This window comes from Streptomyces sp. SID12488 (genome assembly GCF_010548275.1).
Classification (GTDB): Bacteria; Actinomycetota; Actinomycetes; order Streptomycetales; family Streptomycetaceae; genus Streptomyces.
The window spans coordinates 1-56457 of record NZ_JAAGLT010000017.1 but is presented as its reverse complement, the minus strand read 5'-3'; the positions used below and the strand labels follow the sequence as shown (position 1 = coordinate 56457).

At 71.3% G+C, this 56457-nt stretch carries 52 protein-coding genes and 1 pseudogene (1 of these 53 only partly in view); 26 read left to right on the top strand and 27 right to left on the bottom strand.

Annotated features, from left to right (window positions below; genetic code table 11):
• The 5 genes from G3I56_RS24575 to G3I56_RS24555 form a co-directional block, all read left to right on the top strand.
• Window positions 1-1025: the final stretch of an FtsX family ABC transporter permease gene (locus G3I56_RS24575; RefSeq protein WP_164412468.1), read on the top strand. The gene continues 1543 nt to the left of window position 1, outside the view; only the last 1025 of its 2568 coding nucleotides appear in the window; its start codon lies beyond the left edge, outside the window; its stop codon occupies window positions 1023-1025.
• 283 nt (window positions 1026-1308) lie between these two features.
• Complete coding sequence (locus G3I56_RS24570; RefSeq protein WP_164412466.1) at window positions 1309-1965, top strand: hypothetical protein; 657 nt, start codon at window positions 1309-1311, stop codon at window positions 1963-1965.
• A 140-nt stretch (window positions 1966-2105) separates the two neighbouring features.
• On the top strand, window positions 2106-2789 hold the full coding sequence (locus G3I56_RS24565; RefSeq protein WP_164412464.1) for a class F sortase: 684 nt from the start codon (window positions 2106-2108) through the stop codon (window positions 2787-2789).
• Between the two features lie 76 nt (window positions 2790-2865).
• Window positions 2866-3948: a right-handed parallel beta-helix repeat-containing protein gene (locus G3I56_RS24560; RefSeq protein ID WP_164412462.1), complete on the top strand. Its 1083-nt coding sequence runs from the start codon at window positions 2866-2868 to the stop codon at window positions 3946-3948.
• Between the two features lie 71 nt (window positions 3949-4019).
• Complete coding sequence (locus tag G3I56_RS24555; protein ID WP_164412460.1) at window positions 4020-5078, top strand: methyltransferase; 1059 nt, start codon at window positions 4020-4022, stop codon at window positions 5076-5078.
• 68 nt (window positions 5079-5146) lie between these two features.
• On the opposite strand, the gene G3I56_RS24550 is transcribed toward G3I56_RS24555, so the two are convergent.
• From G3I56_RS24550 to G3I56_RS24520, 7 genes are all read right to left on the bottom strand, one after another.
• The gene (locus G3I56_RS24550; protein ID WP_164412458.1) at window positions 5147-5482 is read right to left on the bottom strand and encodes a TcmI family type II polyketide cyclase; all 336 of its coding nucleotides are present in this window, start codon (window positions 5480-5482) and stop codon (window positions 5147-5149) included.
• A gap of 25 nt (window positions 5483-5507) precedes the next feature.
• Entirely contained in the window at window positions 5508-5984 is a 477-nt protein-coding gene (locus G3I56_RS24545) for an SRPBCC family protein (RefSeq protein WP_164412457.1), read from the bottom strand.
• Between the two features lies 1 nt (window position 5985).
• Window positions 5986-6246, bottom strand: coding sequence for a phosphopantetheine-binding protein (locus G3I56_RS24540; RefSeq protein ID WP_164323487.1), 261 nt, complete (start codon window positions 6244-6246; stop codon window positions 5986-5988).
• 26 nt (window positions 6247-6272) lie between these two features.
• A complete protein-coding gene (locus tag G3I56_RS24535) occupies window positions 6273-7547 on the bottom strand; it encodes a beta-ketoacyl synthase N-terminal-like domain-containing protein (protein WP_164412455.1) in 1275 nt (424 codons plus the stop codon).
• Complete coding sequence (locus tag G3I56_RS24530; protein WP_164412453.1) at window positions 7544-8812, bottom strand: beta-ketoacyl-[acyl-carrier-protein] synthase family protein; 1269 nt, start codon at window positions 8810-8812, stop codon at window positions 7544-7546. Before G3I56_RS24530 ends, G3I56_RS24535 begins: the two co-directional genes overlap by 4 nt.
• The gene (locus tag G3I56_RS24525) at window positions 8809-9291 is read right to left on the bottom strand and encodes a cupin domain-containing protein (protein ID WP_164323492.1); all 483 of its coding nucleotides are present in this window, start codon (window positions 9289-9291) and stop codon (window positions 8809-8811) included. The genes G3I56_RS24530 and G3I56_RS24525 overlap by 4 nt, the downstream gene beginning before the upstream one ends.
• A 76-nt stretch (window positions 9292-9367) precedes the next feature.
• On the bottom strand, window positions 9368-10492 hold the full coding sequence (locus G3I56_RS24520) for a SchA/CurD-like domain-containing protein (protein WP_164412451.1): 1125 nt from the start codon (window positions 10490-10492) through the stop codon (window positions 9368-9370).
• A 284-nt stretch (window positions 10493-10776) separates the two neighbouring features.
• Here G3I56_RS24520 and G3I56_RS24515 point away from each other — a divergent pair, with 284 nt between their 5' ends.
• The 9 genes from G3I56_RS24515 (at window position 10777) to mug (ending at window position 22052) form a co-directional block, all read left to right on the top strand.
• Window positions 10777-12465, top strand: coding sequence for an FAD-dependent monooxygenase (locus G3I56_RS24515; RefSeq protein WP_164412449.1), 1689 nt, complete (start codon window positions 10777-10779; stop codon window positions 12463-12465).
• A 90-nt stretch (window positions 12466-12555) separates the two neighbouring features.
• Window positions 12556-12981 (top strand): GNAT family N-acetyltransferase, encoded by a 426-nt coding sequence (locus tag G3I56_RS24510; RefSeq protein WP_164412447.1) that lies wholly within the window; start codon window positions 12556-12558, stop codon window positions 12979-12981.
• Window positions 12982-13168: 187 nt separating this feature from the next.
• Entirely contained in the window at window positions 13169-14563 is a 1395-nt protein-coding gene (locus G3I56_RS24505; protein WP_164412445.1) for a hemolysin family protein, read from the top strand.
• Window positions 14560-15597 (top strand): hemolysin family protein, encoded by a 1038-nt coding sequence (locus G3I56_RS24500; RefSeq protein WP_164412443.1) that lies wholly within the window; start codon window positions 14560-14562, stop codon window positions 15595-15597. Before G3I56_RS24505 ends, G3I56_RS24500 begins: the two co-directional genes overlap by 4 nt.
• Window positions 15598-15667: 70 nt before the next feature.
• Window positions 15668-16507, top strand: coding sequence for an SGNH/GDSL hydrolase family protein (locus G3I56_RS24495; RefSeq protein WP_164412442.1), 840 nt, complete (start codon window positions 15668-15670; stop codon window positions 16505-16507).
• Between the two features lie 97 nt (window positions 16508-16604).
• Window positions 16605-18626, top strand: a complete 2022-nt coding sequence (locus G3I56_RS24490; RefSeq protein WP_164412440.1) for a LodA/GoxA family CTQ-dependent oxidase — start codon at window positions 16605-16607, stop codon at window positions 18624-18626.
• Window positions 18623-19858: an FAD-dependent monooxygenase gene (locus G3I56_RS24485; protein WP_164412438.1), complete on the top strand. Its 1236-nt coding sequence runs from the start codon at window positions 18623-18625 to the stop codon at window positions 19856-19858. The genes G3I56_RS24490 and G3I56_RS24485 overlap by 4 nt, the downstream gene beginning before the upstream one ends.
• Window positions 19859-20061: 203 nt before the next feature.
• On the top strand, window positions 20062-21504 hold the full coding sequence (purB, locus tag G3I56_RS24480; protein ID WP_164412436.1) for an adenylosuccinate lyase: 1443 nt from the start codon (window positions 20062-20064) through the stop codon (window positions 21502-21504).
• Window positions 21501-22052 (top strand): G/U mismatch-specific DNA glycosylase, encoded by a 552-nt coding sequence (gene mug / locus G3I56_RS24475; protein ID WP_164412646.1) that lies wholly within the window; start codon window positions 21501-21503, stop codon window positions 22050-22052. The genes purB and mug overlap by 4 nt, the downstream gene beginning before the upstream one ends.
• 37 nt (window positions 22053-22089) lie before the next feature.
• On the opposite strand, the gene G3I56_RS24470 is transcribed toward mug, so the two are convergent.
• Both G3I56_RS24470 and G3I56_RS24465 read right to left on the bottom strand, forming a co-directional pair.
• Window positions 22090-22815 carry an ABC transporter permease gene (locus tag G3I56_RS24470; protein ID WP_164412434.1) on the bottom strand — a complete coding sequence of 242 codons (726 nt, stop codon included), beginning with the start codon at window positions 22813-22815 and terminating at the stop codon, window positions 22090-22092.
• A 2-nt stretch (window positions 22816-22817) separates the two neighbouring features.
• The gene (locus G3I56_RS24465) at window positions 22818-23753 is read right to left on the bottom strand and encodes an ABC transporter ATP-binding protein (RefSeq protein ID WP_164412432.1); all 936 of its coding nucleotides are present in this window, start codon (window positions 23751-23753) and stop codon (window positions 22818-22820) included.
• A gap of 107 nt (window positions 23754-23860) precedes the next feature.
• On the opposite strand from G3I56_RS24465, the gene G3I56_RS24460 reads away from it, so the two are divergent.
• The 3 genes from G3I56_RS24460 (at window position 23861) to G3I56_RS24450 (ending at window position 26986) form a co-directional block, all read left to right on the top strand.
• Window positions 23861-25048, top strand: coding sequence for a histidine kinase (locus G3I56_RS24460; protein WP_164412430.1), 1188 nt, complete (start codon window positions 23861-23863; stop codon window positions 25046-25048).
• Window positions 25049-25062: 14 nt separating this feature from the next.
• Complete coding sequence (locus G3I56_RS24455; RefSeq protein ID WP_164412428.1) at window positions 25063-25728, top strand: response regulator transcription factor; 666 nt, start codon at window positions 25063-25065, stop codon at window positions 25726-25728.
• Between the two features lie 100 nt (window positions 25729-25828).
• On the top strand, window positions 25829-26986 hold the full coding sequence (locus G3I56_RS24450) for an ROK family transcriptional regulator (RefSeq protein WP_164412426.1): 1158 nt from the start codon (window positions 25829-25831) through the stop codon (window positions 26984-26986).
• A 94-nt stretch (window positions 26987-27080) separates the two neighbouring features.
• On the opposite strand, the gene G3I56_RS24445 is transcribed toward G3I56_RS24450, so the two are convergent.
• The gene (locus G3I56_RS24445; protein WP_164412644.1) at window positions 27081-27842 is read right to left on the bottom strand and encodes a GntR family transcriptional regulator; all 762 of its coding nucleotides are present in this window, start codon (window positions 27840-27842) and stop codon (window positions 27081-27083) included.
• 111 nt (window positions 27843-27953) lie between these two features.
• A complete protein-coding gene (gene sigJ, locus G3I56_RS24440; RefSeq protein ID WP_164412424.1) occupies window positions 27954-28856 on the bottom strand; it encodes an RNA polymerase sigma factor SigJ in 903 nt (300 codons plus the stop codon).
• Between the two features lie 173 nt (window positions 28857-29029).
• On the opposite strand from sigJ, the gene G3I56_RS24435 reads away from it, so the two are divergent.
• On the top strand, window positions 29030-29872 hold the full coding sequence (locus G3I56_RS24435) for an alpha/beta fold hydrolase (protein ID WP_164412422.1): 843 nt from the start codon (window positions 29030-29032) through the stop codon (window positions 29870-29872).
• A gap of 42 nt (window positions 29873-29914) precedes the next feature.
• Here the strand turns inward: G3I56_RS24435 and G3I56_RS24430 are convergent.
• Window positions 29915-30772 (bottom strand): annotated as a pseudogene (locus G3I56_RS24430) (EamA family transporter); the annotation flags it as partial.
• A gap of 47 nt (window positions 30773-30819) precedes the next feature.
• Between G3I56_RS24430 and G3I56_RS24425 the strand changes: the two are divergent.
• The 5 genes from G3I56_RS24425 (at window position 30820) to G3I56_RS24405 (ending at window position 38201) form a co-directional block, all read left to right on the top strand.
• Window positions 30820-32250 (top strand): PLP-dependent aminotransferase family protein, encoded by a 1431-nt coding sequence (locus tag G3I56_RS24425; protein WP_164412420.1) that lies wholly within the window; start codon window positions 30820-30822, stop codon window positions 32248-32250.
• Window positions 32251-32411: 161 nt separating this feature from the next.
• Window positions 32412-34001 (top strand): alkaline phosphatase D family protein, encoded by a 1590-nt coding sequence (locus G3I56_RS24420; RefSeq protein ID WP_164412418.1) that lies wholly within the window; start codon window positions 32412-32414, stop codon window positions 33999-34001.
• Between the two features lie 113 nt (window positions 34002-34114).
• Complete coding sequence (locus G3I56_RS24415; protein WP_164412416.1) at window positions 34115-35410, top strand: GNAT family N-acetyltransferase; 1296 nt, start codon at window positions 34115-34117, stop codon at window positions 35408-35410.
• Between the two features lie 125 nt (window positions 35411-35535).
• Complete coding sequence (locus tag G3I56_RS24410) at window positions 35536-37227, top strand: DUF885 domain-containing protein (protein WP_164412414.1); 1692 nt, start codon at window positions 35536-35538, stop codon at window positions 37225-37227.
• Window positions 37228-37406: 179 nt separating this feature from the next.
• Window positions 37407-38201, top strand: a complete 795-nt coding sequence (locus tag G3I56_RS24405) for an ATP-grasp domain-containing protein (RefSeq protein WP_164412412.1) — start codon at window positions 37407-37409, stop codon at window positions 38199-38201.
• Between the two features lie 82 nt (window positions 38202-38283).
• On the opposite strand, the gene G3I56_RS24400 is transcribed toward G3I56_RS24405, so the two are convergent.
• Window positions 38284-38766: a rhodanese-like domain-containing protein gene (locus tag G3I56_RS24400; protein ID WP_164412410.1), complete on the bottom strand. Its 483-nt coding sequence runs from the start codon at window positions 38764-38766 to the stop codon at window positions 38284-38286.
• A 139-nt stretch (window positions 38767-38905) separates the two neighbouring features.
• On the opposite strand from G3I56_RS24400, the gene G3I56_RS24395 reads away from it, so the two are divergent.
• On the top strand, window positions 38906-39352 hold the full coding sequence (locus tag G3I56_RS24395) for an Lrp/AsnC family transcriptional regulator (protein ID WP_164412408.1): 447 nt from the start codon (window positions 38906-38908) through the stop codon (window positions 39350-39352).
• A gap of 63 nt (window positions 39353-39415) precedes the next feature.
• On the opposite strand, the gene G3I56_RS24390 is transcribed toward G3I56_RS24395, so the two are convergent.
• The 6 genes from G3I56_RS24390 to G3I56_RS24365 all read right to left on the bottom strand — a co-directional run bounded on the left by G3I56_RS24390 (window position 39416) and on the right by G3I56_RS24365 (window position 45997).
• A complete protein-coding gene (locus G3I56_RS24390; protein ID WP_164412406.1) occupies window positions 39416-42400 on the bottom strand; it encodes an SMC family ATPase in 2985 nt (994 codons plus the stop codon).
• Window positions 42397-42582, bottom strand: coding sequence for a hypothetical protein (locus G3I56_RS24385; protein WP_164412405.1), 186 nt, complete (start codon window positions 42580-42582; stop codon window positions 42397-42399). Before G3I56_RS24385 ends, G3I56_RS24390 begins: the two co-directional genes overlap by 4 nt.
• Window positions 42579-43742, bottom strand: a complete 1164-nt coding sequence (locus tag G3I56_RS24380) for an exonuclease SbcCD subunit D (protein WP_164412403.1) — start codon at window positions 43740-43742, stop codon at window positions 42579-42581. The genes G3I56_RS24385 and G3I56_RS24380 overlap by 4 nt, the downstream gene beginning before the upstream one ends.
• Before the next feature lie 88 nt (window positions 43743-43830).
• A complete protein-coding gene (locus G3I56_RS24375) occupies window positions 43831-44457 on the bottom strand; it encodes a YigZ family protein (RefSeq protein WP_164412401.1) in 627 nt (208 codons plus the stop codon).
• Between the two features lie 269 nt (window positions 44458-44726).
• Window positions 44727-45272 (bottom strand): histidine phosphatase family protein, encoded by a 546-nt coding sequence (locus G3I56_RS24370; RefSeq protein ID WP_343240043.1) that lies wholly within the window; start codon window positions 45270-45272, stop codon window positions 44727-44729.
• The gene (locus tag G3I56_RS24365; RefSeq protein ID WP_164412399.1) at window positions 45269-45997 is read right to left on the bottom strand and encodes a hypothetical protein; all 729 of its coding nucleotides are present in this window, start codon (window positions 45995-45997) and stop codon (window positions 45269-45271) included. The genes G3I56_RS24370 and G3I56_RS24365 overlap by 4 nt, the downstream gene beginning before the upstream one ends.
• A 375-nt stretch (window positions 45998-46372) precedes the next feature.
• On the opposite strand from G3I56_RS24365, the gene G3I56_RS24360 reads away from it, so the two are divergent.
• Window positions 46373-47833, top strand: coding sequence for an MFS transporter (locus G3I56_RS24360; protein WP_203690572.1), 1461 nt, complete (start codon window positions 46373-46375; stop codon window positions 47831-47833).
• A gap of 352 nt (window positions 47834-48185) precedes the next feature.
• Here G3I56_RS24360 and G3I56_RS24355 read toward each other — a convergent pair whose 3' ends face one another.
• The 6 genes from G3I56_RS24355 to G3I56_RS24330 form a co-directional block, all read right to left on the bottom strand.
• Entirely contained in the window at window positions 48186-49103 is a 918-nt protein-coding gene (locus G3I56_RS24355) for an SDR family NAD(P)-dependent oxidoreductase (RefSeq protein WP_164412397.1), read from the bottom strand.
• Between the two features lie 64 nt (window positions 49104-49167).
• On the bottom strand, window positions 49168-50406 hold the full coding sequence (locus tag G3I56_RS24350) for a cytochrome P450 (RefSeq protein WP_164412395.1): 1239 nt from the start codon (window positions 50404-50406) through the stop codon (window positions 49168-49170).
• 71 nt (window positions 50407-50477) lie between these two features.
• Complete coding sequence (locus tag G3I56_RS24345) at window positions 50478-50672, bottom strand: ferredoxin (protein ID WP_164324347.1); 195 nt, start codon at window positions 50670-50672, stop codon at window positions 50478-50480.
• Between the two features lie 19 nt (window positions 50673-50691).
• Window positions 50692-51912: an FAD-dependent oxidoreductase gene (locus tag G3I56_RS24340; protein WP_164412393.1), complete on the bottom strand. Its 1221-nt coding sequence runs from the start codon at window positions 51910-51912 to the stop codon at window positions 50692-50694.
• 158 nt (window positions 51913-52070) lie between these two features.
• A complete protein-coding gene (locus G3I56_RS24335) occupies window positions 52071-52811 on the bottom strand; it encodes a glucose 1-dehydrogenase (protein WP_164412391.1) in 741 nt (246 codons plus the stop codon).
• Between the two features lie 134 nt (window positions 52812-52945).
• Window positions 52946-53338, bottom strand: coding sequence for a carboxymuconolactone decarboxylase family protein (locus G3I56_RS24330; protein WP_164412389.1), 393 nt, complete (start codon window positions 53336-53338; stop codon window positions 52946-52948).
• 178 nt (window positions 53339-53516) lie between these two features.
• On the opposite strand from G3I56_RS24330, the gene G3I56_RS24325 reads away from it, so the two are divergent.
• Complete coding sequence (locus G3I56_RS24325; protein ID WP_239135080.1) at window positions 53517-55202, top strand: NAD(P)/FAD-dependent oxidoreductase; 1686 nt, start codon at window positions 53517-53519, stop codon at window positions 55200-55202.
• Between the two features lie 121 nt (window positions 55203-55323).
• On the opposite strand, the gene G3I56_RS24320 is transcribed toward G3I56_RS24325, so the two are convergent.
• Both G3I56_RS24320 and G3I56_RS24315 read right to left on the bottom strand, forming a co-directional pair.
• Window positions 55324-55731 (bottom strand): nuclear transport factor 2 family protein, encoded by a 408-nt coding sequence (locus tag G3I56_RS24320; protein WP_164412387.1) that lies wholly within the window; start codon window positions 55729-55731, stop codon window positions 55324-55326.
• A gap of 36 nt (window positions 55732-55767) precedes the next feature.
• The gene (locus G3I56_RS24315; protein WP_239135079.1) at window positions 55768-56169 is read right to left on the bottom strand and encodes a nuclear transport factor 2 family protein; all 402 of its coding nucleotides are present in this window, start codon (window positions 56167-56169) and stop codon (window positions 55768-55770) included.
• Window positions 56170-56457: the final 288 nt, after the last annotated feature.

Sequence of the window (56457 nt, the reverse complement as noted above, 5' to 3'; positions counted from 1 at the left end):
CGATGACCAAGTCCTTCGACCAGCAGATCGACAGGACGCTCGGCGCCGACTTCGTCGTACAGAAGGACAACTTCGCGCCGTTCCCTCAGGAGCTCACCGACAAGGTGCGGGCCACGGACGGTGTCGGTCTCGTCGTACGGCAGCGGTTCTTGCCGGTCGCGGTGCGGTTCCCGGACGGCAAGCGCCTCGAAACCACGGCCGCCGGGTACGACGCGCGGCTCGCCGACGTCGCCCATGTCGCCTACGCGCAGGGCGACACGGCCGCCGCGCTCGCGGACGGCCACCTGGCGATGTCCGCCGACTACGCCAAGGACCACGACGTGCGCGTCGGCACGGTGCTGCCGGTGGAGTTCCCGGACGGAGGCCGGACCGAGCTGACGGTCGGCGCCCTCACCGACCAGGACAGCGCCGAGGGGTTCGGGACGCAGGGCGGGATCTACTTCGGGATCGCGGTCGCCGAGAAGTACGTGCCGGGCGGCCAGGACGCCGTGCTGTACGTCAACGCCGCCGACGGCAAGAGCGCCGACACGCTGCGTCCCGCGCTGGAACGGACCCTCGCCCCGTATCCCCAGATCAAGGCGCGCGACCAGGCCGACTACAAGGAACTGATCCGCAACCAGATCGCCGTACTGCTCTACCTCGTGTACGCGCTGCTGGGGCTCGCCATCGTCATCGCGGTGCTCGGCGTGGTCAACACCCTCGCCCTGTCGGTCGTGGAGCGCACGCGCGAGATCGGGCTGCTGCGGGCCATCGGACTGTCCCGGCGGCAACTGCGCCGGATGATCCGGCTGGAGTCGGTGGTGATCGCCGTGTTCGGTGCGGTGCTCGGGCTCGGGCTGGGGCTGGTGTGGGGCGTGTGCATCCACCGGGTGCTGGCTCTCCAGGGCATGGAGGCGCTGGCGATTCCCTGGGGCACGCTCGTCGAGGTGGTCGTGGGCTCGGCGCTGGTCGGCATCGTGGCCGCGCTGCTGCCCGCGCTGCGCGCGTCCCGGATGAACGTACTGGCGGCGATCGCGCACGAGTGACAGGGGATGCGTGCAGTCGTGTCGCCGCCGATCGGGTTGTGCGTACGGCGTGGCGCGGACCGGGATGTGACTGCCGGTCAGCCGATTAAATGCCTGGTCAGAGCTTTGTTGTCGGCTCAGGGGAGGGTCGGCCGTCCGAGCCGGGTACCGCCGTGCGGGTCAGTCGGGTGGACGGCTCGAGTGGTGCGGCGGGCTGGTCTGGCTGACGGTGGATCACGTCGGGGCCGGGTCTCGTCAGCTGACATCACGTCAGCGCCCCAGCCGCGGCGGAAGGACTTCGACCATGCGCTCTGCCCGCCTGCTCCTCGCTACCGCGACGGCCACGGCCGCTCTCGCGATCGCCGCACCCGGCGCCTTCGCTGCCGACGGCGGCGACTGGGACAACGGTGACTCTTCCTACAGCAAGGAGCACGACAAGGACAGCAAGCACGACAAGCCGAGCGGTGGAGTACACACGGGTGGCGGTGCGCTCACCGCGGTGAACGAGGGCGGCGACTGGAACAAGGGCGACAGCTCGGACGAGAGCAAGAAGGGCGACTGGAGCAAGGACGACAGCACCGACGAGGCCAAGAAGGGTGACTGGAGCAAGGGCGACAAGCCGAGCGGTGGGGTGCACACGGGTGGCGGTGCGCTCACCGCGGTGAACGAGGGTGACTGGAGCAAGGGCGACAGCACGGACGAGAGCAAGAAGGGCGACTGGAGCAAGGACGACAGCACCGACGAGAACAAGAAGGACGGCTGGAGCAAGGACGACAGCACCGACGAGAGCGCCAAGGGCGACTGGGGCTCCAAGCACGAGAAGCCCAGCGGTGGCATGCACACCGGTGGCGGCGCGCTCGCGGCCCCGAGTGTCACGGCCGGCGGGCTGGCGGCCCTGGCGGTCGTCGGCGCGGGTGCGTTCGCGATGCGTCGCAGGAACGCGGCCGACGGAGCGTCCTGACCGATGCCTGACATAGCAGCCGGGGCCGTCGCGTGCGCACAACCGCCTGTGCGCACTGCGGCGGCCCGGCCGGTTCACTCCCTCCGAGTCCCGCTCGGTCCCCTGCGTGCTGTGCCCGTGTTCCAGTGAGGTGGTTCCCGATGGCAACCCGGTTGCCTTCCCCTGTTGAGTCCACACCGGCGCCGCCCAGGCGGCGCTTTGTCGTACGTCTGATCGCGTGGAGCGTCGTTCTCCTGATCCCGGTGGTCATCCTCTTCTCCGGGAACGACGAGTCGACCGACGACGCCCGCGCGCCGCGCGCCGCCGCGGCCCACGCCCCGTCCTCGTCGGCCGCGCCGAAGTCCTCGGCCGCGCCACAGGCCGGAAAGCAGCTGCCGCGGGCCCGGCCGACGCGGCTGCTCATCCCAACCATCGGCGTGGACGCCCCCTTCGTCGGTCTCGCCATCGGCGCCACGGGCCAGCTCGAACCTCCGCCCGCCGACGACGTGAACCTGGTCGGCTGGCAGGCGGACGGCGTGTCCCCGGGCGAGGCGGGTACCGCGATCATCGCCGGGCACGTCGACACGGCGACCGCCCCCGCCGTGTTCGCGGGGCTCAGTGAACTGAAGAAGGGGAACCGCTTCTCCGTCAACCGGTCCGACCGACGCACGGCCGTCTTCGTGGTCGACAGTGTCGAGACGTTCGCGAAGGACGACTTCCCCGACGAGCGCGTGTACGCCGACACCCCGCAGGCCCAGGTCCGGCTGATCACCTGCGCCGGTGACTACGACCACTCGGTGCGGGACTACACCGACAACCTGGTGGTCTTCGCCCACCTCGTATGACCCGTCGGCGTCCGGCGAGGGCCCACCTGGGGGATCAGCGGTGGCGAGCCGGAACACCCGCTCCTAGCTTCGGCATATGACCAGACGACAGATCACCCACCTCGTATGCACCGCGGCTGTCGTGGCGTCGGGGCTGGGTGCCGCCGCGCCGGCGGACCACCGCACGGAGCGTCAGGCGCTCCGAACCCACCGGGTACAGCCCGGCGAATCGATCCAGCAGGCCGTGGACGCCGCCCGGCCGGGGGACACCGTTGTCCTCTCCCCCGGCACCTACCACGAGAGTGTCCGCATCACGGTGTCGGACCTGACGCTGCGGGGCTCCGTCGCCGGGCCCGCCGTCATCGTCCCCGGCCCGGCCGCCGCCACCGACAGCGCCTGTGCCACCGCTGGCAACGGCATCTGTGTGACCGGTACCAAGGCAAGCCCCGTCAAGCGCGTCACCCTGCGCTCGCTGACGATCCGGGGCTTCGCCAAGAACGGCCTGTGGGCGTCGTGGACAGACCAGCTGAAGGTCCAGGGCGTGACCTCCGAGAAGAACGGGCAGTGGGGCATCGCCCAGGAGAGGTCCGTGCGCGGCGTGTTCACCCGTAACACCGCCGAGCGCAACGGCGACGCCGGACTCTTCGTCGCCAACACCGTCGACCGGGAGGACGGAGCCCAGGACTCCAAGGGCACCGAGATCAGTCACAACCGGCTGCTCGGCAACCGCATCGGCCTCACGGTGAGGCGTCTGCGGAACCTGACCGTCGAACGCAACGAGGCGACCGGCAACTGCACCGGGGTGTTCGTCGTCGGCGACGAGGGCACACCACGCGCCGGGGCGATGACCGTGAGCCGCAACCACGTCCACACCAACAACAAGCTGTGTCCGAAGACCCCCCGGCTGCCCTTCCTGCAGGGCTCGGGCATCGTCCTCACCGGCACCGAGAAGACGCTGGTGACGAAGAACCGGGTCGAGGACAACGTGGGCACCTCCCCGCTGTCGGGCGGCATCGTGCTGTTCAAGAGCTTCGTGGGCGCCCCCAACGAGAGCAACGAGATCCGCGACAACGTGGTGCTGCGCAACAGCACGGCCGATCTCGCCGACCGGGACACCGGTAAGAACAACACCTTCCGCGGCAACACCTGCGGGGTCTCCGAACCCGCAGGACTGTGCTGACCGACCGACGCACCACCCACCCCACCCGCCCCACTCCCCCACACGGCACAACCACAGAGGCGAGGAAACACATGACGACCGTTGACCCGGCTCCCCCCACCGCCACGGCCCCTCCGGCTCCCCCCGCGCCCATGCGGCTGAGGGAGCTGGTGTTCGGGGCGGCCTGCGCCGCCGCCGTACGCGCCGCCGCCCGGCTGGGCGTCGCGGACGCCCTGGCCGACGACACGCCCACGACCGTGGAGGACCTGGCGGCGGCGGTGAAGACCCAGCCCCACACCCTCAGGCGGCTGCTGCGCGCGCTGTCCTGCCAGGGCGTCTTCGCGGAGCGCCCAGACGGCACCTTCGTCCACACGGAGATGTCCCGGCTGCTGCGCGAGGACGATCCGCACAGCCTGCGGTACATCGCGCTGTGGTGCACCGAGCCGTGGACGTGGAACGTCTGGCCGCAGCTGGACGAGGCGGTGCGCTCCGGCCGCAACGTCTTCGAGGACATGTACGACAGGGAGTTCTTCTCGTACCTCAACGAGGAGGCCCCCGAGTCGGCGTATGTCTTCAACCGGGCCATGACGACGTCCAGCGAGCAGTCCGCCCGTGACGTCGCGAACCTGCTGGACCTGACCGGGGTGTCGTCGGTCGCCGACATCGGCGGCGGTCAGGGCCGGGTCGTGGCCGGCCTGCTGGAGAAGCACCCGCAGATGCACGGCACGCTGCTCGACCTGCCCGGAGTGGTGGAGAACGCGGATCCGCGACTCCGCGACGGCGGTTCACTGGCCGCCCGGGTGAGCATCGTGGCCGGGGACTGCCGGGAGGACATCCCCGTACAGGCGGATGTGTACATCATCAAGAACATCCTGGAGTGGGACGACGAGAGCACCCGCAGGGCGCTGGCGAACGTCCGGAAGGCGGCGCGGCCCGGTGCGCGGGTCGTCGTGATCGAGAACCTCGTGGACGACACACCGTCGATGAAGTTCACGACGGCCATGGACCTGCTGCTGCTCCTCAACGTCGGCGGTGCGAAGCACACCCGGCAGAGCATGGTCGACCGGCTGACGGACGCGGGCCTGGTCATCGGCGAGATCCGCCCGGTCAACGCGTATCTGCACGCCTTCGAGTGCACGGTCCCCAGCTGACCGCACCACAGCCGAAACCCCGAGGCCGGTACCGCGAAGTTCGCGGTACCGGCCTCGGGGTTCGGTGCTCAGGAGCCGGAGGCGCCCCGCTCCCACTGGTAGAAGCAGCGCGCCATGGCGTCCTTGGGGCTGCGCCACGTCAGCGGGTCGTACGCGGAGACGTACGCCGACAGCTTGTCGCTGACGCTCCGGAACTCGGGGTGGCCGGCCACCTTCGCAATGGCGGGCGCCGGGTCCTGGTCGGCCTCGATGAAGTGCAGGTACACGTCGCCGTACTGGAAGAGGCTGCGGCGGGTGACACCGACGAGGTGCGGGAGTTCGCCGCTGTCGGAGGCGGCGAACAGGTCGGCGATCGCCGGCGCCGACTCGGGTGCCATGCGGGCGACGATCAGGGCGTGGTGCATCGGGTGTCCTTCCTGGGCCGGTGACTCAGCGGGGCAGGGGCGCGTTCTGGCGGTCGCGGGCGACCTGCTCGATCCGGTCCCGGATGAGCGCCATCTGCGTACGGGAGTTGCGGTTGATGTTGTCCGTCATCCAGTCGTCGTCGACCGGGGCGTCGGGCTTCATCGCGAAGTCCTGCGTCCAGCGCATCTGGGTGCCGCCCGGCAGCTCCGAGTACTCCCACAGGATGTTCATGTGGGCGAAGGGGCCCGTCTCCACCCGGCGGGCCCGGACGGTCCGGTTGGCTCGGTCCACGGTGCGTTCCGAGACCCAGCTCCAGACCTTGCCGTTGTCGTCCGGGTACATGGTCAGGCGGAAGGCCGTCGTGTCGCCCTCGCGGGAGAGCACTTCGAGGGACGAGTACTCGGTGAAGAGCCGGGGCCAGTTCTCGATGTCGTTGGTGATGTCCCAGACGAGGTCGAGAGGGGCGTCGACGGTGATGCTGTTCTCGGTGTGTCCGGCCACTTCAGGCTCCAGCCTTGAGGGTGCTGTTGACGAGGTCGAGGAACTCCTGGGGCGTCCTGCAGCGCTCGGAGTCGGGGGGCAGCGAGCGGCCGTACTGGTTCTCCAGCTCGCCGACGATGCCGAGCAGGCCGAGCGAGTCGAGGCCGAGGATCCCGAAGGGGGTGTCCGAGGCGCGCTCCAGCTCGCCCGGGTCGACGGTGACGCCGGCTCCCCTCTTCATGAGGGCGGCCAGCTCGTCGTAGGTCACTTGGGTGGTGAGCATGCGGGTGTCTCCTTCCCGCCCGGTGGTCATCGGGCGGAGTCGTCTCCACGGCGCACGACCAGCGCCGCGTTGGAACCCATCAGTCCCCGGCTGAGGACCAGGGCCGTGCGCGGCTCGGCGGGGCGAGCGCGGGACATCACCAGGTCGAGGTCGTGGCAGATGTCGAACACGTTGGGGGTGGGCGGGATCAGGCGGTGCTCCATGGCGAGCACCGCGGCGGCGATGTCCAGCACGGGCGCCCCGCAGTAGGCGCGCCCGATGCCGGTCTTGGGCGCCGTGACCGGGACCTTGGCACCGTGTGCCCCGAGGGCGTCGGCGATGGCGCCGGCCTCTGCACGGTCCGCCTCCGGCACACCCAGCGCGTCGGCGAACACGACGTCGATCTCCTCCGGAGCACACCCGGCCTCGTCGAGGGCGCCCCTGATCGCGTGGGCGAGCCCCTCCCGGGACCGGTCCCAACGGGAGGCGCCGGTGAAGGTGGCGGCGTGACCGGCCACGGTGGCCCGGACGGCCGCCCCCCGCTCGCGGGCGCGGTTCTCGTCCTCGACGACGAGCATCGCGCCGCCCTCCGCGGGTACGAAGCCGCAGGCGCCCTTGGTGAAGGGGCGGTAGGCGCGGGCCGGGTCCTCGACGGTGCTGAGTTCGGCGTAGCCGAGCTGGCAGACCATCGAGTAGGGGGCGAGGGGCGCCTCCGCGCTGCCGACGACGACCGCGCCGGTGCCGCGCCGTACGGCCCGGGCTGCGTGGGCGACGGCGTCCAGACCGCCGGCCTCGTCGCTCGCGACGACCCCGCACGGTCCCTTGAAGCCGCCGCGGATGGAGATCTGGCCGGTGCTGGCGGCGTAGAACCAGGCGATGGACTGGTACGGGCCGACGTACCTGGATCCCTGGCCCCACAGCTTCTGGAGCTCCCGCTGCCCGAACTCGCCGCCGCCGGACCCGGCCGCGGTGACCACACCGATGTCGAACGGCTCGGTGGGCTCACCCCTGCCGATTCCCGCGTCGTCGAGTGCGAGCGCGGCGGCGGCCATGGCGAAGTGGCTGAACGGGTCGGTCTGGACGAGGAAACGTTCCTCGATGATGCCCGCGGCGTCGAAGCCCCGGACCTCGCCCGCGACTCGGAGCGGCAGGTGCCCGCAGCCGTCGCGGGTGATCCCGTCCAGGACGACGAGGCCTTCGCCGACGGCCTTCCAGTACGCGTCGGTCCGCAGACCGTTGGGCGCGATCACACCGATACCGGTGATGGCCGCGCGCGGGGTGCGCCGAGTGTGCCGTGTGTGCTGGGTCTGCCGTGTGGTCATCGAGTCCTCCCGCCCGGCCTGGTCAGCAGTACAGCCGACTGGAAGCCGCCGAATCCGCTGCCGACGGAGAGCACGTTCCTGAGCCTGCGCGGGCGCGCGGTGCGCGGCACGTAGTCCAGGTCGCACTCCGGGTCGGGTGTCTCGTAGTTCGCCGTCGGCGGCACGACCTGGTGCTTCAGCGCCAGGACGCACGCGACGATCTCGATCGCGCCGATCGCGCCCAGTGAGTGGCCCACCATGGATTTGATGGAGCTCATGGGTGTGTCGTAGGCGTGGGCGCCCAGGGACCGCTTCACCGCGGCGGTCTCGTGCCGGTCGTTCTGTTTGGTGCCCGAGCCGTGCGCGTTGACGTAGTCGATCAGCGTGGGATCGAGGCGGGCCTGGTCGAGCGTGGAGTCGATCGCCCGGGCCATCTCCAGTCCCTCGCAGGTCAGACCGGTCATGTGGTAGGCGTTGCCGAAGGTGGCGTAGCCGCCGACCTCGCAGTAGATGTGGGCGCCGCGGGCCCGGGCGTGCTCGTACTCCTCCAGGACGAGCACCGCCGCGCCCTCGCCCATCACGAAGCCGTTGCGGCGGGCGTCGAAGGGCTTGGAGGCGTGTTCGGGGTCGTCATTGTTGTCCGACGTCGCCTTGATGGCGTCGAAGCAGGCCATGGTGATCGGCGATATCGGCGAGTCCGCCGCTCCGGCGATGCAGATGTCGGCCCGGCCCTCCTCGATGGTGTGGAAGGCGTAGCCGACCGCGTCGATCCCGGAGGTGCAGCCGGTGGAGACGGTCTGCACCGGGCCCTGGGCGCCGAACTGTTCGGCGACGACCGAGGCGAGGGTGCTCGGTGAGAACGCCCGGTGCAGTTCCGGGTCGGCGCCGCGGTGGTCCACGTCCCACCGCTGTCCGCCCTCGCTGACCTTGACGTAGTCGTGTTCGAGGCGGGTGGTGCCGCCGACGGCGCTGCCCAGGGAGACCGCGACGCGCCAGGGATCCTGGGTGCCGGTGTCGAGTCCGGAGTCGCCGACGGCTTCGGCGGCGGCGACCATGGCGAACTGGATGTAACGGTCGGCGTGCTGGCTCAGCTCCGGGTCCAGGCCGTGCGCGAACGGGTCGAAGTCGCATTCGGCGGCGATGCGCGAACGCAGTCCCGCCGGATCGAACAGCGTGATGCCCCGGGTCGCGGTACGGCCGCCGGCGAGGAGGTCCCAGAACGCCGTCGCCCCGGTGCCGCCTGGAGCGACCACACCGATACCGGTGACAGCCACCCGCCGGGTCACCGTATGGCCCCGCTCCGCTCGGACCGCTGTCCGTGGTCCGGAGCGAGCCGGTCCGGCCCGCCGACGGCGAACTCCGTGCCGGGTACGGCGGTCTCGGTCACCTCCGTGTCGACGTGCCCGAGGCTGGGGCGGGGGGCGAGCGGGCCCAGGTGGAAGACCATGCGGGCCTCCACGTCACCGACGTTGCGGAAGCGGTGGCGCACGTCGATCGGGATCAGGAGACCCTGGTCGGGCCTGAGTGCGTGTGTCTCGCCGTCCAGGTCCACTTCGAGGCTGCCTGCGACGACGTACACGAACTCCTCGGAGTACGGGTGGTAGTGCTCGCCGATGCGCTCGCCGGGCTGGACGATCGCCAGACCCATGAAGCCGCTGGTGGAACCCACCGTGGCGGGCGTGAGCATGGCCCTCAGGTCGCCTCCGCGTCTGCGGTTGGGTTCTGTCTCGCTCAGGTCCACGATGCATGGGTGCTGCTTGTTCATGGTTGACACCTCCGGGGGTGGCAGGGACGTCGTCCGGGCGGGGCGGGGGCGGCGCGGAGAGCGCCGCGATGGTCCGTCAGGAGCGCGCCGAGCTGCGGTCGGTGACGGGCATCATGTCGGCGTGCGACAGGAGGCGGTTGAGGTTGCGGTCCGTCTCCAGGGAGCCCTCGACACCGATCGCGGCGCCGTCGAGGAGACGCTCCAACTCCGCTGCTTTCCCTGGCCCCTTGAGGCCGAGGGAGGACATCGGGTCGGCGTCGAGCTCACCGGTGAGGTCGACCAGTCTGACAACGATGTCATCCCGCTGGAAGACGGTGCTGCCGTACACCGGGCTGAGCGGGTCGTCCGCTGCGGCCTCGTCCTGGTGGGCGAGCAGCTTGGCCAGGTCCATCCCGCGGCCCTCCTTCGCCGGGTAGTACAGCGCGTGGCGCCGCAGTCCGGCCGGTGCCTCCTCGGCTGAGACCACGTGGTGGACGGCGGGGAGCGCGGCCCGGGTGAAGAAGACCCGCGCGGAGTCGGGGTCGCTGAGGTCCCGGTCCTGTTCCAGGTACGGGTTGATCGCCTCCTCGACCGCCCGCACCTCGGGCTGGCGGGCGACGTGGCGCAGCGCCGCGAGGAGGTCGCCCTCGACCTCCACGGCCCGTACGACGCGGTTGCCGTGCATGAAGAGGGAGGTACGGCGCAGCCGGGTGGTGTCGTCGACCTGGGCCTCGGGCGAGGTGTAGCCGGCCAGGATCTCGGCGACCTTCGACTCGGAGCCGGGCTTGACGGTGAAGGTGAGGGCGTGGCGTGCGACACCGTCGCCCACGCGCGCCGCCACCTGCATGCCCGCCATCGACTGCTCCGGGGTGAGCGGCGCGTTGGGGGTCGTCTCGCGGACGATGCTGTAGCGCATCGAGCGGGTGTCCCGGACGCAGCTGTGCATCGGCCGGACGGTCTCGACGTGCTCCTCGCTGTTCACCCAGGCGAGGAAGGGCGGGGCGCTCTCCCACTCGCTGGTGATGAGCCACTGCGAGGGGTTCTCGATCGACTGGCAGAGCTGGTCACTGAGGTGACCGGGCACGGACGCGACCTGGTTGCGCATGAGTTCGTATGCGTCCAGGAACTGCTGCTGGGCTCCTTCGTACAGGTCGAGCAGCAGGATCACCCGCAGCCTGGAGCCGTCGAACGCCGACTGCGATATGCGTCCCGAGATGGTCATCCGGCGCACCTCTCCTCTTCGTTGTGGAAGTCCGTCGTGGAAGTCCGTCGTGGTCGGGCAGGCAGCGACCGCTGTGTCCGAAATACCCGGGCCGCCATGAGCCGATCGTTGACGCGAGTCGCGATGTGCGCGACTCCCGCGGGGTCGGGCGGGTGAACCGTGCGCCATCCGGGTGCCTCCGGCGGGCGGAACGGTCCCCGGGGAGGCACTGTGCAGGGGCAATCCCATCGCCGACCCGCATCCCGGCAGTGACCGGCGGAGACCCGCAGACACAGGAGGCATTCATGAACCGCGCGGAAGAGGCCGACGGCACAGGCGGCCACCACACACCCGTCCTGATCGTCGGCGGCTCCCTGGTGGGACTGTCCACCTCCCTGTTCCTCGGGCGTCTGGGCGTGCCGCACACGCTCGTGGAGCGTCACTCGGGCACCTCTATCCATCCACGTGGGCGCGGGAACAACGTGCGCACCATGGAGTTGTTCCGGGTGGCCGGGGTGGAGCGGCGCATCGAGGAGGCGGCGGCGGTCCTGGCGGACAACCACGGCATCCTGCAGACGCCGAGCCTGGTGGGCGACGTGGGCGAGTGGCTGTTCAAGGAGATCGACCCCGGCGGCGGGCTCGCCCGGTTCAGCCCCAGCGGGTGGTGCCTGTGCAGCCAGAACGACCTGGAGCCGGTCCTGCTGGAGAGCGCGCGGGCGCTCGGCGGGGATCTGCGGTTCTCGACCGAACTGATGTCGTTCGAACAGGACCCCGACGGGGTGACCGCTCAGCTCAAGAGCCGGGAAACCGGTGAGCACACCACCGTCCGGGCGGACTACCTCGTCGCGGCGGACGGTCCGCGCAGCCCCGTCCGCGAGCAGCTCGGCATCGGGCAGAACGGCCCCGGCGACCTGTTCCACAACGTGAGCATCACCTTCACCTCCCGCGGCCTCGCGGACGTGGTCGGCGACCGGCGCTTCATCGTCTGCTACCTGACCAGCCCGGACGCCGACGGGGCCCTGCTGCCGGTCGACAACCGGGAGCGCTGGGTGTTCCACGCGCCCTGGCACCCCGAACAGGGCGAGACGCTGGAGGAGTTCACCGACGAGCGGTGCCGGGAACACATCCGGCGGGCCGTCGGCGTACCGGATCTGGATGTGGAGATCACCGGCAGGGCCGCCTGGCACGCCGCCGAGAGGGTCGCCGAACGGTACGCGGACCGCCGGGTGTTCCTCGCCGGCGACTCGGCCCACGAGATGTCCCCCACCGGGGCGTTCGGCTCAAACACCGGCATCCAGGACGCGCACAACCTCGCCTGGAAGCTGGCCGCCGTGCTGGGCGGCTGGGCGGGTCCGGGTCTGCTGGGGTCGTACGACACGGAACGCAGGCCGGTCGCGGAGGCGACGAGCGCTCGTGCCTCCGCCCGGTCGGTCGAGCACAGCCACCCGGGGTACACACCGGCGCCCGCGGCGGGTGGGCCCGGCGGACCGGGCGGACCCGGTGGCAGGAAGGGCGGGATCCTCAACGTGGCGCTGGGCTACCGCTATCCGGAGGGCGCGGTCGTGGGTGCCGATCCCGCGGTGCCGGTCGTACCCGAGGGCGTACGGCTGACGGGCGAGCCGGGCAGCCGGGCTCCGCACATGTGGCTGAACCGCGCCGGCACCCGGATCTCCGCGCTCGACCTGTACGAGGGCTCGCTGGTGCTCCTCAGCTCCGCGGGTGTCGGTGGCACGGGCGGCGGCTGGCACGACGCGGCGACGGACGTCGCGCGTGAGCTGGCGGTGCCGCTCACCTCGTACCGGATCGGCAGCGGGTCCGACTCCGAGCTGTCCTCCGCGGGCGACCTGGACTGGGCGGAGGTGCACGGCGTCTCCATGGACGGTGCGGTGCTGGTGCGCCCCGACGGGTTCGTGGCCTGGCGCTCGGAGGGGGCGTCGGCGAATCCCGGGGCGGTGCTGCGGGAGGCCCTCTCAACGGTCCTCGACCGGGACTGACCGTTCGGTTCGTGTCCGTGCACGGAAACCTCCCTTCCGTGCACGGAAACGAGTTCGCCAGACGGGTCGCCGCTCTGCTTGGCTCGCCCCATGAGTGATCTGCGCATCCGCACTGCCACCCACGCGGACATCGGCTCCGTGCTGCGTTTCTGGCGCGAGGCCGCCGAGGGAACCAGCATCAGCGACGACCGCGACGGCGTGACCCGGCTCGTCGACCGGGACCCCGAAGCCCTGCTCCTCGCGGAGCGCGACGGGGTGCTGTCGGGCACTGTGATCGCCGGTTTCGACGGCTGGCGCTGCCATCTCTACCGGCTCGCGGTGCACCCGGAGCGGCGCCGGCAGGGCATCGGTTCGGCGCTGCTGGCCGCCGCCGAGGAACGGTTCGTACGACTGGGCGGGCGGCGCGCGGACGCCATGGTGCTGGAGCGCAACGAGAGCGGGCAGCATGCATGGCGTGCGGCCGGGTACGGGGCCGAGGAGCATTGGCGGCGCTGGGTGAAACCCCTCTCCGACTGAGTCACTTTGCGCATCCTTTACTATTACTGGACCAGTTTCTTTTCCGATACGTCTTCGAACATCTTCGATACTTCTCCGAGGAAAGGTGTGAGCGTCCGCCCATGGGCGAGCCTCCCAGTAGCGACAGCACCACTCGACGTCGAGCGATCCCGCCGGCCCTGCCCGATCATGGGACGGAGGTGACCCGATGACAGAAGTGCTCCTCCTCCTGGTGGCGATCCTGCTCTCCCTGGCCTGCGGCGCCTTCGTCGCGGCGGAGTTCTCCCTGACCACGGTCGAGCGCGGCGAGCTGGAGCGCGCGGTGGAGCGCGGCGAGCGGGGTGCCGCCGGCGCCCTGAAGGCCGTACGGAACCTCACGTTCCAGCTCTCCGGCGCGCAGCTCGGCATCACGGTCACCAATCTCGTGGTCGGCATGCTCTCCGAGCCGTCGATCGCCGCGCTGATCGCGGGCCCGCTCGAGTCGCTCGGCGCCTCGGCCTCGATGTCCTCCACCCTGGCCCTGGTGATCGGTACGGCACTGTCGACCGTCTTCCTGATGGTCTTCGGCGAGCTGGTGCCCAAGAACTGGGCGATCTCCGCACCGCTGGCCGTGGCCAAGCGGGTGGCGACGCCTCAGCGCCTGTTCAGCGCCGCGTTCCGGCCGTTCATCACGCACCTCAACAACACGGCGAACCGCATGGTGCGCCTCTTCGGCATCGAGCCCGCCGAGGAGCTGGCATCCGCGCGCGGACCCCAGGAACTGGCCGCACTGGCCCGGCACTCCGCCAAGTTGGGCGCCCTGGAGCCCGACACCGCGGAACTGTTCGTACGGACCCTGAACCTGGCCGACCTCACCGCGGAGAACGTGATGACACCGCGCGTCCAGGTCGTCGCCCTCGACGCCCAGGCGACCTGCGAGGACGTGGCGAACGCGACGCGGGCGACCGGGCTGTCCCGGTTCCCCGTCTACCGCGGCAACCTCGACTCCGTCGTCGGCGTCGCGCACATCAAGGACTGCCTCGCAGTGCCGTCGGAGCGTCGCGCCCGGGTGCCCGTCTCCGAACTGATGCGCGAGCCGCTGCTCGTCCCCGAGTCACTGACCGTCGACCGGCTTCTCGACCGGCTCTCCGGCAAGCGCACGATGGCCGTCGTCATCGACGAGTACGGCGGCACGGCGGGCGTGGCCACACTGGAGGACATCGTCGAGGAGGTCGTCGGCGAGGTACGGGACGAGCACGACCCGCACGAGACGTCCGACCTCGACCCGGCCGGCCTGGACGACGAGGGCCGCACCCTCTACTCCGCGGACGGCGCCGCCCGCACCGACCAGCTCGCCCGCGTCGGCCTCCGGCTGCCCGAGGGGCCGTACGAGACGCTCGCCGGCCTGATCGCGACCGAGCTGGGCCGTATCCCGCAGGCCGGCGACACCGTCGAGGTGGCCGGCTGGCGCCTGGACGTCGTGGACGCCTCGGGCCGCAGGGCCGCCCGCGTCCTCCTGCACGCGCCGCGCAGCCACGAGGAGCCCGGGGAAACCGACGTAAGCAAGGCGAACAAGACGAACAAGACAGAGAAGGCAGACCAGAAGGAAGGGGAGGCGAAGTGACGACCATCCAACTGCTGATCGGGCTGGCGACGTTGGTCGTCAACGCCTTCTTCGTGGGGGCCGAGTTCGCGCTCATCTCCGTACGCCGCAGCCAGATCGAGCAGTATGTCGAGGAAGGCGCCGACGGGGACCGTGCGGACGGCGACCGGCGCGCGAAGAGCGTGCTGTGGGGCCTGGAGCACGTGTCCGCGCTGATGGCCGCGGCCCAGTTGGGCATCACGCTGTGCACGCTCATCCTCGGTGTGGTCGCGGAACCGGCGATCGCGCATCTGCTGGAGCCGGTGTTCCACGCGCTGGGCGTCCCCGAGAGCGCGGGCCACGCGGTGTCCTTCGTGATCGCCCTCGCCCTGGCGACGTATCTGCACATGCTGCTCGGCGAGATGGTGCCGAAGAACATCGCGCTCGCCGAGCCGGTGCGCAGCGCGCTGCTGCTCGGTCCGCCCCTGGTGGCCCTGGCACGGGCGCTGAAGCCCGTGATCTTCACGATCAACGCCTTCGCGAACATGCTCCTGAAGCTGATGCGCGTAGAGGTCAAGGACGAGGTCACGGCGACCTTCTCGGACGCCGAACTGGCCCGTCTGGTCCGGGACTCCGGCGAGGCGGGGCTCATCGACGACCGCGCGCGGGAACGCCTTCACGATGTTCTGGAACTGGGCCGGCGCCCGGTGCGTGACGTCGTACTCCCGCTGGAAAGCGTCGTCTACGCGCGCGTGGGCGTCACTCCGGAGGAACTGGAGCGGCTGTCCGCCGAGTCGGGCTTCTCACGCTTCCCGGTGGTGGACGACGAACGCCGGATCGCCGGATACCTGCACGTCAAGGATGCGCTGGACGCCGCGCCCCGGGACCTCGCCTTCCAGGTCCAGGACATGCGGACCATCGCGAGCGTACGGGCGGACACTCCCCTGGACGACGTCCTCACCGCAATGCGGCGCAGCCGTACGCACCTGGCGGCGGTACAGGGCGAGGACGGGCTGCTAGCGGGTCTGGTGACGATGGAGGACGTGCTGCGCGAGCTGTTCGGACAGCCGGCGTAGGCCGCCACGGGAGACCCTCCAGAGGTCGACCGACCGCCGGGTATGTGTACGGGTTATCATCTCTGTCGCCATGCAGACGAATGCCTCTTACACCAGCCTTGTCGCGGTCGGCGACTCCTTCACCGAGGGCATGTCGGACCGGCTGCCGGACGGTACGTACCGCGGCTGGGCCGACCTCCTCGCGGCCCGGATGGCCGCCCGCACGCCCGGCTTCCGGTACGCGAACCTCGCCGTGCGCGGGAAGCTGATCGGGCAGATCACCGCCGAGCAGGTGCCCGTGGCCGTGGCCATGGAGCCCGATGTGATCACACTCGTGGGCGGGCTCAACGACACGCTGCGCCCCAAGTGCGACATGGGGCGGGTGCGCGGGGCGCTGGAGGAGGCCGTCGAGCGGCTGGCACCCGCGTGCAAGCAGCTGGTGCTGATGCGCAGCCCCGGCCGCCAGGGCCCGGTCATGGAGCGCTTCCGGCCGCGCATGGAGGAGCTGTTCACCTGCATCGACGACCTCGCGTCCCGGCACGGCGCCCTCGTGGTCGACCTGTACGGGGCCGCCTCGCTCGGTGATCCCCGTCTGTGGGACGTCGACCGGCTGCACCTGACGGGCGAGGGCCACCGGAGGGTCGCCGAGGCGGTCTGGCAGACCCTCGGCCACGAGGCCGAGGACCCGGAGTGGCGCACACCGGTGCCGCCCACGTTGCCTCCCGGCTGGGGCGCCCGCCGGGTCGCGGACGCGCGTTTCGCCCGGCAGTACCTGTTGCCGTGGATCGGGCGCCGGCTGACCGGGCGCTCGTCCGGGGACGGCCGGACAGGCGCCCAGTTCAGCGCTGAGCTGGGCAAAGCCTTCTGGATCACCCCTGTGGACCACACGGACCCCGGCCCTGTGACGGACTGGCGCCGGGTAGGACCCTGACCCGAACCCCGCCCTCGGAACGCGAGCTTGGCCTGCGCCCTCTTCATGTGCGACCACATACCTTCGACCGGTTGAACCCACAACGGAAGGTTCTTTGATGGACAGTCGCATCGTGCAGGTGAAGATCCACCCCGCCATCGGTGTCGCCCGGGTCGGCAACAGCGCGGAAGCACCCTTCATCGGCCCGGAATCACCGGACCAGAAACCAGCGGACGCCGGCTCCTACAAGGACGCTTCCGGGGCGCTCCGGAGGCAGGCCGCACGATTCCGCGTGTACGGCTACAACGCCGCGGGGGAGGTCGTACGGGAGCTGAAGCCGGGCACCGAGGGGGTCACCGAGATCCAGTGGACGGTGCGTCTGGCCAACAAGAAGGCCGCCTGGTACCAGTTCCATCTGGCGCTGGACATCCCCGAGGGCAAGACGCTCACGGCGGAGCAATACGGCCGACGCAACGCCACCGTCGTGGGCACCGACAGGAAGAAGCTGGTCAACGATCCCGGCATCCGCACCGTTCGCGGCTCGAAGACCGAGACGCAGAAGTTCGACACCGGCAAGGTCATGGACAAGGCGGTGTACCTCGGCGAGATCTCCACCCGTTCCGACGGCCGCCTGGTGGTGCTCGGCGGCCGGGGAAACTCCGCCTCCTACAAGAACCAGCCGATCACCGGGGTCACCAACAACGACACCTGGTACGACGATGTGTCCGACGGCCCGGTGACAGCGAAGGTCAGTATCGACGGCCAGGATCTGACCGCTGTCCCGGCCTGGGTCGTGGTGGGACCTCCGCACTACGCCCCCGGCGTGAAGTCCGTCCGTACCCTCTACGACCTGCTCTTCGACGTCTTCGTCCAGGCCGGTTCGCTGACCCGCCCGCAGCAGATCTCGTACACCGATCACATCGAGCCGATATTCCGCAGGTTCTGCGATCTGCAGTGGGTCAACCACGGTTTCGCGACCCAGTTCGGCTGGAACGGCCCCAACTTCTTCCTCTCGCCGACGATGCGCAAGAGGCTCGCCGATCCGTCCAACCGAACCCGGGAACTGCGCCGCCAGGTGTACGCCTCCTTGCGCGACTACGACCGTGACGGAAAGTCCCCGCTGCCGTGGCCGTGGCTGTACGGCGACGCCATGGCCAGCAAGCCCAAGTCCGTGCTTCAGCACCTGGCGCTGTCGCCGACCCAGGACTGGACGCTGCAGCGTTGGGCGGACGGGGCGTTCGTGGCCGGACCCCTGCGCAAGCCGCGCCCCACGGTCGACGAGGCCCCCGTCGCCGAGCAGCCGGGGCTGCTGGACCGGGCGGCCCTGGAGGGCTGCGCCGCCGACGCGTTCCACCCGGGGATCGAGGTCACCTGGCCGATCAGGCACGCAAGCATGTTCAGCGCACCCTTCCGCATCCGGCACCGCGCCCCCGCCACCGCGGAACCCGACTACGGGCCCACCCTGCTTCCGGACGAGGCGGTCTCCGCCACTGGCCCCCTGCAGGCACAGGGCCCCGGGGACCTCACCCGCTGGATGGCCGCCCCCTGGCAGGCGGACACCGCGAGCTGCCGCTCGGGCTACGAGGTGCTGGCCAACCTGGGGCCCCGGTACAGCCCGTACCTGCCGACCTTCTGGCCTGCCCAGGTGCCCAACCATGTGCTCAAGCTGGAGGACTTCGAGAAGGTCAACACACCGTCGGCCGGGAGCGACGACAGCGCCCGGGAGGAGGCGTTCGAGCGGCGGGCGACCTGGCTGCGCGGACTCAGCGGCACCATGAACGAGCAGCGCACACAGATGATCAAGGACTGGTCAAAACTCGGCGTCGTCGAGGTGCGCGACTACACCGTGGGCGACGGGAAGTTCCCCGCACGGATCCTGGTGGAGTCGCGCCCGGGACAACCGCTCGATCAGGCACCGGCCACGGCGAACCTCGTCAACGTGCAGGTGCCCGAGGTGGGGCCGCACGTGTTGGCCGCGGCGGCGGGCCGCTCGTCCGAGGGAAGGCTCGCCCCCGAAGCCGTCGAGGCCGAGTCCGCGGCGCGGGCGGTCGGCGAAGCGGCCAGGGCGACCGGCTACCGCGAGGAGGAGATCACCGCCGGATACCTCGAGAAACTCGACCCCTTCCGCGACGCGCGGTGAACGCCGCACTCCCTCCCGGCGCGGACACCTACGACGTCGTGGTGGCGGGCGGCGGCCCGGCCGGCTGCGCCGCCGCGCTCATGCTCGCCCGGGCGGGCCGTACGGTTCTGCTGGCGGACGCCGGCACCGGGCCGCCCAAGGTCGGCGAGACGCTCGTGCCCGCCGGGCGGGTCCTGCTCGGCGACCTCGGCGTCGCCGACCGCGTTCTCGACTCCGGCCATCTGCCCTGCTACGGCAGTCTTTCGGCGTGGGGCTCGGCCGACCTGCACGCCGTGGACTTCATCAACGACCCGCACGGCCATGGCTGGCACCTCGACCGGCGGTTGTTCGACCGGCGACTGCGCGACGCCTCCCGCGCGGCGGGGGCCGAGGTCGCCGAGGGTACGGCCGTACGCGAGACGACGTGGACGCCGGACGGCGGCTGGACTCTGGTCCTGCGCGGCGGCACGGGCCCTGCCGGCACCGGGTCCGGGGGCGGGGGCGGGAGCGGGAGCGGGAGCGGGTCCGCAGGCGGAGGTGGGTCCGGGTCCGCGTCCGCGTCCGCGTCCGGGGGCGAGCGTACGGTGCGCTGCCGCTGGGTGATCGACGCCACCGGCCGCGCCGCCGCGATCGCGGTCCGGTACGGGGCCCGGCGGCGGGTCCGGGACCGGCTCACAGCCCTGTACGTGCCCCTGGAGGCGGACCCGCTGGACACCGACCGCCGCTCCCTCGTCGAGTCCGACGAGGACGGCTGGTGGTACACCGCCCCGCAGCCCTCCGGCAGGCGCCTGGTCGCCTACTTCACCGACACCGACCTGCCCGCCGCCACCCACACCGCACGCCACTTCCACCGACGGATTGCGGCCACCCGCCACGTGTCCCGATGGGTCCACCGGGACGGGCCCCCGACCACGTCACCCACCGCACCCCGCCGGGCCGCCGCGCACACAGCGCACCTGGACCGGGTGTACGGAGAGGGCTGGACCGCCGCCGGGGACGCGGCCGTCGCCTTCGACCCGCTCTCCTCCCAGGGCGTGCTGACCGCCCTCTACACCGGGCTGAGCGCGGGCCTGGCCGTCGATGACCGTCTGAGCCGCGTTGCTGACGGCGCGGACTCGGCCCTCGCCGCGTACGCGGAGCAGGTCGCGGCCGCACAGCGCGCGTATCTGCGCGGCCACCGTGTCATCCACGCCCAGGAGGCCCGCTGGACCGACCGCTCCTTCTGGGCGCGGCGCGTGGCCGACATGCCCTGACAGCCTCGGCCGGTGCGACCTGAACTGCTCAAGCCGCATCGGCCTGAGCAGTTCAGGGGCAGACTTCCGGTGATCCGCCGCGTTGCCGAGAGTTGCGCACCTTCCGGCGCGGAGATCACGTCGTACGGCGGCGGCCTCTCGTAGCTTCCTCCGAACAGGACCGTGGCGCCGGCCTGCACGAAGCGCCAGTAGAATCCGTACACGTGACCGCCGCACCCGCAAAGCCCCGCATCCCGAACGTCCTCGCCGGACGTTACGCCTCCGCCGAACTCGCCACGCTCTGGTCGCCCGAGCAGAAGGTGAGGCTGGAGCGCCAGCTCTGGCTCGCCGTGCTGCGGGCCCAGAAGGACCTCGGTATCGAGGTGCCCGACGCCGCCCTCACCGACTACGAGCGGGTCATCGACACCGTCGACCTGGCGTCCATCGCCGAGCGCGAGAAGGTCACCCGGCACGATGTGAAGGCACGGATCGAGGAGTTCAACGACCTCGCCGGGCACGAGCACGTCCACAAGGGCATGACCTCCCGCGACCTCACCGAGAACGTGGAGCAGCTGCAGATCCGGCTCTCGCTGGAGCTGGTGCGCGACCGTACGGTGGCCGTGCTGGCGCGGCTCGGGAAGCTCGCGGGTGAGTACGGCGAGCTGGTCATGGCCGGCCGCTCGCACAACGTGGCCGCGCAGGCCACCACCCTCGGCAAGCGGTTCGCGACCGCCGCCGACGAGCTGCTCGTCGCGTACGCCCGGGTCGAGGAGCTGCTCGGGCGGTATCCGCTGCGCGGCATCAAGGGTCCCGTGGGCACCGCCCAGGACATGCTGGACCTGCTCGGCGGTGACGCGGCCAAGCTCGCGGAGCTGGAGCAGCGGATCGCCGGTCACCTGGGCTTCTCCAGCGCCTTCACCTCCGTCGGTCAGGTGTACCCGCGCTCGCTCGACTACGAGGTCGTCACCGCGCTGGTGCAGCTGGCCGCCGCGCCCTCGTCGACCGCCAAGACGATCCGGCTGATGGCCGGGCACGAGCTGGTGACCGAGGGCTTCAAGCCCGGCCAGGTCGGCTCGTCGGCGATGCCGCACAAGATGAACACGCGTTCCTGCGAGCGCGTCAACGGGCTCATGGTGATCCTGCGCGGCTACGCCTCGATGACGGGCGAGCTGGCGGGCGACCAGTGGAACGAGGGCGACGTGTCCTGCTCGGTGGTGCGCCGGGTGGCCCTCCCCGACGCGTTCTTCGCCCTTGACGGACTACTGGAGACCTTCCTGACGGTCCTCGACGAGTTCGGCGCCTTCCCGGCCGTCGTCGCGCGCGAGCTGGACCGCTACCTCCCCTTCCTCGCCACCACCAAGGTGCTGATGGGCGCGGTGCGCGCCGGTGTCGGGCGTGAGGTCGCGCACGAGGCCATCAAGGAGAACGCCGTCGCCTCCGCGCTCGCCATGCGTGAGCAGGGCACCGAGCGCAACGAGCTTCTCGACAAGCTCGCCGCCGACGAGCGCATCCCGCTGGACCGCGCTCAGCTCGACGCGCTGATGGCCGACAAGCTGTCGTTCACGGGCGCCGCCGCCGACCAGGTCGCCGCCGTGGTCGCGCGGATCGAGGAGATCACCAAGCAGCACCCCGAGGCCGCGGCCTACACCCCCGGAGCGATCCTCTGACCCGCTTCACCCAGGCCGAACTGGAGGCCGCGCGCGACCGTCTCGTACCGGACGTCGTCGCGGACGGCCTCCACGTCCTGTTCTGCGGCATCAATCCAGGCCTGATGACGGCGGCGACGGGCCATCACTTCGCCCGCCCCGGCAACCGCTTCTGGCCCGTCCTCCACCTCTCCGGGTTCACGCCGAGGCTGTTGAAGCCCACCGAACAGGGCGAGTTGCTCGCGTACGGGCTCGGCATCACGAACGTCGTCGCGCGGGCGACCGCCCGGGCCGACGAGCTGTCCCCGGAGGAGTACCGCGAGGGCGGCCGTCTGCTGGCCGCGAAGGTGACGCGGCTGCGGCCCCGCTGGCTGGCCGTGGTGGGCGTGACGGCGTACCGGGCCGCGTTCGACGACCGCAAGGCCCAGGTGGGCCCGCAGGAGCGGCTGATCGGGGACACGCGCGTGTGGGTACTGCCCAACCCGAGCGGTCTGAACGCGCACTGGACGGCGGCGACCATGGCCGAGGAGTTCGGACGGCTGCGGGAAGCGGCCTCCTCGGCCGCGTAGGGCCGCGTACGGCTGCGCATGGTGCCGCGTACGTCCGTCACGCGTCCCGGCACCGCACGCTCCACGCTCCCGCGAGCAGTGCGGCCGCCGTCCAGAGGGCGGTCACCGCGAGACCGGTCCAGGGGCCGAGGGAGCTGTCGGACGTCTCGTAAAGGATCACCTGGCCCGCCCGGTCGGGCATGAAGTCGGTCAGCCCACCTGCCACATCCCCGACCACGAACGAGATGACGAGGATGAAGGGGATCAGGATGCTGAGCGTAGCCGTGCCGCTGCGCAGCAGGGCGGTGAGTCCGGCCGCGAGCAGCGCCATCAGCATGAGGTAGACACCGCAGCCCGCGACACCGCGCGTCTGTTCGCCCAGCGTGAGTCCGCTTGCCGCGTCGCCCAGACCCGCCCTGGCGGCGGCGAGCGAAGCGGCGCCGGTGACCAGCCCCACCAGCAGGGCCGGTACGCCGATGGCCGCGATCTTGGCCGCGAACCACCAGCCGCGTTGTGGCACCGCAGCCAGGGCGAGTCGCAGTCCGCCGCCGTGGAACTCGGCCGAGACGGCCGTCGCGCCGAAGGCGATGGCGGCGATCTGGCCGGGCGCCACTCCGGAGAGCGCCATGAACAGCGGGTCGAACTCCGGGTCGGACGTACTGGACACCCCGGCGAGCGCGGAGAAGGCCGTGGACACGGCGAACACCGCCAGCAGCGCGCCGCAGAGTGAGCGGAGCGTTCGGATCTTCAGCCACTCGGAGCGCAGAACGGGTGCGAACGGCATGGTCAGGCCTCCTGGGGCTGTGCCGGGGACTGCTGGGCGGCGAACTCGGTCTCGGACATCGTCAGATCGACGTAAGCCTGTTCCAACGTGCCTTCCTCCATGGCCAGTTCGAGGAGTGGCACGTCGGCGTCCGACGCGAGCCGCCCGATGTCGTCCACGCGTGCGTGGTGCACGGTCAGGTGCCCGTCCTCGTGCTCGGCGGCCTCGAATCCGTGGCGCGCGAGGGCCTCCTTGAGTGCGGTGCCCTTTGTCGTACGCACCCGCACACGCGGCTGTACGCGCGCGTGGATGAACTCCCGCATCGGGGTGTCCGCGAGGAGACGGCCGCGGCCGAGGACCACGAGGTGGTCGGCGAAGGAGGCGGTCTCGTTCATGAGGTGGCTGGACACCAGGACCGTCCGGCCCTCGCCGGCCAGACGGCGCAGCAACTCCCGGATCCAGATGATGCCTTCGGGGTCGAGTCCGTTGGAGGGCTCGTCGAGGAGCAGCACGGGCGGATCGCCGAGGAGGGCGGCCGCGATGCCCAGGCGTTGGCGCATGCCCAGGGAGTACGTCTTCACACGGCGCCTCGCGGCGGACACGAGCCCCGTCTCCTCCAGGACCTCGTCCACCCGGCGCTCCGGGATGCGGTTGCTCAGCGCCAGCACTCGCAGATGGTCACGCGCGGTGCGTGAGCCGTGCGCAGCCTGCGCGTCGAGGAGGGCGCCCACCTGGCGCAGCGGTTCGCCGAGCGTGGCGTAGGCGTGCCCGCCGACCTTGGCGGTACCGGACGTCGGCCGGTCCAGGCCGAGCACCAGCCGCATTGTGGTGGACTTTCCGGCGCCGTTGGGGCCGAGGAAGCCGGTGACGCGGCCGGGCAGGACACGGAAGGTGAGGTGGTCGACGGCTCGCGTCGTGCCGTACTCCTTGGTGAGATTCTGGACGTCGATGCTGGTCATGGCAGCAGCCTGGCTGCCGGACGGGGTGCGCGCCTCCCCCACCGGAGGGTTTCGTCTCCCCCGCCCGGGGGAGGCCTGTTGTCAGTGGCACCTGCCACGATGTCGGGATGGTCCGCGTCCTTCGCCCGTTCACCCGGGCGGTCACTTACACACGATGGCTACATCTGTTCATCGCCATCGTGTGGCCCGCCATGTGGCTGTTCGTCGAGGACGCGTGGTGGATCTGGCTCCTGTCGGCCGGGGCGATCGGACTCGCCGGACTCGTGCCCGCGATGCGCACCGTGGAAGGACTGCAGGCCAGACTGCTGCTCACCGACCACCGCCACCACAACAACGGCGAGAGCAACGGGGGCGATTCGGGGATTGTCGCCGCCTCGTCCGTCACCTGGGGAGACCGGGGCCGTACGGTGCTCTGGCTGGAGGCCCGGCTGGTGCTCGGGGGTCTCGTCTCGATGCTGACCGTCCAACTGCCCATCACCACCGAGGTTCTGGTGAGAACCGCGCTGGGGGACACCCCGGGCGACGGTGCCCTGCTGCGCGTCGAGAGCCACCACTGGTGGCACGCGCTGCTCGCACCGCTGCCCTTGGTCCTGCTGGCCGCGGTCGTGGTCGGCTCGGGCGAGCTGATCACCCGGCTGGCCGGGCGCCTGCTCGGCCCCTCCCCCACGGAGCGGCTCGCCGCACTGGAGGAGCGCACCGAACAACTCCTGGAGCGCACCCGCATCGCCCGTGAGCTGCACGACTCCATCGGGCACGCGCTCACGGTTGCGGTGGTGCAGGCGGGCGCGGCCCGTGCGGCGGGCGATCCCGCGTTCACCGACCGGGCGCTGGAGGCCATCGAGGAGACCGGCCGGGACGCGCTGGAGGACCTGGAGCGTGTCCTCGGCGTACTACGGGAGTCGGGCAGGCCCGCGAGCAGCCGCCCGGCCCTCACCGAGGCCGACCGCCTCCTGGAGTCCGCGCGCTACTCCGGGGCGAAGGTCGAGATGGAGGTGACCGGCCCTCTCGACGGTGTGCCGGGGCCGGTGTCCCGCGAGGGCTACCGGATCCTCCAGGAGTCGCTCACCAATGTGCTGCGGCACGCGGGGGCCGTTCCCGTCCGGGTCCGTATCGGGGTCGCGGACGACATCCTCGCCCTGGAGGTCCGCAACCCGCTCACCGCCGCGATACCCGGCCCCGGCCGGGGCAGCGGCCTGCGCGGCATCCGGGAGCGCGCGGCGCTGCTGGGCGGCCGTGCGCGGACGGGGCCCGACGAGGGCGACTGGCAGGTGCACGTCGAGCTGCCGCTGCGCTGATCTACGCTGCCCGGATGCCCATAACCGTGCTCCTGGTCGACGACGAGCCCCTCGTACGGGCCGGTCTGCGGGTCGTGTTGGAGGCTCAGCCCGATATCGAGGTCGTCGGGGAGGCCGCGGACGGGGCCGCCGTCATACCGTTGGTCAGGCAGCTGCGGCCGGATGTCGTCGCCATGGATGTGCGGATGCCCTTGATGGACGGCATCGAGGCCACGCGAGCGCTGCTGCGGACCATGGCGGAGCCTCCGAAGATCCTGGTGGTGACGACGTTCGAGAACGACGAGTACGTGTACGAGGCGCTGCGGGCCGGTGCCGACGGGTTTCTGCTCAAGCGGGCCCGGCCGGCCGAGATCGTGCACGCGGTGCGCCTGGTCGCCGAGGGCGAGTCGTTGCTGTTCCCGGCCTCGGTACGGCGGTTGGCGGCCGAGTACGGGGAGGAGGGCGGCGGGAATCGGGCCGCCCGGGCCGTTCTGGAGCGGGCGCGGCTGACCGAGCGCGAGGCGGAGGTGCTGCGGCTGATGGCGCGGGGCCTGTCCAACGCGGAGATCGCCGCCCGGTTGGTCGTCGGGACCGAGACCGTGAAGTCGCACGTCAGTGCCGTGCTGGCGAAACTGGAGGCCCGGGATCGTACGCAGGCGGTCATCGTGGCGTACGAGTCCGGGTTCGTGGCGCCCGGATGATCCCGGCCCGTCGGACAGGTCGGAGGTGTCCGGCTCTCGCACGGGTGCTCCGCGCCGAGTACGATCCGCCCCACACGCGCACGAGCTGGGAGGACGTACGTTGGGGCAGCTGACCGGTGGGGATCCCTCGCTGCTGCGAAGGATCAACTCCGCGGTGGTGCTGCACGCGCTGCGTGCCACGGACTGCGCGACACTGACCGAGATCACCCGGGTCACCGGGCTGTCCAGGCCGACCGTCGAGGGCGTCGTCGAGGGGCTCATCGAGGCCGGGCTCGTCGTCGAGAAGGCCGCCGACGAGAGCGTCGCCCGGCGGCAGGGGCGGCCCGCGCGGCGGTTCCGGTTCCGGGCGGAGGCCGGGCATCTGCTGGGGCTGGAGATCGGGTCCCATCGCGTCGCCGCGCTGCTGTCCGACCTGGACGGGCGACTTCTGGGGTCGATCTCGAAGGACGTCGACGAGGCGGCACCCGCGGACGAGCGGCTGGAGCGGCTGCGCTCCGCGGTCGCCGAGTTGCTGCGCCGCGCCGGGGTGGCCCGTGACTCGCTGCGGGCCGTGGGCGTGGCCACGCCCGGGATCGTGGAGGCCGACGGGGTCGTGCGGCTGTGCACGGCACTGCCCGAGTGGACCGGGCTGCGGCTCGGTGAACGGCTCAGCCGGTCCTTCAAGTGCCCTGTGCTCGTCGAGAACGACGCCAACGCGGCTGCCGTCGCCGAGCACTGGAAGGGCGCGGCGATCGACTCCGACGACGTGGTGTTCGTACTGGCCGGGCTGAGTCCGGGCGCCGGTTCACTGATCGGGGGGCGGCTGCACCGGGGGTTCGGCGGGGCGGCCGGGGAGATCGGCGCGCTTCATCTGCTGGGCCGGGAGGCGACCCCGGAGGCGCTGCTGTCGACCACGGGCGAGCCGCTGCACCCGCTCGACGAGGTGGCGGTCGCCGGAGTGTTCGCTCGCGCCCGCGAGGGCGACGAGCAGGCCCGCGCGGCCGTCGACCGCTTCATCCAGCGGCTGGTCCACGACGTGGCCGCGCTCGTCCTTGCCCTCGACCCCGAGCTGGTCGTCGTCGGCGGCTGGGCGGCGGGGCTGGACGGCGTACTGGAACCCTTGCGTGACGAGCTGGCGCGTTACTGTCTGCGCCCGCCCGGCGTGGCCCTGTCGCTCCTCGGCGAGGCGGCTGTGGCGACGGGCGCGCTGCGGCTGGCCCTCGACCATGTCGACGAGCAGTTGTTCGCGGTGGAGGGGACAGTCACGGCCCGGCGCTGAGCGCTCCGCGAAGTGCGGTTGGGGAATCTGCGGGCCCGTCGTGGCTGGTCGCGCAGTTCCCCGCGCCCCTTTGGGGCGCGGGGTTGTACGGACCTCAGGACGCGCGGCGTTCCGGGCCGTGGTGTATCTCCACTCCCCCGGTGTCGCCGAAGGTCAACCGGCACGTGTCAGCGCGATAGGTCGCCACGGAGATTGCGGCCGTGCGGCCCTCGGTGAAGAAGCGGGTCGTGACGACGAGCACGGGGGCCCCGGGGAGGCGGTCCAGCTCCTTGGCGTCGTCCGCACGGGCCGAGCCGAGCTCCACGGAACGGTCCTGGCCCTCCAGCTCCAGACGCTGGAGTTCGCGCAGCACTGCACGCGCGCGTGCCGCGCCGGACGGGGCGTCTATCGCCGACAGGTCGGGCACCGATGCGGCCGGGACGTAGAGCAGCTCGGCGGCGACCGGCTGGCCGTGTGAGACGCGCGAGCGGCGCACGGTGTGAACGGCCTCGTCCTGGCGGGTCTCCAGGGCGGCGGCCACGGACACGGCCGGTACGGTCAGCGCGCTGTCCACGGGCTGCCACGCGTCGCCCGCCGCACCCGGCCACACGTGCCGGGCAGTGCCGACGGAGACGCCCATGCGCGGCGGGGCGACGGTCGTACCGACACCGCGCCGGCGCTGGAGCCGGCCTTCGAGTTCGAGCTGCTCCAGTGCCTGGCGGAGCGTGGCACGGGCCACGCCGAAGCGGGCCGCGAGGTCACGCTCGTTCGGCAGGATCTCGCCCACCGTGAACTCGGAGTCCAGTGCCTGACTGAGCACGGTCTTCAGATGCCAGTACTTCGGCTCCGGCACCGTTTCCAACTGCGTGGTCCCCACCATGTCCTCCGCAATCGCCGTGGTCTCGGCGGCGTTTGGCGCCCTTGTTTATTAAAGGTTGTTGCACTTTCCTGCGACCATAGGGCGGCCCTGAGGCTTGGTCAAGACCAATCAGCCTTCCTGAGGAAGGGCCAGGGAGCGCACCTTGTCCGGGTTGCGGATGATGTACACGCACTGGATACGGCCGTCCGCCACATCCATCTGGAACACGGCGTCGGGCTTGCCGCCGTCCAGGATCAGTACGGCGAAGCCACCGTTGACCTCCAGGAAGCGGAAGGACGCGTCGCCGAGGCCCTTGCTCGCGGTGCCGATGACGAAGCGGCCCACGCGGTCGGCCGACTCCAGGATCCGGCGCGGCGCCCGCGCCAGGCCGCCGCTGTCGGCGACGAGGCAGACGTCCGGGGCGAGCAGTTCCATGAGGCCCGCGAGGTCGCCCTGTTCCGCGGCGACGAGGAACCGTTCGGTCAGGTCACGGCGCTGCGCCGGGTCGACCTCGTAGCGCGGGCGGCGTTCGTCGACGTGTCGGCGGGCGCGTCCGGCGAGCTGCCGCACCGCCGGTTCGGTGCGGTCGAGCATCGCGGCGATCTCCGCGAACGGGTACGCGAAGGCCTCCCTGAGGACGAACACCGCGCGCTCCAGCGGCGAGAGGGACTCCATGACGACCATGACCGCGAGGGACACGGTGTCGGCGAGCACGGCCCGCTCGGCCGCGTCGGGAACGGTCCCTGCGGCCCCGGTGAGTTCGGTGACGTACGGCTCGGGCAGCCACGGGCCGACGTATGTCTCGCCGCGCGCCTTCACCTGGCGCAGCCGGTCGATGGCGAGCCGGGTCGTGACGCGCACGAGATAGCCGCGCGGTTCGCGTACGTCGGTCCGGTCGGCGGCGGCCCAGCGCAGCCACGCGTCCTGGACGACGTCCTCGGCGTCGGCCACCCGGCCGAGCATGCGGTAGGCGACGCCCATCAGGACGGGCCGGTGCTCTTCGAAGACGTCGTTCACGGTGTCGGCGGTCACTGCCCCATCCCAACCCGGCGCCGAGGGTGATGTCCAGCGCATTGTCGGCCGCCGCCCCCGAGGGCTACCGGCCAGTATTAATTGCTGACAAGCTGTCTACGCAGTGCCCGTGGACAGCCACGCAGACGTGTACGACCGCGTACGACCGACCGCGTACGACTAGGAGCAGGCCCATGTCCTCCACCGTCACCTTCGAGGTCCCCTCTCCGTACGACCCGGCGGCCGAGCCCAGGGCCGTGACCCTGTCGTACGCGCGCGTGGGCGCCGGCGAACCGCTTCTGCTGCTGCACGGCATCGGGCACCACCGGCAGGCCTGGGACCCGGTGATCGACATCCTGGCCACCGAGCGCGACGTGATCGCCGTCGATCTTCCGGGGTTCGGCGCGTCCCCGGCACTGCCGGACGGCTTCGCCCACGACCTGCCGACGATGACGGCTGTCTTCGCCGCCCTGTGCGAGGCGCTGGAGCTGGACCGTCCGCATGTGGCGGGCAACTCGCTGGGCGGTCTGCTGGCTCTGGAACTCGGGCGCGAGAAGCGCGTACGGTCCGTCACCACACTCTCCCCGGCGGGGTTCTGGTCGCAGGCCGAACGGAGGTACGCGTTCGGAGTGCTGCTCGCGATGCGGCGGGCCGCGCGGAGCATGCCGGTGCCGCTGGTCGAGCGACTGTCGCGCTCGGCGGCGGGGCGGAGCGTCCTGACGAGCACCATCTACGCCCGTCCCGGCCGCCGTTCACCCGAGGCCGTCGTCGCCGAGACGCTCGCCCTGGCGAACGCCAAGCGGTTCACGGAGACCCTCAGGGCCGGCCGCGACATCCGCTTCACGGACGACGTCCCGGACGTCCCGGTCACCGTGGCGTGGGGCACCCGGGACCTGCTGCTCATGCGCCGCCAGGGCGTCCGCGCCAAGCAGATCATCCCCAGGGCCCACCTGATCCGACTCCCCGGCTGCGGCCACGTCCCGATGAACGACGACCCGGCGCTGGTCGCCCGGGTCCTCCTCGACGGCAGCCGCTGACCGGCGCGCGAAGACCAACGCACCGGATCCCAGAACGACTCCGACACCGACGAGGGCGCTTCCGGCGGCCTGCGGGGCGCCGTAGGAGCCCGTGCCGACGAGCGGGGCGGTGCAGGCCGCCGCTACGGGGATGAGGCCGGAGAAGAGCGTGGCGCGCTCCGCGCCGATCCGCTGCACGCCGATGTACCAGCACACGAAGCCGACGACGGTGACGACGGCCGCCTGCCACAGCAGCGCGGCGGTCTCGGTGGGGTCGGGCACGCGCAGCCAGCCGGTGCCGTCGAGGACCACCCCGGCGAGCGCGGACTCGGCGGCGGCGAGGCCGCACACGGTCGCGGACAGCAGCCGGGGCCCGAGGGGTCGCAGCACGGGTACGGCGAGCACCGCGAACCCGACCTCACCGGCCAGCGCGCACCCGGAGAACGCGATGCCCACGCCGTCCGTGCGGCCCCAACCCTGGACCGCGAAGGCGCCCACCGCGACGGTCAACGCCCCGTACACCACGGCCCGCCTGGGCCGTCGCCCGTCCAGCAGGGGGACCAGGACCGCCACGACCACGGGCGCACAGCCCACGAACACCCCGGGCACCGCCGGCTCCGCGCTGCGTTCGGCGGCGATGACGGCCAGGTTGAATCCGACCATGCCGACGGCGGAGAGTAGCGTGAGGCGAATCCACTGGCGGGCGGTGAGCGTCCCGAGCGGGGCGGCACCACCCCTGCCGATCAGTGGCAGGAGCAACAGACAGGCCAGCCCGTAGCGCAGGAACTGGCCGCCCACGTACGGGTAGTCGCCGAGGACACTGTTGGCAGTGAAGGAGCAGCCGACGAGTACGGCGGCGAAGGCCGCGAGGAGGGCCCCGCGCGCGGGAGTGATGTCGGCCGGGTCGGCGGTGGCGTTCATGGAGGTGACGCTAGGGAGTGCGGCGGCCCGGATTAAGGTCCACTTCCATGACGTCATCGGGGACCAGTCCGGGCGGCCCGCCGGGCTCCGCCGCCTGGGAGTTGCTGCTCCCGGCCGCTGTCGCACCCCCGCGCGCGCGTGGGCGTTCGCTTCAGGAGGCACTCCGAGAAGCGGTCCGGTCGGGGCGGCTCGGACCGGGAACGCGGCTGCCGTCGAGCCGGGATCTCGCGGCCGACCTCGGGGTGTCGCGGGGGCTGGTCACGGAGGCGTACGAGCAGTTGACCGCGGAGGGTTATCTGCGCAGCGGACGCGGGGCCGGTACCTGGGTGGGCGGTGCCGCCCGGGCCGCCCGTCCACGCGCGCGGGACCTCGCCCCGCGCTCCGCCGGCACCCGGGCCGACTTCCTGCCGGGCACCCCCGATCTGTCGCTGTTCCCGCGTGCCGCATGGGCCGCCGCCCAGCGCGGGGTGCTCGCGGAACTCCCCCATCACGCCCTCGGCTACCCCGACGCGCGCGGCCTGCCGCGGCTGCGGACGGCACTGGCGGAGCTGCTCGCGCGACGCCGGGGGGTGGTCGCGGACCCGGAACGGCTGGTGATCGTCTCCGGGGTGGCGCAGGCGACGACGCTGCTCGGCCACGTGCTTCACGCGCGCGGGATGCGCGACATCGGCGTCGAGGACCCCGGAAGCCCGGAACACGGCTCCCTGTACGCCTCGGCCGGTCTGGACGCCGTACCGCTGCCCCTGGACGACGAGGGCCTCGGCCTCGATGCGCTGCGGGCCTCAGGGGTACGGGCGGTGATGACCACGCCCGCCCATCAGTTCCCCTCCGGGATCGCCTACTCCGCGGGCCGCCGCACCGAACTCCTCGACTGGGCGCGGTCGGTCGACGGGCTGGTGATCGAGGACGACTACGACGGGGAGTTCCGGTACGACCGCGCTCCGGTGGGCGCGCTGCAGGGGCTCGATCCCGAGCGCGTCGCCTACACGGGGTCCGTCAGCAAGTCGCTCGCGCCCGGGTTGCGGCTCGGCTGGCTTCTCGTGCCGGAGTCGCTCGCCGAGGAGGTCGTGGAGCGGAAGCGGACGATGGACCTGGGGCATCCCGCCCTCGACCAGGAGCTGTTCGCGCGGTTCGTGGAGCACGGCGACTACGACCGGCATCTGCGCCGGTGCCGGCGCGCGTACCGGGAACGGCGCGATGTCCTCGTAGCGGCGCTGGCGGAGCATTTTCCCGGGGCCGAGGTGTCGGGGATCGCGGCCGGTCTGCATGTGATCGCCGCGCTGCCGGAGCGGTACGGGCCCGAGGACCGCTTCCTGGAGCGGACGGCGGCGGCCGGGGTCGCGGTACGGCCGCTGGCGGACTTCGCGCACGCGCCCGTGCGGGGCGGGGGCGTACGGCTGGTGCTGGGGTACGCGCAGTTGTCGCCCGCCCGGATCGGGGCGGGGGTGCGGCTGATGGCGGAGGCTCTCGCTTTCTGACGCCCCCCTGCCTGTTGCCTTCGGGGCCCCGCAGTCGGCTCGCACACCGGCTCCCGTGTCCTCGGTGGCAGTTGTTCATGTGTGGTTTGCGTGGGCGCTGCGGTGTCCCCGTAGTTGTGGCTGTGCACACTCGCCGGATCCTGTCCCCGGAGGCACGCCCCATGTCAGCTTCTCCCCTGCCCGGTCGTCGCAGCGTGCTGCGCGGTTCGCTCGCCGCTTCGGCGGCCCTGACCCTGCCCGCCGCCGTCGGTGCGGCGGCGCCCGCGTTCGCCCTGTCCGGGCGGCCGAAGGCGGGGTGGGGGGTTCAGACGGGTGATGTGACCGCCGACTCGGGGCTGGTGTGGGTGCGGTCCGACCGGCCGGCCCGGATGGTCGTCGAGACGTCCGCCACCTCGTCGTTCCGCAACCCCCGCCGGTGGCACGGTCCGCTGCTCGGTACGGACACCGACTTCACCGGTACGACCCGGCTGCGCGGGCTGCCGCCGGGCGAGCAGATCCACTACCGCGTGCTGCTCGCCGACCCGGACGACCCGCGCCGCACCGGCGAGCCGGTGACCGGCACCTTCCGTACGGCGCCGGTGCGGCGGCGCGACGGGGTGCGGTTCCTGTGGTCCGGGGACCTTGCGGGACAGGGCTGGGGCATCAACCCGGATCTCGGCGGCTACCGGATCTATGACGCGATGGGGAAGCTCGACCCCGACTTCTTCCTGTGCAGCGGCGACAACATCTACGCCGACGGTCCGATCGCCGCGACCGCCGCGCTGCCCGACGGCAGCACCTGGCGGAACATCACGACCGAGGAGAAGTCGAAGGTCGCCGAGACGCTCGCCGAGTTCCGCGGCAACTTCCGCTACAACCTGCTCGACGAGAACCTCCGGCGGTTCAACGCCCAGGTCCCGTCGGTCATCCAGTGGGACGACCACGAGGTGCGCAACAACTGGTATCCGGGGGAGCGGGTTCTCGACTCGGACACCCGCTACACCGAGAAGAGCGTCGACGTCCTCGCCGGTCGCGCCCGGCGGGCCTTCAGCGAGTACTTCCCGATCTCCACGCTCCGGCCGGGCGCCCGGGACGGCCGTGTACAGCGCGTGCTGCACCAGGGGCCGCTGCTCGACGTGTTCGTCCTCGACATGCGGACGTACCGCAACGCCAACTCCCCCGACGACCAGACCGTCGACCCGCAGGGCATCCTCGGCGCCGAGCAGCTGGAGTGGCTCAAGCGGGAACTGTCCTGCTCGCGTGCCGTGTGGAAGGTGATCGCCGCCGACATGCCGCTGGGCCTGGTCGTGCCGGACGCCACCGAGGGCAAGGCCAACATCGAGGCCGTCGCACAGGGTGATCCGGGTGCGCCGCTCGGGCGTGAACTGCAGATCGCCGAACTGCTGCGGTACATCAAGCACCGTCGGATCACCGGCACGGTCTGGCTGACCGCCGACGTCCACCACACCTCGGCCCAGCACTACCAGCCCACGCGGGCCGCCTTCACCGACTTCGAGCCGTTCTGGGAGTTCGTCTCGGGCCCGCTGAACGCCGGGGCGTTCCCCGCCAGCGCGCTCGACGGTACGTTCGGTCCCGAGCGGGTCTTCGTGAAGGCGCCGACCGCGGCGAACGTCTCGCCCGCCGGTGGCTACCAGTTCTTCGGCGAGGTCGACATCGACGGCGGCAGCGGGGAGCTGACGGTACGGCTGCGCGAGCAGGACGGGACCGTGCTGTTCACGAAGGTGCTGCAGCCGGGACGAGTGGGGCAGTAGGGGCGCATACGACATTAACTGTAAAAAAGTAAACCAAAGGGGCGGAATGCAACTTAACCCTTCGGTCACAGTCCGTTCGTGATCACGCAACACCGTTGGCGCATGGTGGCTGCATGAGTCGAAACGTATCTGAGGACACTTCGGAGGCGGACAGCCGCCCGGTACGCCAGTGGCGGCGGGATGTCGTCGAACTCGCCGCGCTGCTGCGCACATGGTGGGCAAGCCGCCACGGTCACGCACCGCCGGACGACAACGATGCCGACACCGATACCGATGCCGACACGCGCGTCGATACGGGTACAGGTTCGGGTACCGGCGCGAGCGTGCTGTGGCGGATGCGGACCACGGTGCAGGACCAGCCGGGATCGCTCGCCTCGCTGTGCACAGCCCTCGCCGAGCGGCGTATCGACATCCTCAGCCTGCAGACGCATCCGCTGGCCCGGGGCACCGTCGACGAGTTCCTGCTGCGCGCCCCCGGTGACCTCGCCGCCGCCGAGATCTCCGGGTCGGTGTCCCGGGCGGGCGGCGCCGGGACGTGGATCGAGCGGGCCGACGCCCACGATCTCGTCGACGCGCCGACCCGGGTGCTGGGCCTGGCCACCCGTACGGCCCTGGACGCGGCAGAACTGCCGCTCGCGCTGCGCCAGTTGCTCGGCCGGTGCACGATCCGTTCGCTGCCCGGCGGTAACTCGGCGGCGCGGGAGGACGTGCCGGTCGAGGGTGCCCTGGAGGAGACGGACACGGTGATGCGGCTGCGCGCGCCGGAAGGCGGAGTGATCACCGTGGAGCGGCCGTATCTGCCGTTCACCCCGACCGAGTTCGCCCGGGCGAGGGCCCTGGTGGAGCTGGACGCGCGGCTCGGTCCGCGCGTCCCGCACGGCCAGGACGCACTGACGCTGCCGAGGGGCAACGCCATCACCGTACGGCGCGCCGACGCGAGCGATCTGGACGCGGCGAAGGCGATGCACGAGCGCTGCTCGCCGCGCACCCTCTCGCTCCGCTACCACGGCCCGATGGGCGACGCCGACCGCTACCTGGGCCACCTGCTCAGCCCGCGCTACGGCCGTACGCTCGCCGTACAGACGGCGTCGGGACGGGTGGTCGGCCTCGGTCACCTTCTCTGGGACGGCGACGAGACCGAGATCGCGCTGCTCGTCGAGGACGAGTGGCAGCGGCGCGGCATCGGCGGCGAACTGCTGCGCCGGCTGGTGTCGATGGCGCGCGAGGCTAACTGCGAGCACGTGTACGCCGTCACGCAGTCCTCCAACACCGGCATGGTCGCCGCGATGCGCGCCCTCGGCCTGCCACTCGACTACCAGATCGAGGAGGGCACCCTCGTCATCACGGCCCGCCTGGACGCGACCCAGGTCGCCTCGCCGAGGACATACGACCACAGCGCGCGGGACTGATCCATCCCCTACGGGTCCCGTACTGATCACGCTCACGACCGGCCCGGCGGCTCCCGCCGGGCCGGTCGCGCGTTCCGGCGTGAATCGACGTGACGCCGCCCGCCGTCGCATACGAGGATGGCGTCATGTCAGACATCAAGAGCCCGCTGCCCAGAGAGGTCGCCGACACCTACGTCGACGACCTCATCGCCCTCGACCCGGTCACCGGTACGTACCTCGGCGTGAAGGAGAGTTCGAGCCGGCTCCCGGACACCTCGCCCGCCGGCCAGGAGGCCCTGGCGGAGCTGGCGCGGACGACGCTGGCCCGGCTGGACGAGGCCGAGCAACAGCCCGGCGCGGACAGTGACATCGAGCGGCGCTGCGGGCGGCTGCTGCGCGAGCGGCTCACCGCCGAACTAGCCGTGCACGAGGCCGGCGAGGGCCTGCGCGCCGTCGGCAACATGCACACGGCCGCGCACTCGGTGCGCGAGGTGTTCACCGTGACGCCGACGGACACGGACGAGGACTGGACGGCGGTCGCGGAGCGGCTACGCGCGGTTCCGGCCGCGCTTCGGGGCTACCGGGAGAGCCTGGCCCTGGGCCTGGAGCGCGAGCTGTACGCGGGTCCGCGCCCCACCGCCACGTTCGTCGAGCAGCTCGGCGAGTGGTCCGACCTGGAGGGCAAGGGTCTCGGCTGGTTCGAGGACTTCGTGTCGGCCGGCCCCGGGGCGCTGCGCACCGAGCTGGACGAGGCGGCCCGGGTCGCGGACGCGGCCGTCGTCGAACTGCGGGACTGGATGCGGGACGTGTACGCGCCGGCCGTCGAGGGCGCGCCGAACACGGTGGGCCGTGAGCGGTACGCGCGCTGGTCGCGTTACTGGAACGGCACGGATCTGGACCTGGACGAGGCGTACGCGTACGGCTGGGCCGAGTACCACCGTCTCCTCGGTGAGATGAAGCAGGAGGCCGAGAACATCCTGCCCGGCGCCGCGACACCGTGGGTGGCGCTGGCGCATCTCGACGAGCACGGCACGCACATCGAGGGCGTCGACGAGGTCCGCGAATGGCTCCAGGGCCTGATGGACCAGGCGATCGAGGCGCTGGACGGCACGCACTTCGAACTCGCCGACCGGGTGAAGAAGGTGGAGTCCCGCATCGCGCCGGCGGGCAGTGCGGCGGCGCCGTACTACATGTCCCCGTCGGAGGACTTCTCCCGTCCCGGCACCACCTGGCTGCCGACGATGGGCCAGACCCGCTTCCCCGTGTACGACCTGGTCTCGACCTGGTACCACGAGGGCGTCCCCGGCCACCACCTGCAGCTCGCGCAGTGGGCGCACGTCGCCGAGAACCTCTCCCGCTACCAGGCCACCGTCGGTGGCGTCAGCGCCAACTGCGAGGGCTGGGCGCTGTACGCGGAGCGCCTCATGGACGAGCTGGGCTATCTCACGGACGCGGAGCAGCGCCTCGGCTACCTCGACGCGCAGATGATGCGGGCGGCCCGGGTCATCGTCGACATCGGCATGCACCTGGAACTGGAGATCCCGGCGGACTCCCCGTTCCACCCGGGCGAGCGCTGGACCCCGGAACTGGCGCAGGAGTTCTTCGGCGCCCACAGCAGCCGCCCCGCGGACTTCGTGGAGAGCGAACTGACGCGTTATCTGACCATCCCCGGCCAGGCGATCGGCTACAAGCTGGGCGAGCGGGCGTGGCTGCTGGGCCGGGAGAACGCCCAGCGCCGCCACGGCGACGCCTTCGACGCGAAGGCCTGGCACATGGCCGCGCTGTCGCAGGGTTCCCTGGGGCTGGACGACCTGGTGGACGAGCTGTCCCAGCTGTGAGGTAGCTCGCCGAGGGCAACTCGGGGGCGGGGGACGAGGTTTGTGGGGGCTGGGGCTGGGGTTGTGAGGCTGGAGGGGGCGGCTGGGGTACGCCCTGCTCCCCCGCCCCTGTCCGGCTCCCCCTCCGCACCGGTAAATTCGCTGTCTCCCGCCCCTCCCCGTGAGCCACCCTTGACCCCATGAACGCCCGAACTCTCTTCCTCTCTCCGCGCGTTACCGCGACGGGACACGCCCTGGCCGACGCGGCACGCGGACGCGCCATGGGTGTCGAGGTCCTGCGCGAGTGGCGCGTGCCCGAGGAGTGGCGGGCGGCCGAGGGCGCGACGCTGTACGCCGGGCCCCTGTTCGCGGACGCGGTGGCCACGGAGCTGGGGCTCGGGCTGCTGGAGCCGGCGCCGGACTGGCTGGCCCGGCTGCCGTACGAACTCACGCACAGGGAGATCGAGTTCAGTACCGTCGCCGAGGCTCGGCAGCTGCGGCGGCCCGCCTTCGTGAAGCCGCCCAACGACAAGAGCTTTCCCGCGCGCGTCTATCCGGACGGGAGCCGGCTGCCGGGTGCCGACGCGGTCGACGACGGCACGCCGGTGCTGGTGAGCGACATCGTGACGTTCGCCGTGGAGTACCGGCTGTTCCTGCTCGACGGTGAAGTCCGCACCGGGAGCAGGTACTTGTCGCACGGTGAGCTGGATGTCGTCCCGCTCGACGAGGACCCTCGGAAGGCGGAGGTACTGGCCTTCGCGGGACGCCTGGCGACCCGGCATCTGCCGAGTGCCGTCGTCGTGGACGTCGGTCTGCTGTCGGAGGGCTCGGAATGGGCGGTCGTCGAGGCCAACGCCGCCTGGGCCAGCGGGCATTACGCCTGTGATCCGGCTGCCGCCCTCGATGTCGTCCTGCATGCGGCCCGCCCGGAAGGGGAGTTCGGCCCGGCGGACCGTACCTTCCTGCGCCCGCTGCCCGAAGTCGTGCGGGACTGAGCCTCGTACGCCGGCGAGGCCCGTACGCCGCTGCGGCTCGTACGGGACTGCGGCTCGTACGGGACTGCGGCTCGCGTTCGCTTCAGCAGCCGCAGGCCGCCGCGTCGACCGAGGCCGTCAGCGCGTCGGCGGTGCGGCGCTCCCGTCCCTCCCACGTCTCGAACTCGAAGCCCTCACGCACCCAGTACTCGAAGCCGCCGAGCATCTCCTTGACCTGGTAGCCGAGTTGGGCGAGGGCGAGGGCGGCACGGGTCGCTCCGTTGCAGCCGGGGCCCCAGCAGTACGTCACCACCGGCACGGACCTGTCGAGGAGCCCGGCGGCCTGTTCGGGGATCAGGGCCGTCGGCAGGTGAAGGGCGCCTGGGATGTGGCCCTGGTCCCAGGACTCGGTGGAACGCGAGTCGACGACGACGAATCCCGGGTCGCCGTCGGCGGCGAGTGCGGCGGCCACGTCGGAGACGTCGGCGTGGAAGGCGAGGCTCGCGCCGAAGTGGGCGGCGGCCTCGGTCGGGGAGGCGGGCGCGACACGCAGGACGGGGTTGAGGACACTCGTGCTGACGGTCATGAGCTGCTGGCCTTTCCCTGGGGGAGCCCGGGCCGGGACTCCATGGCCAGAAATCTACGGCCGACGGTCACTTCACCTGAAGGTGTGATCCACGGGCTTCCGCTTGTTCAGCCGGGGATCTCCCTGCTATTCCTCAGGTATGAGCACGTTTTCCCCGGACGCCACCGACTGGCGCATCCTCGATGTCCTCCAGCGCGACGGTCGCGCCACTTTCGCCGAGCTGGCGCGTGCCGTCGCGATGTCCCCGAGCGCGGTCACCGAGCGGGTGCGGCGGCTGGAGGAGGCCGGTGTCATCCAGGGGTACTCGGCGGTCGTCGACCCGGAGCGGCTCGGCCTGCCGATCCTCGCCTTCGTCCGGCTCAGGTACCCGAACGGCAACTACAAGCCGTTCCATGACCTGGTCGCCGTGACACCCGAGATCCTGGAGACGCATCACGTGACGGGCGACGACTGCTTCGTCATCAAGGTCGTCGCCCGATCGATGCGGCATCTGGAGGAGGTGTCGGGAAAGATCGGCGCGCTGGGCTCAGTGACCACGAGCGTCGTCTACTCGTCGCCACTCCCCCGCCGCGCCGTCGGTCAGTGAGGGATTGAGCGCCACCGTTCGGTCACACCGGTCACACCGGTCACACCGGTCCGGCCGAGGGCCTCACTCGCCGCCCCGCTGTCGCACCACCGACCCCGATCTCCCCTTCACCACCTCCAGCTGGGCGTGGATACGGCGCCGCAGATCCGGCACATGGCTGACGATCCCAACGCTGCGGTCGCGTTCGCGCAGCGAGTCGAGGACGTCGAGAACCTCGTCCAGTGTCTGTTCGTCGAGGCTGCCGAAGCCCTCGTCGATGAAGAGGGTGTCGAGGCGGACCCCTCCGGCCTCGTCCGTGACGACATCCGCGAGGCCGAGGGCGAGTGCGAGCGAGGCGAAGAACGTCTCGCCGCCGGACAGGGTCGCCGTGTCGCGCTCGCGGCCGGTCCAGGCGTCGACGACATGCAGCCCGAGGCCGCTGCGGCCCCGCCCGGCCCGGTCGTCGGAGTGGACCAGGGTGTAGCGCCCGGACGACATGCGCCGCAGCCGTGCCGTCGCGGCGGCGGCCACCTGTTCCAGGCGGGCCGCGAGGACGTACGACTCCAGCCGCATCCTGCGTTCGTTGTCGGCCGAGGTGCCCGCAGTGAGGGTGGCGAGGCGGGCCACCCGGTCGTGGGCGGCCCGCAGCGGCGCGAGCCGGCGAACGGCGGTGGCGGAGCGGGCGGACAGACGGTCGAGTTCGGTGCAGCGGCTCGCGGCGGCGTCGCGCGCGGAGGCGGCCTCCCGCAGCCGCCGGGCCGCGGCCGAGGCCGCCTGTTCCGCGCCGGCGAGGTCGGCGGGCGACTGCTGGGCGGCGGCCACGGTGTCGGGCTCGGCGAGGGCGGCCCGTACGGCGGCCTCCTCCGACTGCCAGTCGTCCAGCTGCCGTTGGAGTTCGCGGTGCGCCGCGTCGTCCAGGAGGGCGTCCGCCGCCGCGCGTGGGGTGTCGAACCCGGCGCGGTAGGCGGCGTCGGCGAGGCGGGCGTCGGCGTCCTTGAGGCGCTGGGCGGTGTCCTCGGCGGCGCGCGCCGCCTCGGCCGTCTCGGTGAGCAGTGCGGCCTGCCGTTCCAGCTGCGCGGCCCGCACGGCGACGCTGTCGGCGCCACCCCGGGCCTGCGCCAACTCATCCTCCAGCGCGGTCCGTTCACGATCGAGACTGTCCCGGCGAGCTACCCGGGACGCCGTCCTGAGAGCCGCCTCCTGCTGGGCGGCGCTGCGGCGCTCGCGCTCCTGCTCGGCCCGGCGCAGTTCCTCGTGCGCGGAGTGCAGCCCGGAGGCGCCCAGCCTGGCCTCCTCATACCGACGCTCCAACTCCTCGGCCTGTTCGGCGAGTTGATCGGTGGGCGCGTCACCGGCCTCGGCGGTGGCAGCCGCCAGCGCCTCGCGTACGACGCCCAGTCGGCGTTCGTCCTCGGCGCGCCGCTCGTCGGCCCGTTGGTAGGCGGCCAGCGCATGCTCCTCCGCCTCGCGGTCGACGTGTCCGGTGATCTTCCGTGCGGGCGCCGGGTGTTCGGTGGCTCCGCAGACGGCGCAGGGTTCGCCGTCGCTCAGGTTGGCGGCCAGCTCGGCGGCGATGCCGTTCAGGCGCTGTTCCTTGAGGTCGAGCCAGTGGGACTTCGCCTCCGTGGCACGCTCGCGCCCCGCCAGTACGTGTGTCTGCGCCTCGTCCGTGTCCCGGGCGAACGCGTCGCGCTGGCGAGCGGCTCTGAGCCGGCTCTGAGCGGGTTCCCGCTGGACGGCGAGCTGTTCGGCCCTGGTGGCGGCTTCCTGGGCCGACTCGATACGGGTCTGGAGGCCCGCCCTCGTCGCCGCCCAGTCGCCGAGCCAGTTCTCGGCGTCGTGCAGGACGTCCTCGTCGGCGCGCTCCTGACGGTCCAGGCCGGTGCGCTCGGCGGTCAGCTGAGCCAGCCGCTGTTCGGCGCGGCGGGCGGATTCGAGGCCGCCCAACTCCTCTGCGGCCCGGCGTGCGGCGGCGGCCAGTCCACCGGCGCCGGCGTCCGCGAAGGTGTCCGGCAGCAGGGCACGCGTGCGTGTCTCACCGTCGGCCGCGCGTCGGTGCTCGGTCTCGGCGACCTCGCGCAACTCCAGCGCGGGCGCCACCGCCTCGGCCTTGCGGGCCCGCTCCATCCGCGCCCGGTCCTCCCGGTGGGCGTCCGCGCGCTCCTCCAGCCGCCCGGCCCGCTTCCGCGCCTCGGCGAACCGGCGCTGCAGCCGCGCCACTTCGCGTACGTCGGCCAGCGCGCCGTCGGACGCGGCCTGCGCGGACTCGGCGGCGGCGCGGGCGCAGTGGGCGATGGTGAGCAGCTCCCGCGCGGTGCAGCGGGCTACGGCCGCGGCGGCCATGATGGCCTCGGCCAGCCCCGGTTCACCCGGCGCCAGGCCGGGCAGCTCCATGGCGTCACCGGCGGCCTGTTGCATGCGGTGGGCGTCGGCCAGCAACTCCGTGTCCCCGTCGCGCACTTCGGCCTCGGCGGCGCGTCGGCGATCGGCGAGGCGCTTCTCGACCTCGGCGAAGCGATGGGTGTCGAAGAGGCGGCCGAGCAGCTTGCCTCGGGCCTCGGCGTCGGCGCGCAGGAAGCGGGCGAAGTCGCCCTGGGGCAGCAGCACGACCTGGCAGAACTGCTCGCGGCTCATCCCGAGCAGCTGGGTGACCTCCTCGCCGATCTCCTGGTGGGAGCGGCTGAGGTCCTTCCAGGCTCCGGCCGAGGAGTCGTACTCGCGCAGCCAGGTCTGGGCCTTGTCCAGTGTCGTGCCCGCGCCGCGCTTCTTGGGGCGCTCCCAGGGCGGCTGCCGGGTGAGCTCCAACCGGCGTCCGGCGACGGTGAGTTCGAGGGTGACCTCGGTGCGGGTGCCGGGCTCGGCGTGGTCGCTGCGCAGCGAGCCGCCCTGGCGGGCGCCGGGCACCGAGCCGTACAGCGCGTAGCAGACGGCGTCCAGGACGGAGGTCTTGCCCGCGCCCGTCGGGCCGTGCAGGAGGAAGAGCCCGGCGGCGGACAGCTCGCCGAAGTCGACCTGCTGGGCGCCCCCGAAGGGCCCGAAGGCTGTGATGTCGAGCCGGTGCAGTCTCACCGGGCGCCCTCCGTGTACAGGTCGCCGTGGCGGCGGTGCGTCGGGCCGCTGCCGTCCGGGGCGGCGGCTGTTCCAGTGCCGGTGCCGATGCTCCCGGAAGCACCTGCCAGGCGGGCCCTGTCCTTCCCGGTCCAGCTGCTCCGCCCGCTCCACAGCGTCAGCCCGATCCGCGCCGCGTTCATCGCGCCACCTCTCGTACCGACTCGTCGGCCCGCACCGCGTCGAACGCGTCCCGCAGGACGCTCCGTTCGTGCTCGTCGGCTCCCGCACCCCGCACATGCAGGACGAAGTCCTCCGCGATCTCCTGGTCGCCGCGCCCCGCCAGGCGCCGCGCGTACGTCACGTCCGGGTCTCCGGGTGGCCGCTCCGGATCAAAGGTGAGGCTGAGGGTGTGCGGGAACCGTTCCGTGAGCCGGGCCATGGGGTCGGCCGGGCGCACCGCGTCGGTGAGCGTGGCCTCGACCCACGCGTCCTCGTGACGGGCGAGGTCCGGATCGACGAGCAGTTCCTCCAGCGCCCCCCGGATCCGGGCGAGCGCGCGCGGCACCGGGCAGTCGACGCGCTCCGCGGTGACCGAGCCGTCGCCCGCCAGGTCGACCAGCCACATGCTCTTGCGGTGATCCGCCTCCGAGAAGGAGTACGGCAGCGGGGAGCCCGAGTAGCGCACGCTCCCGGTGATGGTCTGGCAGCCGTGCAGATGGCCCAGCGCCACATAGTCGACGCCGTCGAACACCCCGGAGGGCACGGCGGCGACCCCTCCGACGGTGATGTCCCGCTCGCTGTCGCTGGCCTCGCCGCCGGTGACGAAGGCGTGGGCGAGGACGACGGAACGGGTGCCCTCCGCGCGCGTCGCGAGGTCGGCGCGGACCCGGTCCATGGCGGCGGCGAGGACGCTCTCGTGACCCGCCTTCTCGACCCCGAACTCGTCCTTCACCAGCGCCGGTTCGAGATAGGGCAGTCCGTAGAAGGCGACGTCGCCGGCGGTGTCCTCGAGCACCACGGGGGTGCCGGCGGCCGACGGGTCGGTGCGCAGATGGATGCCGGCCCGGTCGATGAGCCCGGCGCCGACGCCCAGGCGGCGGGCCGAGTCGTGGTTGCCGGAGATCATCACCGTCGGCACACCGAGACCGGCGAGCCGGTGCAGGGCGTCGTCGAAGAGCTCGACAGCGGCCAGCGGGGGCACCGCCCGGTCGTACACATCACCCGACACGACCACCGCGTCCACCTCACGCTCGCGCGCGACGGTGACAAGGTGGCCGATGAACCCGGCCTGCGCCCCGAGCATGTTCACCCGGTGGAAGGAGCGGCCGAGATGCCAGTCGGACGTGTGCAGCAGTCTCATGATCCCCGAAACTAACAGCCGGGTCTGACATCACGGGTGGTTACTCCTGTATCGGCCCGATGTGCGGCCCTCGAGGGCATCGTGGCGCTCATGCGTCCCCGTACGCCTCTCCCCCGAGCGAGAACCCGGCGGTCCCCGCCGTCGCGTCCGCCAGCCAGGCCCGGAAGGCGTCCACATCGGCGTCCGGCAGCCCGATCTCGATCGTGACGGCCTCGCCGTAGCGCACATCACGTACTTCGCGCCCGGTGGACCTCAGGTCGTTCTGGACCTTCCCTGCCCGCTGGTGGTCGACGGTCACCGTGGCCAGCCGAAAACGGCGGCGGGTGCGGGTGCCGAGCGCGTCGAGAGCTTCGCCGACCGCTCCCCCGTACGCCCTGATCAGGCCGCCCGCGCCCAGTTTGACGCCGCCGTAGTAGCGGGTGACGACGGCGACGACGTACCGCATGTCGCGGCGCAGCAGCATCTGGAGCATGGGGACTCCGGCGGTGCCGCCCGGTTCGCCGTCGTCGCTCGCCCGCTGGACGGAGGCGTCGGCGCCGATGACGTACGCGAAGCAGTTGTGGGTGGCGTCGGAGTGCTCCCTGCGGACGGCGGCGACGAACTCCTGGGCCTCCTGCTCGGTGGCCGCGGGGGCGAGGGCGCACAGGAAGCGGGAGCGGTTGACCTCGGTCTCGTGCACGCCCGCCTGGGTCACTGTGCGGTACTCGTCCGGCATCCCGCCACCCTATGCGCAGCCGGACGCCCCGCCGGAGGCGCGGGTGCCGCCGTCCTGGACACTCACTCCTCGTTGCCCGGAAACCGCGGACCGGACCATCCATCGCAAGGAGAGTGCCGACCCCGCCGAACCCGAACCCTCTGCCACCGCGCCCCGTCGGCGGGCCTGGCTGCTGGAGGGGCACCCGGTAGGTGCTCCGCCGCGCCGAACCGGACCTGGACCGCCGCCCACGCGGGCACATGGGCCAGCCGGACCGGATCAGTGTCGGGTCAGTGGGTCTTCGTCCCGCGCGGCACGATCAGGTCCGTGAGCAGGGCCGCGCCGGGCGCGAGGTCGTGCCAGCCGTCGCCGTGCCGGGCCAGGACGGCGATCGCGGAGGTCGGGAACTTCGTCCGTACGGTGTCCAGCGCGTCACCGAGCGCGTCCCCGGCCAGTTCCAGCACCAGTTCCTCCAGGCCGGGGTTGTGCCCGACCAGCAGCAACGTCCCGACGTCGGGCGGGACTTCGCGTACGACGGCCAGCAACTCCGGTACGTCGGCCCCGTACAGCCTCGGATCGTGCCGGACCGGCAATGGGGTGCCCCACTCGGCCGCCGCCAACTGGTAGGTACGGCGGGCGCGTTCGGCGGTGGAGCACAGGGTGAGGTCGGGCAGGCAATCGGCCTCGGCAAGTGCGCGTCCGGCGGCGGGGGCATCGCGCAGACCGCGCGGCCCGAGGGGGCGGTCGTGGTCGCCGACGCCCATCGGCCAGGCCGACTTGGCGTGCCGCAGGACGACCAGACGGCGCAGCGGGCCCGTGGTGCGGCGGTCGGTCACGTCAACGACCCGATCTCGCGGGTGAGTTCGAGGCCGAGGATCCGGTCGGCGTAAGCGTACGTCTCGAAGCGGGCCCCGTCCGGCAGCCCGTCGAGGGTCTCGATGCGGCGCAGGACGTCCAGTACGGCGGGCAGATTCAGGTCGTCCTCCCAGGCGGCGCGCAGCTCCTGGCGTACCCCCTCGGGCACCGGACGGGACGGTTGCGCCGCCCAGACGGCGACCGACCGGCGCCAGTGCGCGAGCGCGCTCCCCGCGTCGGCCAGGGCGGCCGGGGTCAGGTGGACGGGCTCGGAGCGGAGGTGGGCGAGCAGGGCCAGGCGGAGGGTGGCGGGGTCGATGTCCTCGGGGGCGCCCACGGCGTCGGCGGAGTCGACCGGGGCGACATCGAGCCGGATGCCGCCCGTTGCCTCGTCACCCTGCCTCACCACATGGATCAGCTGGGCCCCCGCGAACTCCGGTCCGACATCGCGCCGGTCCTCGAAGGGCCGGACACCGAGAGCCGCGGCGCTCGCCCGGAGTTCGGCCACCTGTTCCTCGGCGGCCAGTACGGCCCACACGGGTGTGCCGCCGATCTCCAGGGCGCGGGCGAGGACATCGGCGATCAGGAGGACACGGAGGGCGGTGGCGCCGAAGCCTGGCGCATGCGCCTCGACACGGGTCAGGGCCCGGCGGGCCGGGGCGGCGACTACGGACTCGTCGGTTCGGGCGTCGTAGATGCGGAGCACGGTGCCGAGCGTAACGCTCCGCCGGGTTGGGGGTTCGTTTCGGCTCGGGTTGGTGGAGTTGGTCGCGCAGTTCCTCGTGCCCTCTTCAGGTGACTCATTCGGCTTCCGGCCTGTGGGGGCTTGTCGCACCCCGCGGCGGAGCCACAGATCGACACAGCCCCGCGCCTCTGTCGGGGCGCGTTTCCCAGCCGCGATCGTCAGGCGCCTGCGTCCCGGTGAGCGGGACGTAAATCGGTAGCCCAGCGGCTTTACGCGCAACTTATTGATTGTACCGACCGCTAGGTCTACTTTACGCGGCAGGCGCACCGGAGTCGCAGACGGGCACGCGCCGCATCTCCCCTTCCCCATCTCCGCTCACCCCTTGGAAGGCCGCCCATGACCCAGACACAGACCGCCGCCCCGCAGGAAGGCGAAAGACCCCCTTCCACCAGGCGCAACGTGCTTGTCGTCGTCGCGCTCGTGTGGACCGTCCAGCTGGTCGCGCTCATGGCCGCGCTGTCCGGCATCGCGCAGGCCGAGGTCGCGATCCACTTCCGGACGACCGAGATCGCCTGGTTCACCCTGATGACGCTCCTGACCGGGACCTTCTTCCTGCCCTTCGCGGTCAAGGCCGCGGCTCTCTTCGGCAAGAAGAAGGTTCTGCTCGTCGCCACCGGGCTGGGCTTCGTCGGTGACCTGGTCGCCGCCCTCGCGACCGACTACCGCACCCTGCTCATCGGGCGCGGCATCGCGGGCATCTACGCGGCCACCGCCCCGCTGGCCTACGCGATCACCCGCGACGTGTTCCCCCGCCGCTGGGTCGGACTCGCCAGCGGCATCCTCGCCGGCGGTGTCGGCCTCGTCGCCTTCGGCGGGCCCTTCCTGTCCGGCTGGCTCCTGGACGACTACGGCTTCCGTGGCGTGCTGTGGTTCATGGCCATCAGCACCGCGGTGAGCTTCGCGCTGGTGGCGGCCTTCGTGCCGGAGAGCCCGATCCGCGCGGCGGGCGGCCGGATGGACTGGCTCGGCGGCATCCTCCTCGGCGGCGGGATCACGGCGCTCGTCTACGCCGTGGGCCAGGGCTCGCACTGGGGCTGGGACAGCGGCAGGTTCGCCGGCTGGGTGGCCGGGGCACTGATCGCGCTGATCGCATTCGTCCTCGTCGAACGCCGCGTCGCCGAACCGCTGTTCCCGCCGGCCATGACCCGGCGCCGCTCGGTGTGGACCGTCCTGCTGGCCACATCCATCGCGGCCGGCTCACTCAGCGCCGTCGGCGTCGTGATCCAGATGCTGATACTGATGCCGAACATCCCCAACGTCTCCGAAGGCCTCGGCTGGTCCGGAACCCACAACGCCATCGTCACCAGCCCCATCAGTGTCATGATCATCGTGGCGGCGGTCAGCACCGGCTTCCTGGCCCGCCGGATGGACGCGCGGATCCTTCTCGGCCTCGGTTCCGCGCTCACCGTCCTCGGCTACGGCATCGGCACCCAACTGCACCACAGCGCACCCCAGATCGTGGGGATGGGCATCATCGCGGGGACCGGCACGGGCATGGTCATGGCCATCGCACCCATCATGATCATCGAGGTGGTCACCCCCGAGGAACAGGCGCTGGCCAACGGGGCCCAGACCCTCGGTCAGGGCGTCGCGCAGATCATCGTGTCCCAGCTGGCCTTCGTCGTGATGGCACAGCACGGGGCGATCCTCCAGGGCACCCAGTTCTACCTCGACGCCGGCTTCACCAACGGGCTCTGGCTCGTCGTGGGTTGCTGCGCCGTGGGCACGCTGCTCGTCTCCCTGATCCCCAGGAGCAAGCGCCTCGACGAGGTCCAGACCGGCCAGGCAGCTGTCTGACCACTCGGCCAACGGCACACGGTTACGCGGGTCGGACCCGCCGCTTCGGTGAAGTGGCGGGCCCGACCCGCGTTGCGCGGTGCCTCACCGCACGACGCGGTGAGAAGCGCTGCGCCTGTCAGAGGCGAGGCCCCGCAGTGCGCGAGGGCTTGGGCCAGTTCGTCCGCGAGAGGTCCGAAGGCACTGGCAGACCATGCCGTCACCGCACCGCACCCCGCACGGCACGGCACGGCACTGGGCCCGATCCACCGATGTCCCCCTCGACGGAGCGTCGAGGGGGACATCGGTGGATCGGGCCCACGGTCACCAGCTTGCCAGCGCCTGCCTGTGCGGCAGCGGGACGATCTTCGCCCTATCCGAACTGGTGCTTGAGGAAGGAGCCGGACCACGCCATCAGGTCGGACGGCACGTAGTAGTCCTTCTCGTCGTTGATGCTGTCCCAGTTCGCCGCGACGTCCTCGACAGTCGCCGCACCGTCCTGGTGGACGTATCCCTCGGTCGAGGCGATGAAAAGGCGCGCGAAGCGGCCGGCGCCGGCCGTGTAGATCTCCCCGTTGACCGGGCAGCTCTCGTGAGCGAGGTACGCCACCATCGGCGCCACCGCCGCCGCCGGCATGTGCGGCATACCCAGGACGGGCTGCGCGTCGTCCAGCTGCTCGCCCCCGCCCATGCGGGTCATCGCCGCCGGCGCGATCAGGTTGACCTTGATGTTGTGCGGCTCACCGGCCAGGCGGGCGCTGCGGGCCAGGCCGACCGTGCCCGCCTTCGCCGCCGCGTACGACAGGTTGTTGTCGAGTCCGAACATGCCGCTGGAGGTGGTCAGTACGGCCCGTCCGTACCCCTGCTCGACGAAGTGCGGCCAGGCGGCCCGCAGCGTGTTGAACGAGCCTACGAGGTGTACGGCGAGGTGGCGCTCCAGGTTCTCCGCCTCGATCTCGGGCAGCCCTGCGTACCGGATGATCCCGGCGTTGTTGACGAGGACGTCGACACGGCCGAAGTCCTCGACCGCGCGGTTGACGATCGCCTCGGCACCGGACCGCGTGGACACGTCGTTGGTGTCGGGGACGGCCGTGCCGCCCGCGGCGGTGATCTCCTCGACGACGCTCTGCGCGGGGCCGATGTCCGCGCCGTCGCCCTCGATCGACCCGCCCAGGTCGTTGACGACGACCTTCGCGCCCCGCTCCGCCAGCAGACGGGCGTAGGCCCGGCCGAGGCCGCGGCCCGCGCCGGTGACGACGGCGACGCGTCCTTCGAAGCTGAACTCGCTCATAGGTGACTCCTGTTGTGCTGCGGTGGTGGGACGGGTCGCCGTCCGTCGGGTATCGCCACGGGTACTACCAGGTGACGGGCAACTCGCTGATGCCGAAGGCGAGCGCGTCGGCCGGACGGAAGTCGAGCTCGTCACGGTCGACGGCGAGCCGCAGGGTCGGGACGCGCCGGTAGAGCGTGCCGTAGACGACCTGGAGCTCGATACGGGCGAGCTGCTGGCCGAGGCACTGGTGGATGCCCCAGCCGAAGGCGACGTGATGGCTCGCCTTGCGGGTGATGTCGAGCTTCTCCGGCTCGGGGAAGGCCTCCGGGTCCCAGTTCCCGGCGGGCAGCGCGGCGATGATTCCGTCGCCCGCCTTGATCTGCACGCCCTCGAACTCGAAGTCCTCGGCGGCGATCCGGCGCTGCCCGAGCTGCGGGACAGTCAGATAGCGCAGAATCTCCTCGACTGCGTTCGCGACGGCCTTCGTGTCGTCGATCTGGCGCAGGTTCGCCAGTTGGCCGGGGTTCTCCAGCAGCAGCGCGGTACCCAGCGTGATCATGCTGGAGCTGGTCTCGTGACCGGCGATCAGCAGGATCATGGACAGCATGACGGCCTCGGGAAGGGTGAGGTCACCGTCCTTGATCCGCGCGGCGAAGTCCGAGAGCACGTCCTCGGCCGGCTCCTCCATCTTCTTCTGGAGCAGGTTGGCCAGGTAGCCGCCCAGCGCCGCGTTGGCCGCGGTCTGCTGCTCGACCGTCTTGTCGCTCCTGGTGGCCCACTGGGCGTGTTCCTGGAAGAAGTCATGGTCCGCGTACGGCACTCCGAGCAGCGCGCAGATCATCAGCGAGGGTAGCGGCAGCGACAGCGCGGCCACCAGGTTCACCGGCTTCGGGCCCGCGAGCATCTGGTCGATGAGTTCGTCGGTGAACTCCTGGATCTTCGGCCGCAGCGCCTCCATCCGGGGGCGCGTGAACGGGCGGGTCATCATGCGGCGGATGCGCGTGTGGTCGGCGCCGTCCGCGTTGAAGATCGTCAGCGGGTGGTGGGGGGCCGACTCCGCCATGACGTGGTTCGGATACGGGAACCCGGCCTGCTTGTCGTTCGAGCTGACCCGGGGATCGGACAGGATCGCCCGCTGCGCGGCATGGCCGGTGACCAGCCACGGGGTGCTGCCGTCCCAGATACGGACCCGGGTCACCGGAGCCGTCTCGTTCAGGGCGCGCAGTCCGGGAGGCGGTGCGAAGGGGCACTTGGCATCCCGGTCGTCCTGATAGAAGTACGCCTGCCCGTCGGGGGCGAGCCGGGTCTCTGTCTCAGCCATGGAATCTCCTCAAGTGGTGGGGGCGGGACGCACACGGAACCCAAGAGCTCTACGTGCGTCTGTCACCCGGTCTATTCCTCGATGCGGATGGCGAGTGCCGGGCAGATGGCGGCGGCGTTGCGCACGTCCTCGGCCAGTTCGGCGGGCGGGTTCTCATCCAGGAGGACGACGATGCCGTCCTCGTCACGCTGGTCGAACACGTCCATGGCGGCGTTCACGCACTGTCCGGCGGCGACGCACTTCTCCTCGTCGACAACAACCTTCATGACATCTCTCCCGGTCAGTTCAGCGAGTAGGGGCGGGGACAGGGGCAGGGGTGGATGCGGGAGTGGGTTCGGTGGGGGTCCGGAGTGCGTCCACGACCTCCGGTCTGCGCAGGCGGGTCTGCTTGGGCATGTTCCAGCCCAGAACCCCCGTGACCCGGCCCCCGACGCGATACCGGGCGACGAACCGCCGGGCCGCCAACTCGCCCTCCACGACGTCCACTTCGGCATCCGCGGGCAGGAAACCGTGCACCTGGAGCTTGGCGTCGTACTGATCCGTCCAGAAGTACGGCACCGGCGCGTACGGCTCGTCCCCGCCGAGGATCACCCCGGCGACGGCCATCGCCTGCTCCGTCGCGTTCGTCCGGTTCTCCAGACGAATCGACCGGCCCAGGCCTTCGTGGTGCCAGCGGGCCACATCACCGACCGCGTAGACCCCCTCGGCCGCCCGGCACCGCGCGTCACACACCACGCCGTTGTCGAGCAGCAGGCCGCTGTCCGCCAGCCACTCCGTCGCCGGAACCGCTCCGATCGCCACCACGACCACATCGGCCGGCAGCACCTCCTCCGAGGCCAGCCGCACCCCCGTGACCCGGCCGCCCTCGCCCGCCAGCCCGACGACGCCCTCCCCAAGCCGCAGACTCACCCCGCGCTCGGTGTGCAGCCCGGCCAGCACCCCCGACACCACCGGACCCACCTGCAACGCCATCGGCGCCGCCAACGGCCCCGCCAGCGTCACCTCCAGCCCCAGCGTCCGCCCGGTCGCCGCGATCTCCGACCCCAGCACACCCTCACCGACGACCACCAGCCGCCGGCCCGGCACCAGATCGGCGCGCAACGCCAGCGCGTCGTCGAGCGTGCGCAGCACATGCACACCCGCCAGGCCGTCCTGCCCGGGAAACCTGCGCGCCCGCACACCCGTCGCGATCACCACCGCGTCGGCGCCCAGCTGCCGCCCGGACTCCGTACGCACCGTCCGTGACCCTGGATCGAGACCGACCGCCGGATCACCGAGCACGAACTCGGCGTCCAGCGAAGCCAGTTGCTCCTGGGTGCGCAGTTGAGCCCGCTCCGGCTCCCAAGCCCCGGACAACACCTGCTTCGACAGGGGCGGCCGGTCGTACGGAGCATGCGGCTCATCACCCAGCACCGTGACCCCGCCCACGAACCCCTTGCGCCGCAACGCCTCCACCGTGGACAACCCAGCCGCCGAGGCGCCCACCACCAGGACGCGGGCCGTCATGCGGTCACCCCACGGGTGCCGTTTCTGACGTCGTCGATGCTCATGCGTGCTCCATTGCAGCTGTGGCCCGATACTTCGATGAAAATTATACCTATCGGTCGGTACAAACAACCCTGCATGGAGGGCCTACCGACAGCAACACCCTCCACCCGGGCCGCTCACGCCAGGTAGCGACCGCCGTTCGCGCTGAGCGTCTGGCCAGTCACATAGCTCGCCTCTTCGGAGGCCAGATAGGCCACCGCGTAGGCGATGTCCTCCGGAGCGCCGGCCCGCTTCATCGGCATCGTGGCGGCCACCGCCTCGACATCAAGGGGACCCTGACGAATCAGCGGGGTGTCGATGAACCCGGGCGGGACGTGGTTGACGGTGATCCCCTTCTCGATGTACTCGACCGCCAGCGCCTTGGTGAGACCGACGAGGCCGCCCTTGGAGGCCACGTAGTGCGCCATGGAGGGTGCGCCGGTCTGCGTGGACGACGAGGAGATGTTGACGATCCGGCCCCAGCCCGCCGCCAGCATGTCGGGCACCAGCTCCCTGGTGACCAGGAACGGGCCCTTGAGGTTGATGCCGATCAGGCGATCCCAGGACGCCTCGGTGATGCTCGTGAAGGGCTCGAAGGCGGTCGTTCCGGCATTGTTGACCAGGATCGCGACCGGGCCCAGCTCCTCCCGGGTGCGGGCCGCCGAAGCCGCCACCGCCTCGGCGTCGGCCGCGTCACCGCCCACCGCGATGGCCGTACCGCCCTCCTTGACGATCAGAGCGACGGTGTCCTCGGCACCTTCGGTGTTCAGGTCCCAGACCGCGACCGCGGCCCCCTTGGCGGCGAGTACGGTCGCGATCCCACGGCCGATGCCACGGGCGCCGCCGGTGACGACCGCGACCTTTCCCTGCAGTGTCATGTGTGCTCCTTGAGCGAAGTGATGGGGGACGCCGACGACTCACGCCCCGTCGGCGGCGTACAGCAATACGGCGTACAGCGATACGGCGATACGGCGATAAATGAGGCAGTGCGGGAGCGGAACGGGAGGTTCCGTCAGCCCTCCAGGGCCTCGCGGGCCGCGGTGCGGGCGGCAACCGCCCGGGGGAAGCCGGTGTAGCCACTGGAGTGGTAGATGACCTCGGCGATCTCGTCCTCGGTCAGACCGTTCGTCCGGGCGATACGGACATGGGTCTTCAGCTCGGTCTCGGCGCCGAGGGCGATGAGGATGCCCAGCGTCACCAGGCTGCGGTCACGCGGAGCCAACCCCTCGCGACCCCACAGCCCGCCCCAGACGCCGAGCAGACCGATGTCGACGAGGTCCTCGCCGAGACGGCCGTCCCGCAGATCGACGTCACCCTCGGGGAACACACCGGGCAGGGCGGCGCGCATGGCCTTCCAGCCGGCGGCGCGCAGATCGGCGGTCTCTTCGACACCTTTGTCGCTCATACCTGTACTCCCGTTGTGCGGTTTCACGTCCTTCAGCGAAAGTTAGATCAGACGGTCGGTACAATCAATGACCCGGCCGAGATTCACATCCATTGCCCGGACCCGCCCGCTCATCTACTCTCACTGAATATTCGACCGAGCGGTCGACATATGAATCAAGGCTCACGCGGGAGAGCACATGAGCGACACGACAAGGACGAGCCCGGACCAGGTCGACACGGGCAGCGCGGGCAGCACGGGCAGCACGGGCAGCACGGGCAGCACGGTTGACGTACTGGTCATCGGCGCCGGTGTCACCGGCATCTACCAGCTGCACCTGGCCCGGGAGGCCGGGTTCTCGGTGAAGCTGCTGGAGGCGGGGACCGGAGTGGGCGGCACCTGGTATTGGAACCGCTATCCCGAGGCGCGCTTCGACTCCGAGAGCTACACCTACGGCTACCTCTTCTCCAAGGAGCTGTGGGAGGAGTGGGAGTGGTCGGAGAAGTTCGCGGGCCAACCGGAGATCGAGCGGTACTTCAACCACGTCGTCGACCGGTTCGACCTGCGCCGCGACATCTCCTTCGGCGTGAAGGTGACCGCGGCCGTCTTCGACGAGCCGTCCGGGACCTGGACCGTACGGGGCAGTGACGGCACGGAGGTCCGGGCCCGCTTCGTCGTCGCGGCGACCGGCAACCTCTCGGTGCCTTACATCCCGGCCATCCCGGGACGCGAGGACTTCCGCGGCGCTCAGCACCACACCAGCCGCTGGCCGAAGACCCCCATCGACTTCACCGGCAAGCGGGTGGCCCAGATCGGCACCGGATCCAGCGGTGTGCAGATCATCTCCGCGATCGCGGACGACGTGGAGCGGCTGACCGTCTTCCAGAAGGACGCCGACTGGCTCACACCGCTCAACAACGGGCCGATCACACCCGAGGAGCAGGCGGAGCTGAAGGCGAACTTCGAGTCCATCCGGGACACGCTGAACACCTCGCCGAGCGGGTTCCTCCACCAGATCGTCATGCGTTCCGGCCTCGAGGACAGCCCGGAGGACCGCCAGGCGTTCTACGAGGAGCGGTGGAACGGCCCCGGCTTCACCAAGCTGACCGAGCACTACTACGACATGCTCTCGAACGAGACCGTGAACGCGGAGTGGTGCGCGTTCATGGCCGACAAGATCCGCAGCATCGTCAAGGACCCGGAGACGGCGGAGAAGCTGATCCCCAAGGCCCACGGCTACGGCGGGCGGCGGCCCCCCTTCGGGACCGGCTACTTCGAGACGTACAACAAGCCGAACGTCTCCCTCGTCGACATCAACGAGACGCCGATCACCCGCATCACCGAGGACGGGATCGAAACGGCCGCGGGTGTCGAGGAGTTCGACATCATCATCTGGGCGACCGGCTACGACTTCGGCACCGGCGCGCTCAACCGGCTCGGCGTGCGGGGCCGTCAGGGCCTCCCGCTGAAGGAGTACTGGTCAGACGGCCCGCGCACCTACCTCGGGGTCGCGACGGCCGGCTTCCCGAACTTCTTCTTCCCCGGCGGGCCGCACGGCGCGACGGGCAACAACCCGCGGTACGCCGGCGACCAGGTGGAGATCGTCACCGACGCGATCGTCCACGCGCGCGACCACGGTCACGACGTCATCGAAGTGACCGAGGCCGCCGAGGAGGAGTGGACGGACAGCGTGAACAACAGCACGATGTCCTCCTTCCTGGAGAGCAGCTACTTCTCCGGGGGCAACATCCCCGGCAAGCCGATCAAGCAGCTGCTGAACCCGAGCGGGCGCTGGAAGCTCCAGGAGCTGATCCGCGAGGCGGTCCAGAACGACTTCCCCGCCCTCACCTTCTCCAAGGCGACGGAGCGCAAGAGCGAGGCCTGAGCACGAGCCTGAGCACGCGGAAAGCCGATGCTCGTGCCACCCGACGAATCGGGTGGCACGAGCATCGGCTTTCCGTGACGCGTCGACGCGTCGACGCGTGATGCCTTGATACGCCGGCGCGTTACGGCAGGAAGGTCGTGACCCTCCGCTGGAACTTCCACGCGCCTTCGTGGTGGCGCAGCGTGTCGTCGTAGCGGCCGACGAGCTGCACCGCCCAGCCCGCCTCGCCACGCTGGAAGAACGCCAGGTTGCTGACCGCCGTGGCCTCCTCCTCGGTGTACGAGGTGACCACCGTGTTGGCCACCAGGTGCAGCTGCGGCTGGGTCGGCGCGAAGGCCGCGAAGCCCTCGCGGATCGCGTCCCGGCCCTCGAAGGTCGCGATACCGGCGATCTCGGCGACACCGTCGGGCACGAACAGTTCGGCGAGGTCGGCGGTGCGGTTGGTGTCCAGCGCCTGCGCGTAGGCGGCGATGGCGGTGTGCACGCCGGTGGTGACCGACGCCTCGGCGTCGGCGGAAGTGGTGCTCATCTCTCTCCAAGGTCAAGTCGAAGGGGGGACACGTGGTCAGACCTGGTACGTCGTCTTCCTGCGCCGGAGCAGCCAGGTGCCGTCGACCCGGGTCAGCTCGTCCTCGTAGTGCCCGACGACCTGGACCGCCCAGCCCGACTCGCCGCGCTGGAGGAACGCCACGTCACTGGTGGCCGTCGCCTCGTCGTCGGCGGAGGAGGCGACGACCGTGTTGGTGACCAGGTGCAGCTGCGGCTTCTCCGGTGCCCAGCCCTTGAAGGCCGCACGGAGGGCGTCATGGCCCTGAAGGGGGTCCGTGCCCGGCAGTTCCAGGATCCCGTCGGTCGTGTACAGCGCAACGATCTCGTCGGTGCGTCCGGCGTCCTGGGCCTGGGTGTGCGTCCCGATCACGGAACGGACGCCGGCAGCCACCCACGCCTGTGTGGATTCGCTCATCATCTCCCCAACAGTCGATGTTTCGACCACTGAGTCTATTGCTGAACGTGTGGCAATAAAAAGGGCTGCGCCGACACAGTTCCAGTTGTTGACCGATCGGTATAATCTAAATAGCATGCCGACGACCGTCGACGAGGACCGTCACGCGAGGAGGCGTCAGTCATGACGAAGCGTTGGAAGCAGCGTCCGCCGGGCTCGACCTGGGGCGACTGGGGCGAGGACGACGAGCTGGGCCGGATCAACCTGCTCACCCGGGAGAAGGTCCTGCAGGGCGTGCGCGAGGTCGAGCAC

What these genes read in the sequence shown, in the direction of transcription:
- G3I56_RS24350 (WP_164412395.1), bottom strand. Translation starts at nt 50,406, where the DNA reads ATGGCTGAGACAGAGACCCGGCTCGCCCCCGACGGGCAGGCGTACTTC.
- G3I56_RS24360 (WP_203690572.1), top strand. Translation starts at nt 46,373, where the DNA reads ATGACCCAGACACAGACCGCCGCCCCGCAGGAAGGCGAAAGACCCCCT.
- G3I56_RS24425 (WP_164412420.1), top strand. Translation starts at nt 30,820, where the DNA reads ATGACGTCATCGGGGACCAGTCCGGGCGGCCCGCCGGGCTCCGCCGCC.
- G3I56_RS24355 (WP_164412397.1), bottom strand. Translation starts at nt 49,103, where the DNA reads ATGAGCGAGTTCAGCTTCGAAGGACGCGTCGCCGTCGTCACCGGCGCG.
- G3I56_RS24320 (WP_164412387.1), bottom strand. Translation starts at nt 55,731, where the DNA reads ATGAGCACCACTTCCGCCGACGCCGAGGCGTCGGTCACCACCGGCGTG.
- G3I56_RS24410 (WP_164412414.1), top strand. Translation starts at nt 35,536, where the DNA reads ATGTCAGACATCAAGAGCCCGCTGCCCAGAGAGGTCGCCGACACCTAC.
- G3I56_RS24325 (WP_239135080.1), top strand. Translation starts at nt 53,517, where the DNA reads ATGAGCGACACGACAAGGACGAGCCCGGACCAGGTCGACACGGGCAGC.
- G3I56_RS24560 (WP_164412462.1), top strand. Translation starts at nt 2,866, where the DNA reads ATGACCAGACGACAGATCACCCACCTCGTATGCACCGCGGCTGTCGTG.
- G3I56_RS24510 (WP_164412447.1), top strand. Translation starts at nt 12,556, where the DNA reads ATGAGTGATCTGCGCATCCGCACTGCCACCCACGCGGACATCGGCTCC.
- G3I56_RS24505 (WP_164412445.1), top strand. Translation starts at nt 13,169, where the DNA reads ATGACAGAAGTGCTCCTCCTCCTGGTGGCGATCCTGCTCTCCCTGGCC.
- G3I56_RS24455 (WP_164412428.1), top strand. Translation starts at nt 25,063, where the DNA reads ATGCCCATAACCGTGCTCCTGGTCGACGACGAGCCCCTCGTACGGGCC.
- G3I56_RS24570 (WP_164412466.1), top strand. Translation starts at nt 1,309, where the DNA reads ATGCGCTCTGCCCGCCTGCTCCTCGCTACCGCGACGGCCACGGCCGCT.
- G3I56_RS24330 (WP_164412389.1), bottom strand. Translation starts at nt 53,338, where the DNA reads ATGAGCGACAAAGGTGTCGAAGAGACCGCCGATCTGCGCGCCGCCGGC.
- G3I56_RS24460 (WP_164412430.1), top strand. Translation starts at nt 23,861, where the DNA reads ATGGTCCGCGTCCTTCGCCCGTTCACCCGGGCGGTCACTTACACACGA.
- G3I56_RS24345 (WP_164324347.1), bottom strand. Translation starts at nt 50,672, where the DNA reads ATGAAGGTTGTTGTCGACGAGGAGAAGTGCGTCGCCGCCGGACAGTGC.
- G3I56_RS24520 (WP_164412451.1), bottom strand. Translation starts at nt 10,492, where the DNA reads ATGACCATCTCGGGACGCATATCGCAGTCGGCGTTCGACGGCTCCAGG.
- G3I56_RS24465 (WP_164412432.1), bottom strand. Translation starts at nt 23,753, where the DNA reads ATGACCAGCATCGACGTCCAGAATCTCACCAAGGAGTACGGCACGACG.
- G3I56_RS24555 (WP_164412460.1), top strand. Translation starts at nt 4,020, where the DNA reads ATGACGACCGTTGACCCGGCTCCCCCCACCGCCACGGCCCCTCCGGCT.
- G3I56_RS24380 (WP_164412403.1), bottom strand. Translation starts at nt 43,742, where the DNA reads ATGAGACTGCTGCACACGTCCGACTGGCATCTCGGCCGCTCCTTCCAC.
- G3I56_RS24535 (WP_164412455.1), bottom strand. Translation starts at nt 7,547, where the DNA reads ATGACCACACGGCAGACCCAGCACACACGGCACACTCGGCGCACCCCG.
- G3I56_RS24400 (WP_164412410.1), bottom strand. Translation starts at nt 38,766, where the DNA reads ATGACCGTCAGCACGAGTGTCCTCAACCCCGTCCTGCGTGTCGCGCCC.
- G3I56_RS24490 (WP_164412440.1), top strand. Translation starts at nt 16,605, where the DNA reads ATGGACAGTCGCATCGTGCAGGTGAAGATCCACCCCGCCATCGGTGTC.
- G3I56_RS24550 (WP_164412458.1), bottom strand. Translation starts at nt 5,482, where the DNA reads ATGCACCACGCCCTGATCGTCGCCCGCATGGCACCCGAGTCGGCGCCG.
- G3I56_RS24565 (WP_164412464.1), top strand. Translation starts at nt 2,106, where the DNA reads ATGGCAACCCGGTTGCCTTCCCCTGTTGAGTCCACACCGGCGCCGCCC.
- G3I56_RS24540 (WP_164323487.1), bottom strand. Translation starts at nt 6,246, where the DNA reads ATGCTCACCACCCAAGTGACCTACGACGAGCTGGCCGCCCTCATGAAG.
- G3I56_RS24335 (WP_164412391.1), bottom strand. Translation starts at nt 52,811, where the DNA reads ATGACACTGCAGGGAAAGGTCGCGGTCGTCACCGGCGGCGCCCGTGGC.
- G3I56_RS24415 (WP_164412416.1), top strand. Translation starts at nt 34,115, where the DNA reads ATGAGTCGAAACGTATCTGAGGACACTTCGGAGGCGGACAGCCGCCCG.
- G3I56_RS24405 (WP_164412412.1), top strand. Translation starts at nt 37,407, where the DNA reads ATGAACGCCCGAACTCTCTTCCTCTCTCCGCGCGTTACCGCGACGGGA.
- G3I56_RS24375 (WP_164412401.1), bottom strand. Translation starts at nt 44,457, where the DNA reads ATGCCGGACGAGTACCGCACAGTGACCCAGGCGGGCGTGCACGAGACC.
- G3I56_RS24395 (WP_164412408.1), top strand. Translation starts at nt 38,906, where the DNA reads ATGAGCACGTTTTCCCCGGACGCCACCGACTGGCGCATCCTCGATGTC.
- G3I56_RS24525 (WP_164323492.1), bottom strand. Translation starts at nt 9,291, where the DNA reads ATGAACAAGCAGCACCCATGCATCGTGGACCTGAGCGAGACAGAACCC.
- G3I56_RS24515 (WP_164412449.1), top strand. Translation starts at nt 10,777, where the DNA reads ATGAACCGCGCGGAAGAGGCCGACGGCACAGGCGGCCACCACACACCC.
- G3I56_RS24420 (WP_164412418.1), top strand. Translation starts at nt 32,412, where the DNA reads ATGTCAGCTTCTCCCCTGCCCGGTCGTCGCAGCGTGCTGCGCGGTTCG.
- G3I56_RS24470 (WP_164412434.1), bottom strand. Translation starts at nt 22,815, where the DNA reads ATGCCGTTCGCACCCGTTCTGCGCTCCGAGTGGCTGAAGATCCGAACG.
- G3I56_RS24495 (WP_164412442.1), top strand. Translation starts at nt 15,668, where the DNA reads ATGCAGACGAATGCCTCTTACACCAGCCTTGTCGCGGTCGGCGACTCC.
- G3I56_RS24315 (WP_239135079.1), bottom strand. Translation starts at nt 56,169, where the DNA reads ATGATGAGCGAATCCACACAGGCGTGGGTGGCTGCCGGCGTCCGTTCC.
- G3I56_RS24435 (WP_164412422.1), top strand. Translation starts at nt 29,030, where the DNA reads ATGTCCTCCACCGTCACCTTCGAGGTCCCCTCTCCGTACGACCCGGCG.
- G3I56_RS24340 (WP_164412393.1), bottom strand. Translation starts at nt 51,912, where the DNA reads ATGACGGCCCGCGTCCTGGTGGTGGGCGCCTCGGCGGCTGGGTTGTCC.
- G3I56_RS24385 (WP_164412405.1), bottom strand. Translation starts at nt 42,582, where the DNA reads ATGAACGCGGCGCGGATCGGGCTGACGCTGTGGAGCGGGCGGAGCAGC.